The 57,671-nt window shown below is 36.2% G+C and carries 32 protein-coding genes, 3 tRNA genes and 7 pseudogenes; 29 read left to right on the top strand and 13 right to left on the bottom strand.

Annotation, left to right across the window (positions count from 1 at the left end):
- Positions 1-1,414: 1,414 nt before the first annotated feature.
- Positions 1,415-1,996 (bottom strand): manganese efflux pump MntP, encoded by a 582-nt coding sequence (locus DMC01_RS03570; RefSeq protein ID WP_142692909.1) that lies wholly within the window; start codon positions 1,994-1,996, stop codon positions 1,415-1,417.
- Between the two features lie 602 nt (positions 1,997-2,598).
- On the opposite strand from DMC01_RS03570, the gene DMC01_RS03565 reads away from it, so the two are divergent.
- The 3 genes and pseudogenes from DMC01_RS03565 (at position 2,599) to DMC01_RS16430 (ending at position 4,756) form a co-directional block, all read left to right on the top strand.
- Complete coding sequence (locus DMC01_RS03565) at positions 2,599-2,928, top strand: hypothetical protein (protein ID WP_142692908.1); 330 nt, start codon at positions 2,599-2,601, stop codon at positions 2,926-2,928.
- A gap of 317 nt (positions 2,929-3,245) precedes the next feature.
- Positions 3,246-3,320 (top strand) — tRNA-Glu (locus DMC01_RS03560).
- Positions 3,321-3,901: 581 nt separating this feature from the next.
- Positions 3,902-4,756 (top strand): annotated as a pseudogene (locus DMC01_RS16430) (IS1595 family transposase).
- Positions 4,757-4,810: 54 nt separating this feature from the next.
- Here the strand turns inward: DMC01_RS16430 and DMC01_RS16425 are convergent.
- The 4 genes and pseudogenes from DMC01_RS16425 to carB form a co-directional block, all read right to left on the bottom strand.
- Positions 4,811-5,032: pseudogene (locus DMC01_RS16425) on the bottom strand (Sua5 YciO YrdC YwlC family protein); the annotation flags it as partial.
- Between the two features lie 147 nt (positions 5,033-5,179).
- A pseudogene (locus tag DMC01_RS14785) lies at positions 5,180-5,380 on the bottom strand (Sua5 YciO YrdC YwlC family protein); the annotation flags it as partial.
- Between the two features lie 2 nt (positions 5,381-5,382).
- Positions 5,383-6,018: a M15 family metallopeptidase gene (locus DMC01_RS03545; RefSeq protein ID WP_185908664.1), complete on the bottom strand. Its 636-nt coding sequence runs from the start codon at positions 6,016-6,018 to the stop codon at positions 5,383-5,385.
- Positions 6,015-9,569, bottom strand: coding sequence for a carbamoyl-phosphate synthase large subunit (carB, locus tag DMC01_RS03540; RefSeq protein ID WP_142692904.1), 3,555 nt, complete (start codon positions 9,567-9,569; stop codon positions 6,015-6,017). The genes DMC01_RS03545 and carB overlap by 4 nt, the downstream gene beginning before the upstream one ends.
- Before the next feature lie 187 nt (positions 9,570-9,756).
- Here carB and nifJ point away from each other — a divergent pair, with 187 nt between their 5' ends.
- The gene (gene nifJ / locus DMC01_RS03535) at positions 9,757-13,329 is read left to right on the top strand and encodes a pyruvate:ferredoxin (flavodoxin) oxidoreductase (RefSeq protein WP_142692903.1); all 3,573 of its coding nucleotides are present in this window, start codon (positions 9,757-9,759) and stop codon (positions 13,327-13,329) included.
- Between the two features lie 77 nt (positions 13,330-13,406).
- Here the strand turns inward: nifJ and DMC01_RS14780 are convergent.
- A pseudogene (locus tag DMC01_RS14780) lies at positions 13,407-13,684 on the bottom strand (hypothetical protein); the annotation flags it as partial.
- Positions 13,685-13,981: 297 nt separating this feature from the next.
- Here DMC01_RS14780 and DMC01_RS03530 point away from each other — a divergent pair.
- The 8 genes and pseudogenes from DMC01_RS03530 (at position 13,982) to DMC01_RS03495 (ending at position 27,248) form a co-directional block, all read left to right on the top strand.
- The gene (locus DMC01_RS03530; protein WP_142692902.1) at positions 13,982-16,261 is read left to right on the top strand and encodes a TonB-dependent receptor; all 2,280 of its coding nucleotides are present in this window, start codon (positions 13,982-13,984) and stop codon (positions 16,259-16,261) included.
- A gap of 55 nt (positions 16,262-16,316) precedes the next feature.
- Complete coding sequence (locus tag DMC01_RS03525) at positions 16,317-16,547, top strand: hypothetical protein (RefSeq protein WP_142692901.1); 231 nt, start codon at positions 16,317-16,319, stop codon at positions 16,545-16,547.
- 797 nt (positions 16,548-17,344) lie between these two features.
- Positions 17,345-18,009: pseudogene (locus DMC01_RS03520) on the top strand (IS1595 family transposase).
- 802 nt (positions 18,010-18,811) lie between these two features.
- Positions 18,812-20,447: pseudogene (locus DMC01_RS03515) on the top strand (AAA family ATPase).
- Complete coding sequence (locus DMC01_RS03510; RefSeq protein WP_142692900.1) at positions 20,434-22,056, top strand: McrC family protein; 1,623 nt, start codon at positions 20,434-20,436, stop codon at positions 22,054-22,056. Before DMC01_RS03515 ends, DMC01_RS03510 begins: the two are co-directional and overlap by 14 nt.
- A gap of 446 nt (positions 22,057-22,502) precedes the next feature.
- Positions 22,503-23,141, top strand: a complete 639-nt coding sequence (locus DMC01_RS03505) for a hypothetical protein (RefSeq protein ID WP_142692899.1) — start codon at positions 22,503-22,505, stop codon at positions 23,139-23,141.
- A gap of 1,450 nt (positions 23,142-24,591) precedes the next feature.
- Positions 24,592-26,694, top strand: a complete 2,103-nt coding sequence (locus tag DMC01_RS03500; protein WP_142692898.1) for a tetratricopeptide repeat protein — start codon at positions 24,592-24,594, stop codon at positions 26,692-26,694.
- Between the two features lie 302 nt (positions 26,695-26,996).
- The gene (locus DMC01_RS03495; RefSeq protein ID WP_142692897.1) at positions 26,997-27,248 is read left to right on the top strand and encodes a hypothetical protein; all 252 of its coding nucleotides are present in this window, start codon (positions 26,997-26,999) and stop codon (positions 27,246-27,248) included.
- A gap of 769 nt (positions 27,249-28,017) precedes the next feature.
- Here the strand turns inward: DMC01_RS03495 and DMC01_RS03490 are convergent.
- Positions 28,018-30,561: a TonB-dependent receptor gene (locus tag DMC01_RS03490; protein WP_185908662.1), complete on the bottom strand. Its 2,544-nt coding sequence runs from the start codon at positions 30,559-30,561 to the stop codon at positions 28,018-28,020.
- A 164-nt stretch (positions 30,562-30,725) separates the two neighbouring features.
- Here DMC01_RS03490 and DMC01_RS03485 point away from each other — a divergent pair, with 164 nt between their 5' ends.
- The 12 genes from DMC01_RS03485 to DMC01_RS14775 all read left to right on the top strand — a co-directional run bounded on the left by DMC01_RS03485 (position 30,726) and on the right by DMC01_RS14775 (position 43,201).
- Positions 30,726-31,532: a ChaN family lipoprotein gene (locus DMC01_RS03485; RefSeq protein WP_185908660.1), complete on the top strand. Its 807-nt coding sequence runs from the start codon at positions 30,726-30,728 to the stop codon at positions 31,530-31,532.
- A gap of 63 nt (positions 31,533-31,595) precedes the next feature.
- A tRNA-Gln gene (locus DMC01_RS03480) sits at positions 31,596-31,670 on the top strand.
- A 76-nt stretch (positions 31,671-31,746) separates the two neighbouring features.
- Positions 31,747-31,822 (top strand) — tRNA-Met (locus DMC01_RS03475).
- A 667-nt stretch (positions 31,823-32,489) separates the two neighbouring features.
- The gene (locus DMC01_RS03470; protein WP_142692894.1) at positions 32,490-33,410 is read left to right on the top strand and encodes a DMT family transporter; all 921 of its coding nucleotides are present in this window, start codon (positions 32,490-32,492) and stop codon (positions 33,408-33,410) included.
- Between the two features lie 87 nt (positions 33,411-33,497).
- Positions 33,498-33,719: a hypothetical protein gene (locus DMC01_RS03465; RefSeq protein ID WP_142692893.1), complete on the top strand. Its 222-nt coding sequence runs from the start codon at positions 33,498-33,500 to the stop codon at positions 33,717-33,719.
- A 489-nt stretch (positions 33,720-34,208) separates the two neighbouring features.
- Positions 34,209-35,162, top strand: a complete 954-nt coding sequence (locus tag DMC01_RS03460; protein ID WP_142692892.1) for a DMT family transporter — start codon at positions 34,209-34,211, stop codon at positions 35,160-35,162.
- Complete coding sequence (gene kdsA / locus DMC01_RS03455) at positions 35,122-35,925, top strand: 3-deoxy-8-phosphooctulonate synthase (RefSeq protein WP_142692891.1); 804 nt, start codon at positions 35,122-35,124, stop codon at positions 35,923-35,925. The genes DMC01_RS03460 and kdsA overlap by 41 nt, the downstream gene beginning before the upstream one ends.
- 473 nt (positions 35,926-36,398) lie before the next feature.
- The gene (locus DMC01_RS03450; protein ID WP_246058984.1) at positions 36,399-37,235 is read left to right on the top strand and encodes an SAM-dependent methyltransferase; all 837 of its coding nucleotides are present in this window, start codon (positions 36,399-36,401) and stop codon (positions 37,233-37,235) included.
- 13 nt (positions 37,236-37,248) lie between these two features.
- Entirely contained in the window at positions 37,249-37,755 is a 507-nt protein-coding gene (locus DMC01_RS03445) for a restriction endonuclease (protein ID WP_246058983.1), read from the top strand.
- 108 nt (positions 37,756-37,863) lie between these two features.
- A complete protein-coding gene (locus DMC01_RS03440) occupies positions 37,864-41,685 on the top strand; it encodes a type ISP restriction/modification enzyme (protein ID WP_142692889.1) in 3,822 nt (1,273 codons plus the stop codon).
- Positions 41,657-42,808 (top strand): type ISP restriction/modification enzyme, encoded by a 1,152-nt coding sequence (locus DMC01_RS03435; RefSeq protein WP_142692888.1) that lies wholly within the window; start codon positions 41,657-41,659, stop codon positions 42,806-42,808. The genes DMC01_RS03440 and DMC01_RS03435 overlap by 29 nt, the downstream gene beginning before the upstream one ends.
- A 162-nt stretch (positions 42,809-42,970) precedes the next feature.
- On the top strand, positions 42,971-43,201 hold the full coding sequence (locus DMC01_RS14775; protein ID WP_246058981.1) for a DNA methyltransferase: 231 nt from the start codon (positions 42,971-42,973) through the stop codon (positions 43,199-43,201).
- A gap of 35 nt (positions 43,202-43,236) precedes the next feature.
- On the opposite strand, the gene DMC01_RS03425 is transcribed toward DMC01_RS14775, so the two are convergent.
- Positions 43,237-43,461: a hypothetical protein gene (locus DMC01_RS03425; protein ID WP_142692887.1), complete on the bottom strand. Its 225-nt coding sequence runs from the start codon at positions 43,459-43,461 to the stop codon at positions 43,237-43,239.
- A gap of 93 nt (positions 43,462-43,554) precedes the next feature.
- Between DMC01_RS03425 and DMC01_RS03420 the strand changes: the two genes are divergently transcribed.
- The gene (locus DMC01_RS03420; protein WP_142692886.1) at positions 43,555-43,830 is read left to right on the top strand and encodes a hypothetical protein; all 276 of its coding nucleotides are present in this window, start codon (positions 43,555-43,557) and stop codon (positions 43,828-43,830) included.
- A gap of 231 nt (positions 43,831-44,061) precedes the next feature.
- On the opposite strand, the gene DMC01_RS03415 is transcribed toward DMC01_RS03420, so the two are convergent.
- The 3 genes from DMC01_RS03415 to ftsW all read right to left on the bottom strand — a co-directional run bounded on the left by DMC01_RS03415 (position 44,062) and on the right by ftsW (position 46,913).
- Entirely contained in the window at positions 44,062-44,256 is a 195-nt protein-coding gene (locus DMC01_RS03415) for a hypothetical protein (RefSeq protein WP_142692885.1), read from the bottom strand.
- Positions 44,257-44,727: 471 nt separating this feature from the next.
- On the bottom strand, positions 44,728-45,753 hold the full coding sequence (gene murG / locus DMC01_RS03410) for an undecaprenyldiphospho-muramoylpentapeptide beta-N-acetylglucosaminyltransferase (RefSeq protein ID WP_142692884.1): 1,026 nt from the start codon (positions 45,751-45,753) through the stop codon (positions 44,728-44,730).
- Complete coding sequence (gene ftsW / locus DMC01_RS03405; RefSeq protein WP_142692883.1) at positions 45,750-46,913, bottom strand: putative lipid II flippase FtsW; 1,164 nt, start codon at positions 46,911-46,913, stop codon at positions 45,750-45,752. Before ftsW ends, murG begins: the two co-directional genes overlap by 4 nt.
- Positions 46,914-47,589: 676 nt before the next feature.
- Between ftsW and DMC01_RS03400 the strand changes: the two genes are divergently transcribed.
- Complete coding sequence (locus DMC01_RS03400) at positions 47,590-49,239, top strand: 2-isopropylmalate synthase (RefSeq protein WP_142692882.1); 1,650 nt, start codon at positions 47,590-47,592, stop codon at positions 49,237-49,239.
- A gap of 4 nt (positions 49,240-49,243) precedes the next feature.
- Entirely contained in the window at positions 49,244-51,607 is a 2,364-nt protein-coding gene (gene eptA / locus DMC01_RS03395; protein ID WP_185908657.1) for a phosphoethanolamine--lipid A transferase EptA, read from the top strand.
- A 217-nt stretch (positions 51,608-51,824) separates the two neighbouring features.
- Here eptA and DMC01_RS03390 read toward each other — a convergent pair whose 3' ends face one another.
- Together DMC01_RS03390 and topA are read right to left on the bottom strand one after the other, a co-directional pair.
- Positions 51,825-53,042: a hypothetical protein gene (locus DMC01_RS03390; protein WP_142692881.1), complete on the bottom strand. Its 1,218-nt coding sequence runs from the start codon at positions 53,040-53,042 to the stop codon at positions 51,825-51,827.
- 820 nt (positions 53,043-53,862) lie between these two features.
- Positions 53,863-56,085, bottom strand: coding sequence for a type I DNA topoisomerase (gene topA / locus DMC01_RS03385; RefSeq protein WP_142692880.1), 2,223 nt, complete (start codon positions 56,083-56,085; stop codon positions 53,863-53,865).
- A 125-nt stretch (positions 56,086-56,210) separates the two neighbouring features.
- On the opposite strand from topA, the gene DMC01_RS03380 reads away from it, so the two are divergent.
- Together DMC01_RS03380 and DMC01_RS03375 are read left to right on the top strand one after the other, a co-directional pair.
- Positions 56,211-56,405: a hypothetical protein gene (locus DMC01_RS03380; protein ID WP_142692879.1), complete on the top strand. Its 195-nt coding sequence runs from the start codon at positions 56,211-56,213 to the stop codon at positions 56,403-56,405.
- A gap of 191 nt (positions 56,406-56,596) precedes the next feature.
- Positions 56,597-57,361, top strand: a pseudogene (locus tag DMC01_RS03375) (IS1595 family transposase).
- Positions 57,362-57,671 lie beyond the last annotated feature (310 nt).

Here is a 57,671-nt window from a genome sequence, read left to right as displayed (position 1 = left end):
TGTTATTTGCTTACTATTTGCTTGTTATTAAGGCTTTGTCTTAACTGTCTGCAAAATCTTATAAAGTTGTCCTAGCCATTCAGCCCACAAGCCTTACAAGCTACTTTGCCACTTGCAAAGTGGCTTAGATCTTGCAAGTTGGCTTATCTTGATTTAATCTGCAAGTCTTGCAAACTACCGCACCTCTTACAAGCTGGCTTTTAGCAAGTAAGCTTGCAAACCTTGCAAGCTAGTTCGTCTTAATCCGAGTCCGCAAACCTTGCAAACCACCTTGTCGCCATTACTACTTAACAAATTTAAATTCAAAGCTTTTTAAAAAAAGTATCAAAACCTTTAAAAAACAAAATCATATGTAAATTTAACTTTAAACTAGCTTAAAAAGACTTGTTTTAACTTAAAAAATGTGAATTTTGTTTTAAAAAGCTTGAATTTTTTGTTTTGAATTCGGATTTTTGTTTTTGCTTTTTGCTTTTTACTTTGAATTTTTTGTAAAAGGGTGTGAATTTTTTGTTCAAAATTGGGCTTTATTGTTAAAAAGCTACAAAAACAAGCACAAAGGTAAAAATTCTCTTCAAGCCTTTTTGATGATAATTATACAAAAAAGTTGTGATTTTGGAATGAATTTTAGTTTAAGACAACTGAAACGGATTATTTTTTTAGCAACTTGGCTCAATTAAAATTAAGCAGATTTTATTTTATCATTTTTAGCAAGATTTTATATTGTTGCTGAATTTTCGCATTGTATCTAAATTCTATTTCTTTTAAGTGAGGGATAAAATTTTCTCTTTGAGCCATTAAATTTGGCAAGTCGAAATTTAGCTACTTTAAACTTTGCAAACTTCTGCTTACAGTTGCAAGAGCACGAAGTAAAAAAGCTCACAATTTCGTTTATGTGCTTGTGTTTCTTTGCAAACTCGTTTGCACTATGTTTTATAAAATATTATGCCTTTGCTACTTCTTGAAAAGGCATAATATAGGGTAAAGCATAATGCAAACGAGTTTGCGTACTCGTGAAATTATATTAATGCAATTATGAATTTCTAAGGCTTTGCCAAGCATAGCTTAGCTAAATTTAAAGATGAAATAGAAGTTCTTAATTTATTTAAAAGATATAGAATTTAGATAAATATCAAAATATAAAGGCAAGATTTGTATGAAACCGGACTAAAAATAAATAAGAAATAATCCGCTTAAGTTGGATTGAGCCAAAAAATTTTATCCTTCATTTATAAAGAAACAAAATTAAGACGAAAAATGTAGGACACAATTCTTGTCAAAATTTATTAAAATTGATAAGAGAGAGTTTTATTGAGTTGAATTTAGCAATGGCAAAAATATCTAACAATTCGTAGATACTTCGCATTAAGTTTAATTGATCCTAAATTTATACCTTATTTTTTGGCAAATTCTAAGATCAGGCCTCAAACAAATGCTGTGCCAAGATCTTACAGCCTAGTCCTACAAGCACTAGCCCTCCTACAAACTCAGCCCTTTTGCCAAGCCTCTCACCAAGGCTATTACAGAATAATTGATAGCCTATCTTCAAGCCCAAGGCACAGATGCAAAAGGTTATAAGACCTATTAAAACTATGCTTTGCCACACAGTTATACTATCAAATTCCACAAAGGCAAAGCTAACACCAACGGCTAAGGCATCTATGCTAGTAGCCACGGCAAGTGTGAGCATGGTTTTAAACTCAAATACACCCTCGCTCTTTGCTTCTTTATTAAAGCTTTCTTTAATCATCTTTAAGCCTATAAAACAAAGCAAAACAAAGGCTATATAATGATCTATCTTGCCAAGAAAGGCACTAAAAGTGCCACCTACAAGATATCCCACACTTGGCATTAGAGCCTGAAAGCCACCAAAATAAGCCCCAACAGTAAGATAATGCCTAGCATTAAGCCTTTTTACAGCAAAGCCCTTGCACAAAGACACAGCAAAGGCGTCCATAGATAGTGCTATGGCGAGTAAAACCACGCTTGAAATTCCCATAAGTTCTCCTCTTGCAAGATCAAATACAAGATAGAAGACCTTGTCAGCTTGATCCTTGCTAAAAATATAAAACTAATTTTGTATTATATAACATTTAAACTTTATTTATTATAAAAATAAGATAAAAAATGTTTTTTATAAACTTATTTGGCGATTTATACTTTTAGCTTATATACTTAGAGCTAAAAGTTTGGTAAAATCAATCTTAGTATATATTTTTGTTCTACACTGTTGAGCTAAAATTTTAGCAATGCTTAGAATGTTTTTGTGCTAATCTTTTAGTAAGTAAATCGTCCTTTTTGAAAGCTTTCTTGCCCTTGTGTTAATGCAACTGTGCAGCAAGGTTTTAAGATCAAAAAAGTGCAAAAAATCAGCAAAACTAAGTTTCTTTACAAAACAAGCAAAGTTTATTTAGAAAATGAATGCTTAGCTTGAAGTTGATGAGAGCTATTTTTTACTTCGTTACACTCGCAACTGTAAGCAGAGGGGGGCAAGGCGAGTGCGTGGCTTGGCTAAAAAGCTAAATTTTTGCCTTTTAAGTGTGGGCGTGGGGTTTGCACGAAAACATCTATGTTTTTACTTCGTGCTAGGCACTTGTCTTTTTGCAAGAAGGCATACTAAAACGCAACGGATATATTTATACACAAGTGCTTAAACATTGCTTGGCAAAAGAGTTGCTATCCATAATAAAGGATTTTGCGGAACTTAACGAGTGTGAAATTTACAGCGATAATCTCAAATCCTACAACGACTTGCAAATTTTTTACTTCGTTTTGTCTTGTAACTGCGTAGTAAAAGCAACAAAAGCTTGCTGTAGAATAAAGTATGTCAAATTTGAATTTGTAAAGGCGCGAAAATATATCAACGACATAAAGAATTTTTTGCTTCGTACTCTTGCAACTGTAAATAAAAAGTGGCTATGCAAAGGCTAACTTAGCTAAATTTCACAGCAAGGAAATTTTTCACGCACTTCAAAGAAGTTAAATTTAGATCTAAAATCAAGAATGAAAAATTGCATAAAGCTTTGTTAAAATGACTTAGAAAAAATCCTAGCTCATTTTAGCTCAAAGTAACAATTGCCATTTTAAGAGCTTGTCTTTTAAGGGATATTTAAGTGCTATAATAGTATAATCAAACTTTGCTTTAAGCTCAAAGAATTTTAAAGACAAAATCTAAGCTTACAACCAAGCTAAATTTAGCTTTCTTAGTTTTAGCAAGGCTTTGCAAAACAATAAGAGCTTAGTATTTTGGCCCATTCGTCTAGCGGTTAGGACATCGCCCTTTCACGGCGGTAACACGAGTTCGAGTCTCGTATGGGTCACCAGATTGTTTTGTTTTTCCTTTGTGAGAGCCTAGAAATAGGCTCTTTTTTATCTCTAACTAGTCTTAAATTCACACAACACTTTTTAAAATCCAAATTTAATCAACCTTTTATTTATCAAAAGAGCTAGAATTTATGCTTTAATGCGCTAAACTTGGTATAAATTCACCCATTTCATTAAACTGCGAAATTTAAAAATGCTTAATTTTGAAGGATTTAAATCTTCTTAGTTATTAAATTTAAGGCAAAATTTCAAGGAATAGCTTTTTTGTTAAGTTTCTTTGCCAAATTAAATTTTTTGTTAAACTTTTTAATTAAAATAAAATTTCTCAGACAAAGCCTAGCTTTTTCATCAAAATGAAGTCTTCTTATAAGGCTTAGATTTTTTAGCAAGGCACAGTTTCTTAATTTAAGCTAGTTTATGAAAAAATGAACTTCATTTAAAAACAAGCTCCTTTTATTTCACAAACAGTTTTTTTCAAAAGTAAATCACAAGCCTTTTTGGCAAAGCTAATAGGTTTTAAAGGTTGATTAAATAAAGTCTAAATCAAACTTAAGCTCTAATAAATAAGCTTTAAGTTACGATTTACAAGGTGAGAAACAAGTATATTAATCGTTTCAGAATTTCAGAGGCTAAATTTAAAGAGATTCTTAAATATTTCTGCCTTGATCTTAAAGCCATAAAAATTGCAAAAATTTGTCATATTTCGTAAAAGTCTTTATCTAAGATGTTTAAGTAACTTAGAAACTTAATTGCACAAGAATATGAAAATATTTCAAAAAGGTGAAATAAAAATTGTTGAGAGTTATTTTTTGCTTCATTTCATCTTGCAACTGCGTAGTAGAAGGAGCTAAAATAGTAAGGTGCAAGCGTGTGCGTGCAAAGCGTGTGCGTGAGGTTGGTAAAAAGACATCTGTGTTTTTACTTCGTGCTACGCACTTGCCACTTTACAAGAAGGTATGCTAAAAGTATATGCTAAAAACGCTAAGCTAGTGTTTATACGCAAGTTGTAAAGAATTGTTCTATATCTTTTGCCTATTTTATCTAGCTTTGCAGACTTAGAATCTAGTATAATTTATAGCGATATTTAGCGATATTTGCAAAGCTTATGATGAACTTGTAGATTTTTTGCAATGCTTCGCTCGTGTCTTTGCAAGAAGGTGCTAAAGCACAAGGCCGTGTTAAGCATTCTAAAAATGAGTTTGCCAACAATCACATAAATGCAACTGTGAATTTTCTTTGCTTCTTGTTCTTGCAACTGCGTAGTAGAAGAGCTTTTACCAAGCATAGCTTAGCTAAATTGATAAGAAATCAAAAAAGAAAATTTCTTGCTTCATCTAAAAGAAATAAAATTTAATATAACACGAAAATTCAAGATCAAGCTTTATATAAAATCTTATTAAAAATGATAAGGCAAAATCAGCTTAAGTTGTCTTGAGTCTAAATTTTAAAAGCAATTTTTAAACCTAGCCTACACAACAAAAGCTAAAATTCAACGAAGCCTTCTTTTTTTCATCCTTGAAAGCAAGATTAGTTTTGAAGCAACTCCTTCAAAAAGATCCTCATCAATGATCTTGCCACAATTTTCAAGCACAATTTTTCTTGCTCTTTCTTCGCTAAATTCTTCCTTGTGCAAATTTGCTGAGCTTGAAAAAAAGGCTCCGTTTTTCCTTAAAAACTCACAGTGCACACAGTCTTTAACCACCCTACAAGCTAGGGAGCTTGAATTTTTATTTAAATTCAAGCCCTTGCTTTTTAAGCTAGCTAAATTTATCTCATTTTTTAAAGCTATTTTATTAAAAGAACTAGGCTTTGATAAAGCATCAAGCCTCGTTTTATTTAAATTTGTGAATTTTTTGCTGTAAATAAAACTTGTCTTTCTCGCCCTTCGCACGAGATTTTTATGCACTTTTGGCACACGCACGAAACATAAAAGCTCGCTAAAATAAGCCATTGTAAGTATGCAAGGGGTATTTAGGTCTCTTTTTTTAGCCTTGTTTATCTCTTTATAATCCTTGCTTAAAAAGCCTGCTGTGGTGTCAGTTTGTGCTAGATAAATCATAGCTATCTTAGCTCTAAGAGGGGATATTTTTGTCTTAATTCTTGCCTACTTAGTCCCCTAAAATCAGCCTCAAAATGCCACCACTCGCTTTTTATTCCCTTAAAGCCAGCCTTTTGCATTATCATTTTTAGAAGCTCTCTGTTTTGACACTTTTCTTTTTCGCTTTCTTTGCATTCAAAATCACTCCTTGCTCTTTGTGAAAAATCATCAAATTCAGTGGGCATCTTTAAAGCCTTGCCGTTTAAATCCGCTAAGCCTAGATCAAGTGCTATGCCCCTGCTGTGATTTGAGCCGTTTTTGTAGGGATTGGCAACAAACCTTTCATCTTTGATGAGCTGCCAGGCTATTTTTTGTACCTCATTTGGACGAAAGCAGTCATAAAGTATGATTTTAAGCTTGTTTTCTTGCAAGATCTGATCAAGCGTATTTATCCTCTCACGCAAATCCTCGTGCAAGTAGCATTCTTTAAGCTTAAAATTTGAGTAAAGATCAAGCCTCATAAAATTATCCTCACTAGCATAAGCAAGAGCGTGTATGAAATTTGACGAGCTAAGCTTAAAAAGCTTTAACTTAGTTAGCTTTTCCTCATTTGCAAGGCAAGAAAGAGCCAAGAGACAAAATAAAAAAACAAGTCTCATTTGGCACAAAGCCATTCTTGCAAGCTTTTTACATCAAGATAGCCTCCATCTTGCATGATCTTTATAGCCCTTGCTCCAACAGTAGCACCTCTTAAATTTGTAAAATATGGAATCTTAAAGCGGGTTATACTGGCTCTAATCCTTTTTGTATCGCTTTTTGAGCTTTTTTCATCGCTTGTATTGATGACAAGTTGAATTTCTTTGTTTTTAAGCTTATCCTCTATGTTAGGACGTCCTTCTGAAATCTTATAAACAAGCTCACATTCTAAACCACTCTCGCAAATAGCCTTACAAGTGCCACTCGTAGCAACTAGCTTAAAGCCAAGCTTTAAATAAGCACTAGCCACAGCCTTTGCGTGAATTTTATCCCTATCTTTTAGCGAGATAAACACAGCCCCGCCCTTTGGCAAGTCGTTAAAGGCTGAAATTTGACTCTTTGCATAGGCTGTTTCAAAGTCCTTTCCTATGCCCATTACCTCTCCTGTTGAACGCATTTCAGGACCTAGTTCTAAATCGCTACCGCTAAGCTTTGCAAAAGGAAAAACCGCCTCCTTAACCGAGCTAAAACTCATCTTTTTAGGCTGTAAAATTCCATCTTTTTCACAAACCATCTTATACTCATCATAAAATTCAAGGGCTTCTTTTAAATTTCCTTGCCACATTACGCGAGTAGCTACCTTTGCGAGTGGCAGGCCTGTTGCCTTGCTGACAAAGGGCACGGTGCGAGAGGCTCTGGGATTTACTTCTATTATGTAAAGCTCATTGTTATAAATGGCAAACTGTATGTTTAAAAGCCCAACAACTCCTAAATTTAGGGCTATATCTTTGGTTTTTTGCTTGACTAAATCTATAAGCTTGGGATCCAAATCACAAGGAGGCAAGGCACAAGCACTATCACCTGAGTGAATTCCAGCCTCTTCAATGTGCTTCATAATGCCACCCACATAGACACTTACCCCATCGCTAATGGCATCTACATCAAGTTCTATGGCATTTTGCAAAAACTGATCGATTAAAACAGGAGCCTTGTCGCTCACATCCACAGCCTCTTGCATATAAAGTCTAAGCTCAGCTTCACTATGCACCACACGCATAGCACGCCCTCCAAGCACATAGCTAGGACGCACCAAAACAGGATAATTTATCTCACTAGCTTTTAAAACGGCTTCCTCCACGCTAGTGGCGCTTGAGTTTTTGGGCTGATTTATGCCGATTTTATTGATAAATTCAGCAAATTTTTTTCTATCCTCTGCTAAATCAATAACCCTCGCGCTTGTGCCTATAATCCTCGCTCCAAAGGCACTTAATTTTTTGGCAAATTTAAGCGGGGTTTGTCCTCCAAAATGAACGATTATGCCATCTAGCTTTTCTTTTTCAATCACAGCTCTTAAATGCTCAAAGTCTATTGGCTCAAAATATAAAATATCGCTTGTGTCATAGTCTGTGGAGACGGTTTCAGGGTTTGAATTATACATTATGGTTTTGATGCCTAAATCTTTGAGTGCAAAACAAGCGTGAACGCAGCAGTAATCAAACTCAATGCCCTGTCCTATGCGATTTGGACCCCCACCTATAATCATTACTTTTTTTTGTGGATTTTTGTTTGAATTTGGCGTAGAATTTATGGAAGTTTTTGAATTATTTGAATTCTTGTCGCTCTTGTCATTTTGAGCTTTCAAAGAAAGCGAAGAAGCTCTTTGTGAATTCAAACATTTACCGTTCTTAGTAGATTCTTCGCTCGTGCTACGCACTCCCTCAGAATGACAAATTTTTTGTGAATTCTCGCCGTGCGAACTTGAATTTTCACTTGAATGTCCCTTCAAATTCAGCAAATTCTCTCCATTTGAATTCTCGCTTAAATTCAAGGCATTTCCACTCAATCCCCCCAAATCCTCAAGCCCCTCATTTTCATTTGTAGTAGAGTAAAGATAGGGCGTAAGTGCCTCAAACTCCCCAGCACAAGTATCTACCTCGTTATAAATAGCCCTTATGCCAAGCTTTTCCCTTGCGTAATAAATGTCATTTTGGCTTAGCTCTAAATTATCCTTGCTGTTAATTAAAAAGGCTAGCATTTTATCTGAAAAGCCCATTGATTTAGCAAGTCTTAATTTATCTTTATCATTTAAAATATCCATATCGATTTGCTTTTCAAACTCCACAATTTCCTTAATCTGCCCCAAAAACCATTTATCAATCTTGCAAAGTGCGTAAAGCTCATCAATCTCAAAGCCCTCTCTAAAGGCTTGTGCGAGATACAAAAGCCGCTTTTCATTAGGATTTCTCACATTGAAAATTAGCTCATTTTTATCGCAAAGCATAAAATCAAAGCCGCAAAGCCCCCTTTCAAGTGAGCATAAAGCCTTTTGAATGCTCTCTTTAAAACTTGTGCCTATCGCCATTACCTCGCCAACGCTTTTCATCGCCGTGCCAAGCGTGGTGTCAGCTGATGGGAATTTCTCAAAAGCAAAGCGAGGAATTTTAGTAACTATGTAATCAATCACAGGCTCAAAGCTAGCGGGAGTTTCTGTAATGTCGTTTTTTATCTCATCAAGTGAAAAGCCCACAGCCAAAAGCGTGGCGACTTTTGCGATAGGATAGCCTGTTGCCTTACTTGCAAGGGCTGAGCTGCGAGAAACTCGAGGATTCATTTCAATGACTATCATCCGGCCGCTTTGTGGGTTTATGGCAAATTGCACATTTGAACCCCCTGTATCAACGCCAATTTCACGCAAAATGGCAAAGGAAGCGTTTCGCATTACTTGATATTCTTTATCTGTCAGTGTCAAAGCAGGTGCAACCGTAATGCTATCTCCCGTATGAACGCCCATAGGATCGACATTTTCAATGCTACACACTATGATGCAGTTGTCGTTTTTATCGCGAATTACCTCCATCTCAAATTCTTTCCATCCAAGCAGGCTTTCTTCGATTAAAATTTCGTGTATGGGGCTTAAAGATAGAGCTTGTGTGGCTAGTTCTTTAAACTCATCCATATTATAAACCACCCCAGAACCAGCCCCTCCAAGCGTATAAGAGGCTCTAATCATCAGCGGAAAGCCTATTTCAGTAGCAGCCCTCTGCGCTTCCTCGTAATCATAAGCGTAGGCAGAGCGAGGCAAATCCATACCGATTTTCTTCATACACTCTTTGAAAACCTGCCTGTCCTCGCCCTTTTTAATGGCTTCGGGATTTGCACCAAGGAATTTGACACTTTTGAATTTTTCTTTAAATTCAGCACTTTCAAAAAGCTCCATTGCTACATTTAGGGCAACCTGTCCGCCCATAGTGGGTAAAATCGCATCAATTTTTTCTTTTTCTATGATACGAAGCAGGCTTTCTTTGGTGATGGGTTCTATGTAGGTAGAGTGGGCAAACTGTGGGTCTGTCATAATGGTCGCAGGGTTTGAGTTGATTAAAACCACCTTGTAGCCAAGCTCTTTGAGGGTTTTTGCAGCCTGAGTGCCGCTGTAATCAAACTCACAAGCTTGTCCTATGACTATGGGTCCGCTTCCTATAAGCAAAATGGTTGAAATATCTGTTCTCTTTGGCATAAAAATCCTTGAATTTTGATTAAAATTATAACGAGTTAAAGTTTATACTGTATAATACGCAATTTTATTTTGAGGGTTTAAAGAGGCTTGAATTTTACAAATAAATTACTTTTTAAATATAATTTAAGTAAAAATTAAGTCAAACAAGGTATCATTTCAAAACTCAAAGCTAGTTTAAGGAGTTGTTATGGCTAAGAAGATGAAGACTATGGATGGAAATGAGGCGGCTGCTTATGCGTCCTATGCCTTTACTGAGGTTGCGGGGATTTATCCTATCACGCCAAGTTCGCCTATGGCAGATTACACAGATATATGGGCTTCTCAGGGCAAGAAGAATCTCTTTGGAGTACCTGTTAAGGTGGTAGAAATGCAAAGTGAGGCAGGTGCAGCTGGGACAGTTCACGGCTCCTTGCAAGCTGGTGCCTTAACCACTACCTACACAGCCTCTCAAGGACTCTTGCTTAAAATTCCAAATATGTACAAAATAGCCGGACAGCTTCTTCCTTGCGTGATCCATGTAGCAGCCAGATCCATAGCCTCACAGGCCTTATCTATCTTTGGAGATCATCAAGATATTTACGCAGCAAGACAAACAGGCTTTGCCATACTTTGTTCTCACTCAGTGCAAGAGGTTATGGATCTAGCAGGACTTGCTCATTTGGCTGCTATTAAGGGGCGAGTGCCTTTTTTACACTTTTTTGACGGCTTTCGCACAAGCCACGAAATTCAAAAGATAGAATTAATGGACTATGCGGATTTTGATAGACTTCTTGATAAAGAAGCAGTTAGGGAGTTTAAAGATAACTGTTTGACCCCTGAAAATCCTAAAACTCGCGGCACAGCACAAAATGATGACATTTATTTTCAAACAAGAGAGCTTACAAACCGCTTTTACGATGCCTTGCCTGAGATAGTTGATGAGTATATGCAAGAAATTTCTAAGATCACAGGTAGGGAGTATAAGCCCTTTGTGTATTATGGGGATAAAGAAGCTGATAGAATCATCATAGCTATGGGTTCTGTAACGCAAAATTTAGAACAAGTTGTGGATCATCTTCGTGCTAATGGCGAAAAGGTAGGCATTTTAAAGGTATATTTATACAGACCCTTTAGCCTAAAATATTTTTTCAATGTAATGCCAAAAACGGTTAAAAAAATAGCCGTCCTTGATAGGACAAAAGAACCAGGCTCCTTAGGGGAGCCCTTATACCTTGATGTGTGCGTAGCCTTTTATGGTAAGGAAAATGCGCCTTTGATCATTGGGGGTCGTTATGGGCTTTCAAGCAAGGATGTGGATCCTTCTCAGATGTTTGCTGTTTTTGAGGAGCTTAAAAAGGACGAGCCTAAAAATGGCTTTACTGTTGGCATAGTAGATGATGTAACCAACACTTCTTTGGAGCTCAAACAAAAGATCTCACTAGCTAGTGAAAGCACCACTGAGTGTCTTTTTTACGGACTTGGTGCTGATGGGACTGTGGGGGCTAATAAAAACTCAATTAAGATCATAGGAGATAGCACAGATCTATATGCCCAAGCTTATTTTGCCTATGATAGCAAGAAAAGCGGTGGCTATACAAGAAGTCATTTGCGTTTTTCTAAAAATCCCATTCGCTCAACCTATCTTGTCTCAACTCCGCATTTTATAGCTTGTAGCGTTGCTGCTTATCTTGAAATTTATGACATCTTAGAGGGCATTAGAGAGGATGGCACCTTCTTGCTAAATAGCATTTGGAGTGCTGAGGAAACCATTAGACACCTTCCTGATAGCGTTAAAAAGACCTTGGCTCAAAAGAGGGTGAATTTTTACATAATAAATGCCACAAAACTAGCAAGGGACATAGGGCTAGGAAACCGCACAAATACCATTATGCAATCGGCATTTTTTAAACTCACAGAGATCATTCCCTTTGAAGATGCTAAGAAATTTATGAAAGAATTAGCCCACAAAACCTATGTCAAAAAGGGCGAGGGTATAGTTGAGATGAATTACAAGGCTATTGATATAGGAGGGGAGGGTTTGATTAGAGTAGAAGTTGATCCTCTTTGGAAAGATCTAGTTCTTGGAGAAAAAGAAGAAGTTCATGCCTACAAGGGCACTGAATTTGTGGAAAAAATAGCAAGACCCATGGAAAAGGCTAAGGGCAATGATCTTCCTGTTTCTGCCTTTGTGGGTTATGAGGATGGGCATTTTGAAAGTGGGACAACAGAGTTTGAAAAAAGAGGGGTTGGGGTTATGGTACCTCGCTGGATACAAGAAAATTGTATTCAGTGTAATCAATGTGCCTCTGTTTGTCCTCACGCTGTAATTAGACCCTTTTTCATAGATGATGAGGAGTTAGAAAAAGCTCCTGTGGGGGTTAAGGAGCATAATTTGGATGCAAAGGGCACAAAGGAGCATAAGCTTAAATATAAAATTCAAGTATCCCCTCTTGATTGCACGGGTTGTGAGCTTTGTGCAAGGGAGTGTCCTTCAAAGGAAAAGTCCTTGGTGATGGTGCCCTTGGATGAGGAGATAGAAAGTGGGGAGCAAGAAAATGCGGATTATTTGTTTAAGAAGGTTCGTTATAAAGATGACATTATGGCAAAGGAAAACACCAAAGGAGCACAGTTTGCCCAGCCTCTTTTTGAATTTCACGGAGCCTGTCCTGGATGTGGCGAAACCCCTTATATAACTCTAATCACAAGGCTTTTTGGAGAAAGGATGATCATAGCAAATGCCACAGGTTGTAGCTCAATTTATGGAGGCTCAGCTCCTTCAACTCCTTACAGAAAAAGCGTTCAAAGCGGACATGGACCTGCTTGGGGAAATTCACTCTTTGAGGATAATGCTGAATTTGGCTTTGGTATGAAGATAGCCACTGAAACCATTAGAAACCGCATAGAAAATATAATGAATGAAAATATGAACGAGGTTTCAAATGCCCTATCTGCTACCTTTAAGGAATGGATAGCTCAAAAGGAAAATGCTACTGCCTCTGTTGATCTTAGAAATAAAATGATCCCCTTGCTTCAAAGCGATAAAAGCAAGGCAGCAAAGGAAATTTTAGAGCTTAAACAGTATCTAAGCAAGAAATCACACTGGATATTCGGTGGAGATGGCTGGGCTTATGATATAGGTTATGGAGGCTTAGATCATGTCCTAGCAAGCGGGGAAAATGTCAATATACTTGTGCTAGATACTGAGGTTTACTCAAACACAGGAGGACAAAGCTCAAAGTCCTCAAGAACAGGAGCAGTAGCGCAGTTTGCCGCTGCTGGAAAGCCTGTGCAAAAAAAGGATCTAGGGCAAATAGCAATGACCTATGGCTACATCTTCGTAGCACAGGTCAACTCAAATTCAAACTACAACCACCTAATAAAGGCTATCATAGCCGCTGAGGCTTATGATGGACCGTCCCTAGTCATAGCTTATAGCCCTTGCATAGCACACGGCATAAAGGGAGGGCTTGGACATTCAGGAGATCAGGGTGATTTAGCTACAAAATGTGGATATTGGCCACTTTATACCTTTGATCCTCGTTTGCAAGATGAGGGTAAAAATCCTCTTGTTTTGGTGGGTAAAGAGCCTGACTGGTCGCTTTATGAAGCCTTTTTAATGAACGAGGTTCGTTATAATTCCCTAAAAAAGAGTAATCCCCAAGAAGCAAATGAGCTTTTTTCTAAAAACAAGGCTGATGCCCAAAGACGATACCGCCAACTCAAAAGGCTTGCTAATTCTGATTTTAGCGATGAAAAGGGCTTTAATCACAGAGAAGATTAAATTTTAGCCCTAACTTATATTTGTAAGTTAGGGCGATAAAATTTAGGTTCAATTAAATTTAACAGAATTTTCTTGGCTCAATTAAACTTAACAGGATTTTCCCTTATCAAATTTAATAAATTTTGATGAGAATTTTGTCCTAAATTTTTTGTATTATTTGTAAAGTCAGTTTCCTTTAAATGAAGGACAAGATTTTCTCTTTTAGCCCTTAAATTTAGCTAAACGCAATTTCGCAAAATCACTTCTGCTTACAGTTACAAGAGTACGAAGTAAAAAAATTCACAGTTTCATTGATATGATTTCGCAAGTATGCAAATTCATTTTTATTATGCTTTACCCTATAATAAGCTTTTGCTACGCAAAAGAACAAGTATGTAGCACGCAGTAAAAAATACTTCGTAATTTCTTAAATTTCTTTTGAGAAATTCATAAACGGACTATATACTTGTTTTTTATCGGTATAATCATAACTTGAAGCTCATTTATTAGAGTTTAAGTTAAATTCAGCCTACTTATTTTTCATTTTGTGCTTTAAAATGATCTTGTATCAAATTAAAATATCTTGAATCAAAATTCATTTTTAAGAAATAATCCGCTACAATTTCCCCTTACATTTATCTCAAAAGGATTAAAATGCCAATAAATAAGAGCTATGGGGGGGGGGGGGTTAGTCTTAAAGCTTTTATGTTTTTTCTTAGTAAGCTCGCCCATTTTTGCTAATCAAACAAACACAAATGCCATTTATATTAATGAAAAAGACATAAAAAACAATGGATATGATGATTTAGAGCAGGTTTTAGGCTTGGAGTTTTTGACACAGACTAAGCTTTTTTTGAATCAAGCAAGGCTTTTAAATTTTAAAAGCATAAATTTACACAATGTCGAACTTATTGAATTTACACCCAATGCTAGTGGCGTGCTTTATGGCACTCGCGGCAGCGTTGTTAATATCATCAGCAAAAAAGCCCCTTATGAATTTTTAGATTTTTCACTTAAAGGCACGAGCGGAGAAAAAAGTGCTTTGCAAGGCGGTGCGCTTAATATTAATGGTGCTAAAATCATAAATGACAAGGTTTTTATAAGCACTTCTTTGAGTGCAGATTATACCCCATTTTCTAGAAATACAGGTTTGAATGAGCCCTTTCAGTTTGTGATATATACCACTACAAATCCTTGGACTAGAACTCCTTATCTTCGTGGTTGGCGTCAAAACTGTCCTAAAGAACCAGCTTTTGTGGGTAGTGATGGTAGGGCTTGGTATTATGAATGCTTAGAATATAGAGGTGCATACAAAAGAGGTGATTATGCAGCAAGCCTAGGAGCAAATGTAGAAATTCAATATGAAACAAGCCTTGATGAATGGATAAGTTTTTATTCTAAGTATAATTACACTTTGAGGTCTGAGCCTGCTAAGAGATTAAATACCATAACCCCTCGCTGCATAGCTGATGACACGCAGCCAAGTGGGTATGCTTGTTCCTTTTTTGATTCAAACGCACAGTTTAATCATCTCACAAAAGATGAGCTTAAAAAAGAGTGGCGTTACAGCGCAAGTGATACTATAAATAAATTTGTGATTAATGATTTTCAAGGCTTTTTAAGCTACGAAAAGCAAGGCAAGAGCCTTGATTTTACAGTTTTGGGAAATTATCATTTTAACAAGGTGCTTTACGGATTTAGCGATCTTAGTGATGGCTTTGATACAAGAAGCTTTCAAGGAAGCGAGCTTAATCAACATAGTGCTAGCATAAATTTCAAGTTAAAACACCATATAAATTCAAATACTTTGATTTTGGGACTAGATAACAGTCTTGATTATGCTAACCGCAAGAGCAAGATGAATTATCACTATGATGATACCATTCAAACAAGGCATAATACTTATTCATTGATGAGTGGGCAAAAAACGGTTTTTTCTCCTTATATTTATGAAAGTTGGCACTTAGCCAAATGGTTTGATTTAAACGGCGGGGCTAGGCTAGAATACAGCAATTATCTCGTTAATAACGAGCAAAGCTTTAACTGCTACTCCACAGATACAAATGCTTGCACACAAGCACAGTATCTAAGTAATCCAAATTTTAGCCACCGTTTCAAACGATTCGCTTATGCTCTTGATTTAACGCCAAATTTTAAATACAGCAACACAGGAAATATTTATATAAAAGGTGAGCTTGGTTTTATAAGCCCGGATGCCTTTGAATTTATTGACATTAACCCTAATGATGAGAACGAGTTAGTAGGCAATGGAGAGGTTAAGGCTCTTTTGACAAATAGCTATAATGACTTGCAAAATGAGCGTTATTTCAAGGCTGAGCTTGGTTGGCAAGAGCATTTTTATCTCAACGAAAAAATAAATGCTCGTATATTTTTAGCAGGACATTATACAAAAAGCTTTGATGAGATCTTTTTTAATCAAAACAGCACTATGAGTTATATTTATAGAAATTTAGGCGATACACAAAGGGTGGGCGTTGATTTTATTTCTTCTCAAAACCTTGGTATTTTTCATTTAAGCCAAAGCGTGGGCTATACTTGGACAAGCATTATTAATGCCAATCAAGCTTTTGATGAATTAAAATCAAAGGAAATCCCTTTTGTGCCAAGGTTAAGGGCAAATGTTAAGCTAGAAATTGATCTTTTATCAAGCTCAAAAAATAAGCTAAGACTTGTGTTAAATCCCTCCTACACAAGCGAACACACAAGCCTTAAAATACCTGATTATACCTTGGGCAAAGCAAATGAGGGCGGGTATTATCTTGTTAATGTAGGATTAAACTATACACTTGCTTTAAACAGCCACAAATTAACACTTTCAGCAGGGGTGCGTAATCTTTTGGATACGCTTTATAGCACTTATGCCCAAGGCGATGAGCTTGTTTTAGCGATGGGAAGATTATATTTTGTGGAGTTTAAATACAGCCTAAAATAAAATTTATTCCAAAATCACAACTTTTTTTGTATAATTATCATCAAAAAGGCTTGGCTTGAAGAGAATTTTTACCTTTGTGCTTATTTTTGTATCTTTTTTGTTTGCAGGTTCTGATTTTAAGGTATATTTTAAGAGCCTTAAAAATCATAATGTTTTAGAATTTAAAAACCCATTTTTTTATGCAGAGTTAAAAAGTGATGATTCTTTACACTTGCAAGCCATTCAAAACAAAAAACTTCAAGCCCTTGAATTTAAGCTTGAATTCAAGCCTAAACAAGAATTGTAAAATTAAAATCCTTCTGCAAGAAAGCTAAATTTTTAACAAAAAATTCAAAGCTTTTGTGTAAGAAATCTGAATTTTTAACACAAATTCAAGCCTTTTAACAAAAAATTCAAAGCAAAAAGCAAAAACAATAAAGCCCCATTTAAAGCAAAAAAGCAAAAATCCGAATTCAAAACAAAAAATTCACACCCTTTTACAAAAAATTCACATTTTTTAGGTTAAAACAAGTCTTTTTAAGCTAGTTTAAAGTTCAATTTATATATTACTTTGTTTTTTCAAAGGCTTTGATGCTTTTTTAAAAAGCTTTGAATTTAAATTTGTTAAGTAGTAATGGCGACAAGGTGGTTTGCAAGGTTTGCAGACTCGGATTAAGACGAACTAGCTTGCAAGGTTTGTAGGCTTACTTGCTAAAAGACAGTTTGCAAGACTTGCAGATTAAATCAAGACAAGCCAACTTGCAAGATCTAAGCCACTTTGCAAGTAGAAAAGTAGCTTGTAAGGCTTACAAACTGGATGGCTAGGACAACTTTATAAGATTTTGCAAACAGTTTGTAAGACAAAGCCTCAATAACAAGCAAATAGTAAGCAAATAACAAGCATTTTTTATCCAAAAGTGATGATTACTTGCAAGGCATTTTTAATAATAAAGCAAAAATTAACAAGCAATGGTATCAAAAGATGATGTAATAAATAGGCTCAAGACACTTTAATCTGATACAAGATCATTTTAAAGTATGGAGAACAAAATGAAAAATAAATATATGATTCATTCCAGAATTGTCTCAAAAGAAATTTAAGGAATTTTGAAGTATTTCTGCCTTGATTTAGAGGCAAAAAAACGCTCAAATTTGCCAAATTGCACAACAAAGTTTGTGCAAAATTTTCAAAGAAATTCGCATTTTAATCGCAAAAGAATGCGAAAAAATCTCTAAAATGAGTGGTAAGATTGAAGTTGATGAGAGTTATTTTAGTGCAAAAATAGTGCGTGGTAAGCGTGGACGTGGGGCTGGAAAAAAGACACCTGTGTTCGGTATGTTAAAGCGAAATGGTTGCGTTTATACGCAAGTTGTAAAGCACTGTTCTGCCAAAGAGTTGCTGCCTATAATAAAGGACTTTGCGGAGCTTAACGAGTGTGAAATTTATAGTGATAGCTGGAAGGCTTATGATGGCTTATTTGATTTTTTGCTTCGTTACACTAGCAACTTTGCAAGAAGGTGCAAAGGCACATTATATGGTAAAACACGCCAAATTCGAGTTTGCAAATGGACGAAATCATATCAACGGAATAGAGAACTTTTGGGGCTTTGTAAAGTTTAGATTAGCTAAATTTAGGGGCATAAAAAAAGAAAATTTTGTCCTTCATTTAAAAGAAACAGAATTTAGATATAATACAAAAAATTTAGGACAAAGTCTTTATCAAAATTTATTAAAGTTGATAAGAGAAAATCCTATTAAAGTATCTTGAGCCAAAATCTTTGAGTGAAGCGAAGATATGAAGTTTTAAATTTAGCTTATTTTAAGCAAAGCTTTTTTTGTATTTAATTCTAAATTTTTATAAGTATTGAGAGAAGATGTTAAAGGCGGTGTGAATTTTAACATAAAATATGGAGTAACAAATGGATTTAAAAGATACTGACGAAACACGCAAACTTTTCAATAAATATCAGCAAATTTGGAGCCCTCAAAGAGTTGAAAATATGACCTTAGAGCAATACATGGGCTTAAAGGGCGATGGGGATAGGGATGATTTTTGCTATTGGATAGAAAGCAAACTTGATACATTAGGCAGTATATGGGGTGGAAGTTCCTTTAAATTTGGCATTTACAAAAGAGATGATAACACCCAAAAAGAACACGAAAAAGGCAGAATGTATTCAGACGACTATGCTTGGTGGAAAAAGTATGGCGATAAGCCGACAGCAGCTTTTGAAAAAATCAAATCGTTGATTTTGCAAGTCATTGAAGCTAGTGAAAATAATGATTTGGCTAAAATAGACAAGATAGACTTTGGACACTCATACAAATGGAAGATAGCCTTTCACTACCAAAACCCTGATGATATGAAAATTTTTCCTATTTTTAGAGAACAAACACTCAAAAAAATCGCCGAAGAAAAGTTGGGAGACAAAAAACTACAAACTTCACAAATTTACGAAAAGTTAATGAATGATAGAATTTATACACTTGAAGATTCTAAAAAGAAAGAAGAGCAACTTTGGAAACAATATGGCGATAAAAATGACAAAGACAATGACGAGTATAACCAAATGCAAAGTAATGAAACTATGTCAAACAAAAATTCACACAAAAATCCGCCTTTGAATCAAATTTTATATGGACCGCCGGGCACAGGTAAGACTTATAGCACCATAAATAAGGCTTTGGAGATTTTATGTAATGAAAAATTCGCCCCTGCTATAAGCGATAGAGATGAAATTTTAAAACTTCTTGCAAAACTTAAAGACAACCCAAGCAACAAGGATGCAAGGCAAAGGGCAAAGGCAAAATTTGATAAATTCCGCCAAAATGGGCAAATCGAGTTTGTTACCTTTCATCAAAGTTTTTCTTATGAGGAATTTGTGGAAGGCATAAAGCCTGAAATCGCCCAAAATTCAGCACAAACTAGTGAAAATGTAAATTCAAAAGAACTATCTTATAAAATCGAGGCTGGGATTTTTAAGCAAATTTGCGAAAGGGCTTTGCATAAAGAGTATGAAATTTTAGACAAGGAAACGAATTTTCAAATAAGCGACACGACAAGGGTTTGGAAAATATCCATTGTGGCAAAAAGCGAAAAGAAATTAAGAGAAAAGATTTTGGAACATTGCTTAAATAATAATGAAATTAGAATTGGCTGGGCGGATTATAAAACGGATGAGCAAGTCGCTACGCTTGGTGCGAACGCTCAAAGTAGCATTGAGCAGTTTGAAAATGCGAGTGTGGGGGATATGGTTTGCGTTTTTGAGGGCACAAAGGGCATTATAAGGGGCGTTGGTATCATTGATGGCGAATTTTATTGGGATAATGATAACGCAGATAAGGATTTGCAGAGGTATCCAAGGGTTAGAAAGGTTAAGTGGCTTGATAAAAATGAAAGGGATATTTATGATTTGAGCGGGAATTTAACGCTGAAAACATTTTATCCGCTTGATAGGGTTAAGGCGGTGAAGCTGCTTGATAGGATGGCAAAAAACACAAAATTAGTTGTCGATAATACGCAAAAGCCCTTTATTCTCATAATTGACGAAATAAATCGTGGCAATATCAGCAAGATTTTGGGTGAGTTAATTACGCTTATAGAGCCGAGTAAAAGAATCGGAGCAACTGCGTGTGTCGCTGCCTTATAGTGGGCGTGAATTTGACGGCGGCAAGGGCTTTGGCGTGCCAAGCAATCTTTATATAATCGGCACTATGAATACAGCTGATAGAAGCATAGCCTTGCTTGATACCGCACTTCGTAGGCGATTTGACTTTGTGGAGATGATGCCTGAATTTAGCATTTTGAGCGAAAATTGTGAGGGCGTGAATTTGCAAAAATTGCTTAAAGCTATGAATGAGCGAATTGAGTTTTTGCTCGACAGGGAGCGAACTATAGGGCATAGCTTTTTTATGCGTGTGAGCGATTTAAGCGACTTGCAAGGTGTTTTTAAAAATAAAATCATCCCGCTTTTGCAAGAGTATTTTTATGATGATTATGCGAAAATTGACGCGGTGTTGAATAAAAATGAAATGATAAAGCCAAAGAAAAGCCCTGAATTTATGGCTGAATTTAGCGATTTTGAAAGCGAAAAAATCGTGTATGAAATCACAAATTTTAATGAGTGGCAAAAATGGCAATTTGAAAGAATTTACGATAAAAACGCCAAAAATGCAGAAAATTTAGACGAAAATGACGAAGACTAAAACCCTTTGTGTGTGCGAGTGGCAGGCATTTGGAGTTGATGAGATAAGGGCTGTGCTTGTAAGATCTTACAATTCACAAAATGCCACTTTTTGTCATTCTGAGAGAGTGCGTAGCACGAGCGAAGAATCCACAGCCCAAAAAGAACGCTTAAATTTACAAATGGATTCTTCGCTTTCTACGAAAGCTCAAAATGACAAAGAAAGACAAGAATTCGACAAAGCCTTGCAAGAAAAGGCTACAAAAATTTTCAAAGAATTGCAAGATTTTGCCGATGAAAAGGGCAATTTTGATGATAGAACGGGCAATCATATCTTTTTAAATCATTATGGCAAGAACAGCCTTAAAGCACGAAATTATGTCGGGCTTATACAAACTAAAAGTGGCTTTTGTTTGGAGATTTTGCCAAAGACTTTTCGCGATAGCGAGGGGTTTAAAATTCAAGGCTGCACTTGCACCCCCTTTACAAAAGAAAAATGCGAAATTTGCAAAGCCAAAAATATCCTATTAAATATGCTTAAAACCCTTAAAAATTCGCCTTTCAAACAAAGCCATATTTCAAATTTAAAAACCCAGCATTTACCTTTGCTTGAAATCTTTGCACTAATGTTTTTAAACGAGCTTGAAAGGCTTATCAAAAAGGGTTTAAAAAGCGATTATGTGGAGCGTGAGGAAAACCGCAGATTTTTAAAGGGCAAGCTACTTTTTAGCGAGAATTTAAGGCAAAATTTCGCCCACAAAGAGAGATTTTTCACCACAAGCGATGAATTTACCTCTGACATAGCCCCAAACCGCCTTATAAAATCCACGCTTTTATTGCTAGCAAGGCTTAATTTTAGTGCTAAAACTAGCCAAAAAATCGCCCAAAGTCGCTTTGTATTTGATGAGGTGCGAGCGAGTGTGAATTTCGACAAGGACTTTACAAAAAGTGCGAATTTAATCCACTATCAAGGCTATGAAAATCTGCTTTTGTGGTGCAAGGTGTTTTTAAAGCGGCAAAATTTCTTGCCATATCAGGGTAGCCAAAAAGCCTTTGTGCTGCTTTTTGATATGAATGTGCTGTTTGAAAGCTTTGTGGCTTGGTGTTTGAAACAAAAATTTGGCAAAAAATATCTTGTAAAATCCCAAGAAAAAGCCAAATTTCTAGCACGAAAAGACGAAAAAGAAAAAGGCAAAAAAGATATGTTTCAAATAAGGCCTGATCTTGTAATTTATGATAAAAAAGAAGTTGAAAATAGCAAAAAAGAGAAAAATAGCAAAGATGAAATGCCTTTGCCACTTATAATCGCTGATACCAAATGGAAAATTTTAAATTCCAGCAAAGATGATTACGAAATTTCGCAAAGCGATTTATATCAAATCTTTGCTTATCTTGCAAAATATCAATGCTACAAAGGCTATCTCATTTACCCTAAAATTCAAGGTGTAAGCAGTGCTAATGTTAGATTAAAATACAAAGCTAGCTTGTGTTTTTGCGAACAGCCACGCAAAGACGGCAAAAACAAAGAAGTAAAGCCGCACGAGTGCAAATTAAAGCCACACAAGGACATTGAGTTAAACATTCATTTTTTTAAGCTTGAAAAATATATGCAAAAAATTCACGGAATTTAGACAAAAAGGCGTGAATTTTTTCAAAAATTGCTAAAAATTCACAAAAGCTGCCTCAAAATGAAGTGCAAAAATCGCCACCTCACAAGCTAAAAATTTGTTTTTTCAATGTAAATGAGCCTAAAATATCCACAACTTCATTGAAGTTATAATTTTAAGGAAGTAACACAAGATGAAGTTTTTTAGAAAAGGAACTTGTTTCGGTAAATCTTAGCTTGTGGCAAGAAGCCTAAATTCAAGTTTTTTAAAAAAGCAAACAAAAGGCTTAAAGATGCTGGGCAAATTTAAAATGTTAAGAAGATCTTAAAAAGAGGGTAAATTTTGTCGATATGGGGTATAGGTTTTCAAAAATATTATATAATTAAAACTATTGAAAATTTTAGTGCTTTTGGCTTTGTCTTAGAGCTTTTCTAACTTTGAGGCATTGTTTGAGGCTTTAAGGATGGCTTATGTTAAAAGAATTACTCGATATAAAAAAAGAAATGGAGCCCATAATACACGAGGCTGGTGTCAAGCTAAATGTCATAGCAAGAGAGGTTATAACTAGGATAAGAGAGTATGATATTTACGGACCTATGATAGATAGGGTTTATCTTGACAATGCCATTTATGTAAAGATCATGTCTACAAGTAGGGATTCAAAGGCTCAGCAAGTTGATATAAAAAGTGGCTTTTATATGGTTTTTTCTGCACCTGAAAAGGGCACGGCTGAGGATATAAAAAATAGATTAAAGGTAGCTTATGAGGCCTTTGAGGATAGATTTATTAGAGAACTTATCAAGCATTGTACTCGCTTTAAGGAAATAGTTTCAAAGACTCAAACCACGCTTGGCAAGGCCTCAGGCGGCATGAATGTAGTTGTGGAGACAAATTTAGGCATAGCCTCACCTGGTGCTAAATTTACCATAACCATAAAATACGCCAAAGAAGGACAAAAGCTAGGAAGGGACAATGTCAAATCGGCTGGTTCTTTTAGAGATACAAAGACCATTATAAATTTAATAGTAGAAAAAAGCACAGACTCAAAGCTTTGCGAAAAGCTCTTAGATGATGTTGAAAAATATTTCATCGGAGGTGGCACTACCTAAATTTAAACAGTGGCCAAATTTATAGGGGCTTTATGAGCTAAGTTCTTTAAAAGTTGAATTTCAAAGCGAAGAAGATCTTTTAAATTTGAATTTAAAGCTATTTGAAAGAAGGCATTACTTAAACCTCTTAAAAATATCTTATTTTTGGATAAAGTTGATTTAATTTTCGATTTTTTGGGCTTTTTGAGTTGCAAAGTAAGTGCTAGAATTTGTTTGGTGTGGCTTTTTTAAAAGTGTTGATTTGTCATTTTAAGCCTATGGGCGAAGAAGTCATTAAATTCAAAACATTTCTCCACAAATTCGTTAATTCTTGACACACATTTAAAATGAGAAGAATTTCGTCATTTTAAGTCTATGGGTGAAGTAGCTTGCAAGACGTAGCACAAGCAAAAAATCTCTTCAACTATGAGATACTTTGCATTCTATCAGTATGATAAATATGGTATTTTATTTAAAATCAATAGCTTTTTAAAATATAGCCTTTGGTGTTTTAATTTCTAGCTTAAAATTTGAGTTAAATATATGTGAATTTTCTCTTAGTAGTTTCAATACAATTTGATAGATCTCATAGTTCTTTTTTCTTGCACTCTCATCCCCTCTTTCTTTAAATTTTTAGCCAAAACAACTAAGATTCAAAAATCTTGATCCAAGCTTGTTGTTTTCATAAATATAGTTTGTTTGATAAATCATCTTTGCTTTATTTACAATACTTTGTTTGACAAGTTTGACAAAGAAACTTTGTTTTAAGCTCTTATAAAGATAACAAAACAGCATATTTTCGGTTTTATCTCAGACAAGTAAGGAACGCTTTGCTGAGGCTACAACTAAAACACAAAAAGCTCCTTTATAAAAAAGTTTGTTTTAAGCTACTTCTCTTAGACAAGACTTGTCATATTTAGGCCTTGTGTGAAATATCTCTAAATTTTAAGGAGCTACTTCTCTTAGTATGACAAGACACAAGTTGAGATACTTAGCACACGCTTAGTATGACAAATGAGGGCTTGAAATACTTGACTTCGCTCAGATAGACAAGGCTTGTAATTTTGAGTGTAACTAAAAAGCTTTAAAGATAAGCCTACTTAGTGCGACAAAATTATTACTTTAAGTTTGCAAAGTAAAAAAGGCTTCATCTAAGATAGCTTACTTATTCTTAGCCTTACAAAGGCTTTAACTTAGCTAGTTTGCAAGGCACAAGAATAACTTTTTTTAAATTTTTCATACTTTTCAAAAAAAAAAAAAAAAAACGAAATTAGGGTATAATTACGAGGTTTGGCTGCTGTCTTTTAAATGCTTTTGCAAAGGTTAGCTTATAAGTTTTAAATAGCTTATTAAAAAGGATGTTTTTTAAAAAATGCTTGTTGAATAAAGGCTAGATAGCAAGTTTTTAGCTTATTACAAGATACTACACACGACAAGCTTGTGCTTTATATAGAAAATTTAAGGAAAGAAGATGTATTTTAAAAAAGAGGATTTATTTGAAATAAACTGTGAATTTAAGCAAGAGGGTTTAAGCCTTGTGGCTGATCTTAGGGGGATAGATCTTAAAACACTGATAAACAATTTAAACAAAGAGAATTCTTTAAAAGACACAAACGGTCAATCCCTAAAAGATGGTGTAAATTCAAGTAGCACAGTTTCAAACAAAGCTTTAAATAAGGATATAAACCCACAAACTCAAATTTTAAAAGGTAACACAAACAATTCAAATGAATTTAGTAAAGAGTTAAATGAAAGCACAAAAAATTCAAACCAGCAAAATAAAGACGAGTTAAATGCCCTCGCTCAAAGCCCAACACAAGCGTCCCCTCGCTTTAAAGAGCTAAGACCTGAGGGACTGATCTCACAAACTCCTATTAAAGCTGTGCGGCTTAGCTTAAAGGATGAGAGCATTAAAGAATTTAGCGAGTTTATAGCACTTGAAGATGGTGGCTTTGAGCTAAATTTAGAGGGGCTTTATGAGCCTAGTTATTTAAGAGTTGAATTTCAAAGCGAGGAAGATCTTTTAAATGCGAATTTAAAGCTCTTTCAAAGAAGGCATCATTTAATCATTTCAAGACGGTCTGATGCCTTTGGATCAAGGATGTTTTCTCAGCTAAATGCCATGTTTTTTGCAAAAAAATTTGGCTTTAAATTTGGCTTTGTCTGGGATAATACGAGATTAAAAGACATTGAATACTGCCAAACGGATACAGAATATGAGGTATTTAGCCAGGAGTATTTAGAAAAGTATTCTTACACAAGTTTAAAGCTTCCCTTTACCCAGCCAGCTCAAAATGGTATGCCTGCCTCCTTTTGGCTTATGAAGGATGCTTTGACAGCTCCTCTTTATGAAAGCTTTGGGCATGTGGCTTCTTATTATAGACCTGCTTGGCAAAATATGAAGGATCTAAGCGAGGATGAGTATAAAAAAGAGTTTAAGGCACTTTTTGATAGCATTGATTTTTCTCCTACTTATAAAGAGCTTTTAAAAAAAGCTGATCTTGGCTTTGAGTATGAGGCCTTGCATATGAGAGAAAGCGAGATAGTATACTACTGGAAGCATAGAATTTTCCCCCTACTTATATACTACTTCCCTCAGCCCTTAATCTTAGATCTTGTAAGATCTAGGCTAAAAGAGAACAAAAAGATCATGCTTTTTTGTGATGATCAAACTTATGCAAAAGACATCAAGGCTCATTTTAGCCAAAGTGAACAAGTTAGCATCTTTATAGCCTCTGATTTTTTACCCAAAACGGATCTTTCAAAGGCTAAGAATGCCTTCTTTGAGCTAATGCTAATGTCCAAAGCAACTGTGATTTATGGCTCTATGGGCTCTATGTTTAAATTATTTGCTAGCTATCTTGGAGGCATAAAACAAGTAACTATCAATGAACTTTGGACACCACAAGAACAATACGATCTTATAAAAAAGGATCTGAATAAATTTAAGCTTAGCAATGAAGATTATAAGCTTTGCTCACTTGCCCTGCTTCATCACTGGGCTTATAGGGTTTTGAAAAAGGATGAGGATGAGTGCATTGAGATAGTTGAAAAAATGCTTGAAATTGATCCTACAAATTTAGGATGTAAGATCAAACTAGCAAGCCTTTACATAAAAAAGGGCGATTTTAACAAGGCAGGTGAGTTTTACAAAGAGGCAATTGAGCTAAATCAAAATTACACAGTAGGGCTTTTAAGAGGAGAGTACAAAGAAGATCTTAATCTCATAGCCTTAAATTTCGATAAAAACATCTATCTTTGCTGGCTAAATACCCTTTGTAATCCAAGCAAGGACGAAGTAGCCAAGCTAAAACAAGCCCACGCCAACGAAGTAGCCAAGCTAAAAGAGCAGTGGGAAAAGGCAAAGAAATTCAAGGAACATTTATCCTACAAGCTAGGAGAGGCCTTGATGAGAGCTTATTCTAAGATGTGGAGTGGGCAGCTTATGTACTTTTTTTGCTATGAGGCTTGGAAGATCAAAAGAGAATTCAAAGAAAAAAAGGCTCAAGAAGAAGCTCTAAAAGAGCTTTCTCAAATAGAAGATCAGGCTTTAAGTGAGGCAGCTAAAAGCTAAGATTTAAAAAGAAATTGTTAGCTTAAAAGCTCTTATAGCCTTTTGATTTGCTTATTGAATTTAAGCCTAAATTCAGGCTGTGCTAAATTAAGCTGAATTTAAATTTTAGCATTTTTGAGGTGCTTTTAGAAGGGCTTGTTACGGTTTAAAATTATAGATCATGCTGAATGCGAGCTAAGCTCTTAAATTTAACTCTTTTTTAAAAATCTTAGGCTCTTTTTCAAAAAAGTATTGATTTGAGACAAAATACCATATTTGTCATTATAAGCCTGTGCTAAGAATTCAAAAACAAAAAGCAAATTTTGAAAATCCTTTGGTTTCTTCGCCATCCTCAAAATGACACAACAATTTGTCATACTAAGTCCATTTTTTATCATTTCCAGCCTATGCCAAGAATCCAAGAATTTATAAAGAAGCACCTTGAATTTACGGCTTCTTCGTCCATAGGTTCAATGACAACTCAATACTTTTTTGAAAAAGAGTCAAATATTAATTTTGACATACAAGCTTATAACATTGATCCTTTAAAAAAGATAGCAAGTTATAAAATTTGAGAAGCAAAAAACTCTATTAATTTTTTAAATTTGAGTTCTTTTAAGTTTGCAACTGAGAAGTTTTGTTTATCTAAGTGTGTGCTAAGAATTCAAAAACAAAAAATCAAAGCTTAAAAATCATTTGGATTCTTCGGCCTGCTACCGCCTCCCTCGCAATGACAAAACAATTTGTCATACTAAGTATCCTTCTTGTCGTGAGCCTACTTCTTGTAAAGCGAAGTATCACTTTACAACTTAGAGATTTTTCGCCACTTAAAATGACAAGCTTTGAGTTTCTCAGCATACATCAAAGCAGACAAAGAGCAACACTTTTTGAGCCTTGAATTTATCTATCTTGACAAAGTAGCTTTTAGAATTTAAAGATCTTTCGCACAAAGCCTTAATATAACAAGCCTTGTCTAAGTGCAGTAACTCAAAACGAAGTTTCTTTAAAAAACAAAGTTTATTTAGTAAAGTTGGCTTATTTAGAAAAAGAATTTTCTTTGACAAAGTCTAGCTTTTTTAGAAAACGAAGTGTATTCTGTAAATTCTAGCCTCTTTTTAAAATAAAATTTCTTTGACAAAGCCTTGTATTCTTAGACATAATCAAATTTCTTTGACAAAAAGAAGTTTTTGTCCCACAAAATGCTTTAAAAATTCAAGGCAAATTTTCTAAGTTCCGTGTTTCGTAATCCGCCCTCAACCATCTAAGTTCCGTATTCAGTCCTCCGCAGCTTGTAGTTTGTAATCCGTCCTCCATCCTCTGTATTATATTCTCCGTACTCCGTGTTTAGTATCTATACCCAACTTGCAGCCAAAACTGCCTTCCCACCTCGTAGCTTAAAGTGGGGCTACTTTTTGAGCTATTATACACTGTTGTAACTGTTCGATCAAGCACATTAAAGATGTCTATATTTGCATAAAAGATGCTTTTGTAAAGTCTTAGATCAAAGCCCACACGCATATCCCAGGTTAAGGCACCTCCTATGCGAGTATCATCATAGATATAAGGATCCACCAAGGACCCAGAGCCTCCTCTTGAAATGGTGGTTTTGTAAGCACTTCTGTATCTAAAAAAATTATTTATTAAATAACTAGTTCTGCCTAGCTTAAAAGAATGAGTTGTATTAAGCCTTAGAGTATGAGGACGGGCAAAATTTGCCACATTGAGATCTGCTATTCTTTGTAAAGACCCCCTATAAAGCACATAGGTGTTTGTAGCTGCTGGATTGTAGCTTTGTGCGTAGTCGTTGTAGCTTCTTTTGGTGTTTGTATAATCATAAGCAAGGCTAAAATAATTGCTAAAAATGCTTAGCTCAAAAGGCTCGTAGTTAGCAAGGCTAATTGCAACTATGTCGCTATCGCTTTTGCCGTTGTTATCATAGGTATAAATGGGATTTTGAGGGCATTCTCCATTTTGGTTTAAAATGCAGGTCCTTCTTACCTGATCGCGCCCGAAGCGGTGGATGTATTTTGTATTTAGCTCAAAAGCTCCAAGCTGTTGGGTAATGCCTATGTTTAGCTCATCATCATAAGGGATTTTAATCTTTTTGAAATTTGTATCATTTGTGCCTATATTAAGCAAGGTATTCTCATCAAAGGCTTCATTTGCATCGCTTCTAAAATAATTTTCCTCCAAGGCACCAAGGCCGTCATTAAATCTATAAGCAAAAAGGCTTCGTCCGTAGTAACGATTAGCTCCTAAATTCAAGCTTGTTCTGCTTTTCCAAGGTGCTATGTAGCTTAGAGCAAGACGCGGTGCAAGGGGGTATTTTGACATATAAGTATCATGATCCATTCTTAGACCCAATCTAGCATTTAGCCCTCCACCCTTTCCTAAATCAAACTTTATCTCATCCTCAGCAAAAAGGGCTAAACTTGTGCTATCAAGGGCAAATTTACCTGCCTTAAAGCTTTGAAGTAGCATGAAATACTGCCCCTCGTTTGTAGATGGGTTAAAATAGCAATACTCATCCACACAGTCTGCATTTGCAAGAGGAAGTGCCACATTTGCTAGATAAGAATCTTTAAGCCTATGAAAATAAGCCCTTGTGTAGCCAAGCTCAAAGCCAAAATTCAAGGCATTTTCAAATTTTTCACTTGCATATGGAGTGATATTTTGAGTAAGCCTTAAATCAACTTCATTTTGTTTCATATCCTCATCTCCATAACCACCCTCCCAAGACTCCCCAAAGGAATTGCCCCAGTTCTTTGTAGCTGAGTAGCTCCATCGCTTTTGCACAGCCTCCTTGCTGCGTCTTGATTCCTCAAAGAAATTCACATTGGCACTTGCTGTTAAAAAGCCAAAATTATTGTCTATAATGGCCTTCGTGCCAAATTGATGACCGCCCATTTTGATGGTGGTATCTGAGTCTTTTGCATCGCTGTCAAAATATCTGTTGTATTGAGGCATAAAGGCGTAAGAACTTTCCAAAAAGAGCTTGTCAGAGGCTTGATAATGAGCCTTTACAAAGAAATTATAGCTTTGCCTTAATTCTTTTTTATCCTTATAAACTACTTCTTGTGAATTTTCATCCATACTCTCAGGGTTTTTGCGAGGGATAATGCTTTGTGTAGTGGTAAAGCTAGCAAGTATGCCAAAGTTTTCATTGATCTTGCTTTCAAAAGAGGAGCGAAAGGAATGCTTTGTGAATTTTGGCTGATTTCTACCAAGGGTAGATCTTAAAAAGGCTTCTTTATCCCCAAAGATATGATAGTTTGTAAGAGAAAAGGCTCCCTCATTTGCATTTCCTTGTGAAATTTGATAAGAAATATTCGCCCCAAAGTCCTTCTCAGCCCTTTTAGTAGTAGCCTCCACAACCCCGCCCGTAAAGCCTCCATAGCTTGCTGCTATGTTTGAATCTTGCACCTTTATACTTTCAAGCAAGGAGGTGTCGATGTTTAAGGCTTGAGAGCGACCCACAAAGCCTCTTTGCTCGGCTGGGGTGTAGTCTTCATTAAAGCCAAGAGAGCTTGTGCCTATGCCAACCCCTCCTGTTAGATCGTTATTTGCTGACATACCGTCGATTATAAAGGCATTTTGATAGTATAGCCCTCCGCTAATGCTTATTTTGGCGGGATCTATTTCGCCTGGGCTATTTGAGCTTAAAGCCTTGTTGTCAAATTGCACATTTGGCAAAACCCTTAAAATGCTTGTTATATCGCCATTTCCTGTGGGATTTTTTGAAAGATATTCTTGAGATAAAGATGAACCGCTTTGATATGGAAAAAGATCTGCTTGTATGGTGGTTGATTCAAGCTCAAATTTTTTAAGCTCATCATCTGCAAAACTTGCTACTGTTAAACTGAACACAAGGGCTAATTTTATTTTCATACTATTTTTCTCCTTGAATTTATATGCAAGGATTATAATATATATTTTCATAAATTTTCTTAAATTTCGTTTTTTTTTTTTTTTTTTGTAAATGTGTAAATTTAGGAAAATTTAATTTTATAAATGATAAGATTTTCATTCATTTTAAGTATGAGGAAATGATAATGAGACAACTATTAATCTTGCCTTTTTTGTTTTTTATCCTAGCTTGTTCAAGCAAAAATCTCACAAGCTTTGAAAAGAAAAATTTTAGCATACTAAGCACCAAAGATAATGCAAAAATCTCTTATGAAGACTTTTTATCAAAGCTTTTAAACTACGACATAATCATACTTGGAGAAAGCCACGGCACTAAGGATCACCATTTAGCTGAGCTTAATATAGTAAAATACCTTGCAAACAAAGAAAACATAAGCCTTGTCTTAGAGATGATGGATGAGGATAAGCAAGGCTTTATAAATGAGGCTAAGATGAAAAAAGATGCTATTTTAAAAGAGGATTTGGCTTTGAATTTAAAATGGCAAGATGAATGGGACTGGGAGGATTATGGCAGGGTGGTGGAGTATGTTTTTTACTCAGATTCTAAGCTTGTGGCTGGAAATTTAGCTAGATCCAAGCTAGAACTGATTTATCAAAACAAAATGAAAGCCCTTCGCGGAAAGTATTCTATAAATGATAGGGTTAAAAGCATACTTAAAGATGCCATAACTCATTTTCATCCTATGAAAGAAGAAGTAGCAGAGCTCTTCGTAAAGGCACAGCAGTATAAGGATAGAACTATGGCTTTAAGGCTTTTGGAGCAAAAAAATAAAGCCATCTTACTAACAGGTATGTATCACGCTAGTAAGGAACTTGGAGTACCCTTGCATTTAAGGGATTTAGATGATAAAAAGTCTGTTGTTGTGGTGGCTTTAAGCAAGGATGGTGTAAGCAAGGATGAGGCGGATTTCATCTTTGATTTTGGAAGCTGAGTTTAAAAGGGCTTAAATTTCATTGACAATTAAGCTAAAATTAACTATAATCTCACTTTTTATTGGGGTGTCGCCAAGTGGTAAGGCAACAGGTTTTGGTCCTGTCATTCGGGGGTTCGAATCCCTCCTCCCCATCCATTCTTTGCATCATTTTAAACATACTAAGTTAATCTTCTTTGTAAGCAGTTCTTACAAAGGGTGCTTTTATGCAAAACGCAGAGTAGAGCAGTGGTTAGCTCACCGGGCTCATAACCCGGGGGTCGGGAGTTCAAATCTCCCCTCTGCAACCAAAACTTTTGCCACTTCCTTTCTTAACAATTTAAAATCCCCTTGAATTTAAAGATTTAATCTTAATTAAACTTAGTCAAAAGATACTTGAATGAAACTTTCTTATCAACTTGAATAAAATTTAAGTTTGTTTTAAATTCAAGCTTAATTTAACTTCCTTTAAACAAAGATTTCGCCTCATAAAGTCTTTAATGCTTCTAGCTTAGAAATTGACAAATCACATTTTGACTCAAGACAGTATCAAAATTTATTAAACTTGATAAGATAAATCCCATTAAAATATCTTGATCTAAAATTTTTTCTAAGTCTTATGCAGAAGGCTTTTCTAAGATTTTTTTAAGTTTTGGTGGCTCAAACCTTAAGGCTTGAATTTTAAGTTAGCAAGACAAAAGATCCTTTTAAGCTTTTTCTCATAAATGAATGTTTTTCATAAAGCAAACTTAAAATTTGAGTTATAATATTGTTTTAATTAAGAGCTTTGTAGCGTTGATTTATAAGCTTGAATTTTTTAGCCAAGTGCTTAAAATTTTCAAGCCCCGCTTAATCAAAAAATTATTTTTCGATAAAAGATTTATTAAAATATAATTTGCAACTTATAAAATTCACATTTAAAATTCACATTTTTTAATATGTAAGCGATATAAAGAAACAAAATTCAAGGAGTTTTCAATGCTTCGCATCATCAAGCATAATCTAGCCGTTTATTTTATGGTGCTAGCCTGTCTTGAATTTTCTTTTGTAGGTGCCTTTGCAAAGCTTTTAAGCGAGGATTTACCAGCCATTGAGGTGGTTTTTTTTAGAAATATCATAGCAGCTATTTATCTTTTTTATCTTTATAAAAAATCCACCCTCAAAGAGCGAGAGGGAGGGCATTTGGGGCTTTTAATCTTTCGCGCTATAGCTGGGGTCATTTCTGTTTATTTGCTCTTTTATAATATCGAGCATATAAGCCTTGGCGGGGCTTACGCCTTTCACAAAAGTGCTCCTATCTTTGCTACCCTTTTGGCTTTCTTTGTTTTCAAAGAAGTGATAGCACTTCGTGGGTGGTTTGGCATTATTATAGGCTTTTGCGGTGTGCTTTTAATAGCCCAGCCCTGGGCAAGCGAGGAATTTCACACAGGATTTGATCTCAAAAACTCCATCCTAGGTGTGCTTTGTGGCTTTTTTTCAGCCGTTTCTGTTTTAAGTGCAAGAGAGCTTCGCCACTACTACACCACTGAAAAAATAGCCTTTTCCTTTATGTTTATAGGAACTCTCGTTCCGCTTTGTTCTATGCTTGTGGGTGAGTTTTATGCTCCAAAAGAGCTTGATTTCTTGCTTTGTGAGTTTAAGATGCCAAATTTAAAGGCTTTAGGCTTCATAGCCCTTATGGGCTTTTTTGGTGCCATTTATCAAATCCATCTTACAAAAAGCTATGGCATAGCCAAAAAAGCGGGCATTGTCGCAGGGGTTAGCTATTTAGATGTGGTTTTTTCGCTGATCTTGGGGCTTTTTTTAGGAGATGCCTTCCCTAGTTTTATGGTGTTTTTAGGCATACTTGGCATTATAGGAGGAGGCATTATCTTGGTTTTGGATAAAAATAAAACATAAAAGCCTTCATAGTGCTTTTATCAAGTTTAACAAATTTTCTTTTTCAAATTTGCTTTTAGATAAAATCTTTGTCATTCTTTGCAAAAAATGGATTTATGGGGTGGGTATAACAAGGCCACCGACATCTCACTACTAAATAAAGCCCAATTCATCCGCAAAGATTGTCATATTAAGCAAAGAGATCAGAGGATTACAAGCTTAACCCTTGCAAAAATATCTCAAAATCTTTGTCATTCTTTGCGTGTTTTAAGAATCAATGAATTTATAGAAAAATTCCTTGAATTTATGGATTTTTCGTCCGTAGGCTAAGAACGGCAACTCAACACCTTTTTTGAAAAAGCCAAATTTAAATAAAAATGTTTCCTTGAATTTTTTATCTTAATATTATTTGCCAAACCCAGAGGATTTTTCAAATCAAAAATAAATTTTTTTCGCCTCTAAATTCAGTCAAGGCAAGGTAGCAGTGTTTTAAACGATTACACTGTGTTTTTACAAGCTAGCTTTATTATTAGGCACTGTTTTTTGCAAGTAAGGTCAAAAAGAGTTTAAAAGCTCTTTGACTTAATCGCTATTAAAAGCAAAATGCAAAAATTAAAAAAAGCTTCCTAACTTAGACCTTGAATTTAGAAAACACAGTATATATTTATTTTTCATTTTGCCTTGCAAATTTTAAAATTTTCTCGCACACAAATTTTAAGATCTTCTTGCACAAATTAAAATATTTTAAACGAAACTAATTTAACTTTTTTTAAGCAAAACTCATTAAAATAGCGTAAAAATTCAGCCAAAGGCTCAGTTATGCTTCGCATCATAAAACACAATCTTAGCATTTATTTTGTCATCATTGCAAGCTTAGAATTTGCCCTCGTTGGAGGCTGTGCTAAGATTTTAAGCGATGAGGGTTTGCCAAGCATTGAGATCATGTTTTTTCGCAACATAGTAGGCGTTTTTTTCATACTTTATCTATTTAGGCATCTTAGAGTACACAAAGAAGGGGGACATCTTTTTTTGCTTGTATTTAGAGGACTGGCTGGGACCTTATCTCTTTACTTGTTTTTTTACAATGTATCAAATATCTCCCTTGGAGGAGCCTTTGCCTTTCAAAAGATAGCTCCCATCTTTATAACCCTCATAGCCCTTGTGCTTTTTAAAGAAAGCATAGGCTTTCGTGGGTGGTTTGGGGTTTTAATCGCCTTTGTAGGTGTGCTTTTCATCTCTCAGCCTTGGGCAAATCCTGACAATCACACAGGCTTTGATCTAAAAAATTCAAGCCTTGGAGTGTTAAGTGGCTTTTTTGGAGCCCTAGCAATTACTAGTGCTAGAAGATTAAGAAAGTATTATTCTACCGAGCTAATAGCCTTTTCCTTTGTCTTTTTAGGGGCATTAATGCCCTTTTGTTCTATGATTGTTGGTGAATTTTACGCACCACAGTGGCTTGATTTCATCATAGCTCCCTTTGTTATGCCAAATTTAAAGGCCTGGGCCTTTATCATCATAATGGGGCTTTTGGGTGCCATTTATCAAATTCACATCACCAAGGCTTATGGGGTGGCAAAAAAGGCTGGCATTGTGGCAGGACTTAGCTATTTAGATGTGGTTTTTTCTTTGCTTGTTGGCATTATCTTAGGGGATGATTTGCCAAGCATTATGGTATTTATGGGTATAATAGGGGTCGTTTTTGGTGGCTTAGTTTTAATAAAAAAGGATAAACATGAAAAAAATGATACTCATAGCAGGACCTTGCGTCATTGAGAGCAAAGATTTAGTATTTAATGTAGCTGAGGCTTTGAGTGATTTAAATTCACACGAAAAAATAGATTTTTATTTCAAATCAAGCTTTGACAAGGCAAACCGCACAAGCATAGAAAGTTTTAGAGGACCAGGACTTCAAAAGGGGCTTGAAATTTTAGCCCAAGTAAAAGAAAAATTTAAGATGAAAATTCTAACAGACATACACGAAAGCAATCAAGCAGAGCCTGTTTCAAGAGTAGCTAATGTGCTTCAAATCCCTGCCTTTTTGTGTCGCCAAACTGATTTACTCGTAGCAGCAGCTAAGACAAAATCAAAAATAAACATAAAAAAAGGACAGTTTCTAAACCCAGCAGACATAAAATACAGCATCAAAAAGATCTTACAAACAAGAGGAGAAAGTAATGAGGGCTACGAAGCAGCCAAGAAATGCGGTGTATTTGTGGCTGAAAGAGGATCAAGCTTTGGCTACGGAAATCTTGTAGTAGATATGAGAAGCTTGCTTATAATGCGTGAGTTTGCCCCTGTAATCTTTGATGCCACACATAGCGTTCAAATGCCAGGAATGCTAGGCGGAAAAAGTGGGGGAAAAAGCGAGTTTATCGAGCCTTTAGCACGCGCAGCTGCTGCTGTGGGCGTAGATGGCTTTTTCTTTGAAACACACATAAATCCTTGCGAGGCCTTGTGCGATGCAAGTAATCAGCTAACACCAAAGCGGCTAAAAGAATGCGTAGATACACTTTTTAAGATAGCTGATTGTGTGTGAATTTTTGCCTTGAATTCTTATGCTTAAAACTTATGTGAAATTCAAAGCCTTGAATTGGACCTTGAGTAAAAACCTCGCTTTTCAAAGAGCAAATCCCAGCTTAAAAAGAGACTGTGTTTTTAAATTTTCAAAAGTATTTAAAAGTGAATTTGCCTTTTAGCCACAAATTTTGAAGGCTAAACATTAAAACTAGCAAAATTACAAACATTAAAGCCTTCATAACTTAGTGTTTTAAAAAGTCAAAGGATTATCTGAGATTTTGTCGTGTTGGAAAGGACGAAAGGGAGGAGGTTTTAAAAATTCACATTTTTTTAAAATGGCTTAATTTTTTACTAATTTTTCAACAAAATCCCTTATAATTTTTCAAATTTTAAAGGCAAATCGCAATGAACAAGGCTTTTCGCTACACAAACGGCAATTTTATGAAAGACAACGCCAAAAACAAATTCGATGAGTATTTTACAAAGCCTTAAATCGCCAAAAGACTTTTTGAGAAGTTTTGTGAAATCGTGGGTGAAAAAGAGGATTTAAGCAAATTTATTTTTATCGAACCAAGCGTTGGAAATGGAGCGTTTTTTAGGCTTTTGCCACAAAATAAAATCGGCATTGACATCAAGCCTACTGAATTTAACACTACACAAAGTGATTTTTTAGCCTATGAATTACCGCAAAAACCCTTTGTAGTCATAGGAAATCCGCCTTTTGGGCATCGCGGCGTTTTAGCGTTAGAGTTCATAAAACACGCACAAAATGCCGATTTTGTCGCCTTTATCTTGCCTATGTTTTTTCAAAGTCTTGGCAAGGGTTCGATTCGCTACCGAGTGCCACAAAATCTGCATTTAATCTACGAGGAAATTTTGCCAAAAAATAGCTTTTATACGCCTCAAGGCAAGGACGCTGATGTGCATTGTTGCTTTCAAATTTATAGCAAAAATTACAAAAGCCAAAAGCGTGAATTTAGTTGGTATAAAAATAGTGGCAAAGAGCCATTTTTAGAGCTTTTAAGGGTAGTTACGGTAAGTCTTGCAAAAAATAGAGAATGTGGGAAAGAATGGATTTTTGACAAAAAGGCGAATTTTTATTTAAGCTCAACTTTTTTTAAGGAAAATGCGGTTGTTGATAGCTTTGATAAAGTCAAATACAAAAGCGGTATAGCCATTATTTACAATGATTTAGCACGCAAAAAAGAACTTGACGAGCTGTTTTTAAATGCCGATTGGCTTCGTTACTCAACAAAGGCGACAAATGGTTGCTATCACATAGGCAAAAGCCATATTTTTCAGCTTTTGGAGGATAAGGGGTTGAAATGATTTAAATGAGATTTTGAAAGATTTAATTGATGAAAAATACAATGAATTAGCAAAATTTAAAGAAAATGGAATTTTTGAGAAAATCAACGACTTTGAGGGCAATGCAGTAGGGCAAATTGGCGAAAAATTTGTAAAAATTGTCTTTGAAAAATTAGGCATAAAAATGCAAGAATTTGGCGAGGTAATCCACGATGAATTCGATATTTGTCTTGAGGACGGCACGAAAATTGAAATTAAAACTGCACGCAAGGGACTAAAAAACGATAGCTTTCAATTTAATGGTATAAATCCAAATTATAACTGCAAATACATTATTTGCGTAGGTTTAAGTGCCAAAGCAGCCTTTTTTAAAATAGTAAGTGGAGAGAAAATTTACAATCACAAAACAAGAAAATTTTATCTAAATGTAGATGGAAAACCTAAACAAATAGTGGCTATGAATCCGCAAAATCAAGCAAATTACAAACTCACTCTTACCCTAAAAGATCTTGAAAAATTGAAAATTTTGAGAGTAAATTAAAAGAAATTTTTGGGTAAAATTTTGTGAAAATTTTGTAAATTTTCATCACAAATCCCTATAATGTTACAAGCGACAATAAATTGATTAGACCTAAATCAAAGGATAAGAATGCAAATTTTATCAAGCTATTTACAAGCCATCAAAGACATAAAAGAAAGCGATAATGAGCATACCTACCGCACTCCGCTTGAAAATCTGCTTAAAGCCCTCGCCGAAAAGCACAAAAATGTCAAAATCATCCACGAGCAAAGCAGTGCTGACTTCAAAGCCTCAAGCACTGGGGCTAGTGCTGAATTTAAAGGCAAACAAAAATCACTCGGCAGACCTGATTTCACCGTGCTTGAGGGCAGCTTGACACTTGGCTACATTGAAAACAAACGCGTAAATGAAAATCTGCAAGCCTTAATAGACGAGGCAAACAAGGACGAAAACGCCCAAATCGCTCGCTATTTAAAGCTCCAAGACAACCTCATCTTAACGGATTATTTGAATTTTTGGCGAGTTAAAAAGGATGAAAAGGGCAAAATTCTAGCCCCTCAAAAGCTCGCCCTTTGCACCCTAAATGAAAACACGGACAGCAAATTACACACCCTAAAAACCCTTACAAATCCAAAATCCCTCAAGCACCAAGACAGCCAAGAAGCCCTAAACGCCAAAGAAGTTGAGCTTTTAAACTTTTTCAACCTTTTCTTTTCAAGCACGCCAAAGCCCATAAGCACCGCAAAAGACTTTGCCGCCGCCCTTGTCGTGCCTACGAAATTCATTAGAGATGAGCTTATCGAGCTTAAAGACAACGAACGCATTAAAGACCTTTACGAGACCTTTCACAAAGGGCTTTACGATGAGCTTTCCTTTGATGACTTTGCCGACAACTTCGCTCAAACCCTTGTTTATTCGCTATTTTTGGCTAAATTCCACAAAGACACCGCCTCAAATTCAGCCTCAAGCCACGCACAAAGCCATATAAATTCAGCCTCAAACGCAACAAATTCAAGCTCAAGCCACGCAAATTCAGCCTCAAGCTACAACACCCCCATCACTTTAAACAATGTTACAGACTTCATACCAAATTCCTTTGAGCTTTTAAACAGCTTTTCTGATACGCTCAAAGTCCTAAACCGCTTTGAGGGGCTTAGATGGATTTTAGACCACATTCTAGCACTTATGAACCACATCAGCACAGCGGATTTATTGCTAGAATTCAGCAAGCACAGCAAGGATTTAGACCTTTTTGATGAAAAAATTCACGCAAACCCAGCCATACACTTTTACGAAAATTTCATAAGCCATTACAACAAGATTTTACGCAAGGACAAGGGCATTTACTACACGCCTGAACCCATAGTTTCTTTCATCATAAAGGCTGTGAATTTGTGCTTAAAGCAGGATTTAGGCTTTGAAAGAGGTTTGCAAACAGCTACAAAAAACGATGAGATTAAGCTCCTAGACTTTGCCACAGGCACGGGGGCATTTTTGCTAGAAGCCTTTTATCAAGCCTTTGAGTCAAACAAAGCCCTTAAAGATAAGCCTGCAAGCTATTATGATGATTTACGCAGGCTCATTTCTAATTTTAGAGCCTTTGAGCTACTCATCGCACCCTATGCCATCGCTCATTTAAATTTAAGCATAGCCCTTAAAAACAGCTTTGATTATGCCCTAAAAGATGATGAGCGCCTAAATATCTTTCTTACAAACACCTTAGAAGACAAGGTAAGCGAGGTAGCAACCCTCTTTGGCTCAAAACAAGAGTCAAAAGGCGTTAAGGAAACAAAGCAAAATTTCAAAATCCTAATCATCACAGGCAATCCTCCCTACAACGCCACAAGCCAAAACAAATTCGATTATATCTACAAGCCAAAGGACAAGGACGAAAAGCGTTTAAGCAAAATTCAAGCACATTATTACTACTGCGGCACAAAGCCAAAGGAACAAAACCCAAAAGAAATCATCCCCATTTACCTAGACGAAAAAAATCCCAAAATGCTACAAGATGACTATGTCAAATTCATCCGCTTTGCCGAAAGCAAAATCGAAAGGCAAGAAAAAGGCATCATCGCCATCATCACAAACAACGCCTTTTTGGATAACCCTACCTTTCGCGGTATGAGATGGCATTTACTCAACAATTTTGACAAAATCTACATCTTAGATTTGCACGGCAACACCCGCAAAAAAGAGCTTGCCCCCGATGGTAGCAAGGATGAAAATGTCTTTGACATTATGCAAGGCGTTAGCATAAATATCTTTGTGAAAACAAATGCCAAAAACAAGCCCACACCCGCACAAATCAACGAAACCAAACCGCCTATGATTTTTTGGAAATCCTACTCAAATGTCCCTGAATGCAAGCTTTATCACTACGATTTATACGGCAAACGCAAGGATAAATACAAGTTTTTAAAAGAAAACGACTTGAATTCAGTTGAATTTAAAGAGCTAAAACCCAAAGCACCCTTTTATCTTTTTATCCCGCAAAATGACGAACTGCGTGAGCTTTATGAGGCATTTTGGAGTGTGAAGGATATTTTTGAGGTTTCGGGCGTGGGCATTACAACCGCACACGATGAATTTGTGATAGAAAATGACAAAGAAAAATTGTTGCAAAAATTCACGGATTTTAAAAATTCTCCGCCAAGCACAAAGGAACTTCACACTAAATTCAATGTCAAAACAAAGCAAGGTTGGGATATTTTAAAGGGTTGGCAAAATTTACAAAACGAAAAGGATTTAACAAAATACATTAAAAAAATCGCTTATCGCCCCTTTGATTTCAAATACATTTTTTACGAGGACAAGTTGGTTTGGCGTTGTGTAAAGGATACAATGCAACATTTTTTGGGCTGCGAGAATGTGGGTTTAATTTGCGATAGAGGTTGCAAACTGCAAGAAATTAACAATGTATTTATTAGCGATAAAATCATTGATTTTCATTTGAATGGCAGTGGCAGTTATATTTTCCCCCTTTACCTAAAAACGCAAAATTCACAAAAAGAAAAAACCGCTCATTCTACCCACCCCCCTTGCCCCCCTCCGCAAGGGAGGGGGGAGTCTGAGGTGGCAAACTCCGCACGGCAGGGGGAATCCTTGTCGTCATTGCGAGCGAGCAAAGCAAGCGTGGCAAAAACCACAGACAAGTCCCCCTCCCTTGCGACAAATACCCCTCCCCAAACCCCTCCCGCAAGGGGAGGGGCTTATTTGGATACATCCCTTGCAAATGTGGATACAAAAAGCCCCCCTCCCTTGCGGAGGGGGGTTTGGGGGGTGGGTGAAAAAACCCAAACAAACAATGAAACCCCAAAAACACAAAAAAATTCAACAAATACCTTGAATTTAAAGATAAATTCAAAAGAAAATTCACAAATTTCACAAGATAAAGGCGTGGAAAATTCAAATAACGCCATAAATACCCACCCCCAAACCCCCTCCGCAAGGGAGGGAGCTTTAAATGGGGCAAACTCAACTTTTGCAAGGGAGGGGGCTTATTTAAGCGATTCCGCACAGCAAGGGGCTTTATCTTTGGATAATGCCACTTCGCAAGATGAGGGGGCTTTACCTTTGGCAAATCCTACAAACAATGAAACTTTATCTGCCCCAAGCCACCGCCCACTTGCCCCATATATGAAAGAATTTAGCCGCAAGATGCGAAAAAACCCCACAGACGCCGAAAACAAACTTTGGCAAGAATTGAGAAACAAAAAGCTAGGCTTTTCATTTAGACGGCAATTTGTAATCGACTCAAAATACATCGCTGACTTTGTTTGCCTTGAAAAACGGCTGATTATCGAGTGCGATGGCTCGCAACACGCCATAAATGACGAGCGAAAAAGCCCCCACAATTTGCAAAGCGTGGATACAAAAAGCCCTCCCTTGCAAGAGGGCGACACATTAAACCCCCCCTCCCTTGCGGAGGGGGGTTTGGGGGGTGGGTAAAGATTCCATAAATCACTCCGACATTCAAAGGGATTTCTATTTAGAAAGTCAAAATTTTAGAATTTTACGCTTTTGGAATAATGAAATTTTGGAAAATTTAGAGGGCGTTTTAAATGTAATTCAAAATGCTTTAAATGATAATTTTGCTAAGGCAGAATTTACTTCGCAAGATAAAAATTTTGCTAACGCAAAATTCACCCACCCCCAAACCCCCTCCGCAAGGGAGGGGGCTTTATCTTTGGCAAACCCTACTTCGCAAGGCAAGGGGGCTTTATCTTTGGCAAACCCTACTTCGCAAGGCAAGGGGGCTTTATCTTTGGCAAACCCTACTTCGCAAGGCAAGGGGGCTTTATCTTTGGATAATGCCACTTCGCAAGATGAGAAGGCTTCATTTGTAGAAAATTTCACCCCCAAATTCCGTGAATTCATAGATTCCAAATATAAATGGAGTGAGGCAGATTTTAACGCTAATCCTATGCTATTTGTAAATTCTAAGATTTGTGATGAGAAATCGGGGTTGTGTAGCCACGAGCGAGGAAATAAGACAGAAGAGTCTATTGACGAAGCGAGTGGCAAACTCCCCGATTTATCGCACAAAGCTGAATTTACCTTATGTCCAGAGGCGATTTTAGGCTATATCTACGCCGTGCTTTATCATAAAACTTACAGAGAGAAATTTTTGGATTTTTTAAAGATTGATTACCCAAAAATCCCCTTTGTAGCAAGCAAAGAGAGCTTTTTGGCTTTAAGCAAGCTAGGAGGCGAGCTTATAACTTTGCATTTAATGAAAGCTGACTTAAACGATGAAAGCTTAAATGACGTGGGCGTGGCGATTGACAACGGCGATGATAAAATCATCTCAAAAATCGCCTATAATGCGGACTCAAAAGAAATTTTTGTCAATGAAAGCTTGCATTTTAAGGGCGTTGAAAGGGCTGTGTGGGAGTATAAAATCGGAGGCTATCAAGTTTTAGACAAATACCTAAAATCCCACAAAGCCACTGGCAAAGCCAAAACAAGCGATAAAGAAAAACTCGACTACGCCCACTTTGAACGCATTATTAAAACCCTACACAAAAGCCTTGAAATCGAAAAGCAAATCGCGAAAATTGAGTTAGTGTGAGCGTTAAAAACACAGGGCAAAAATGCTAAATCTTTTGTAGAGCTTGTAAAAATTCAAGGATTTAGCAAAGATCAATAAATTCAGACAAAATGCGAATTTATCCACCCAACGAGTTGCGAGGTGAAAGCCTAAGCAAAACCCTCCGCACGGCAGGGGGACTCAATGGATTCTCTCTCAAAGTCCCCCTCCCTTGCGAGTGTGGATTACAACCAAAAGTCCCCCTCCCTTGCGGAGGGGGATTTAGGGGGTGGGTCAATCAAGCATTGCCACGAGAATGTGGGTTTAATTTGCGATAGGGGTTGCAAACTGCAAGAAATTAACAATGTATTTATTAGCGATAAAATCGTGGATTTGCATTTGAATGGCAGTGGCAGTTACATTTTCCCCCTTTAACTAAAAACGCAAAATTCACAAAAAGAAAAAACCGCTCATTCTACCCACCCCCCTTGCCCCCCTCCGCAAGGGAGGGGGGAGTCTAAAGTGGAAAACTCCGCAAGGTAGGAAAGGGTTTTAGTTGAAAGCACACAAGCTTGTAGGGTGCAAACAAGCGATTTTAATGCCTTTGTGAAAGATAAGATCCCACTTTTGCCCCACGGCTTTGGCACGATTTGCTTGAAAATGAAATAGATAAATTTTCTAAAAATCTCGCACAAAGGTTAAAATTTACGCTTTGCGTTTGCACGGATGTGCCACTTTTGGCATGCACGGTTTGTAAATAGCAAGAAGGCAACGACAAGGGCTTTTGAATGGGTGTCAAAGTGAGTGCGTATTGTGGCAAAAGGATGTCCGCAAATATGGCAAGATCTACACTTTTGCTAGCTAGTATAGATATGGCACTTGTCTTTGTGTGCGAGCATTATGGGGTGCAAAAAGCAAAAGAAATCGCAGAGCATATCAAAAAACGCATTTGCGTGAATTTAAGGCTTTTTTGTGAATTTTTGAATTTTGGGCTTGAATTTAGTGTGAATTTTAATGCGTGTTGTGAATTTTGGCTTTTATTTTGGGCTAAATTCACAAAGTAGGCTCGTCCGTGCAGATTATAGATAACAAAACTTTACTTTTGCATATTTTAATAAAAGTCAGTGTTCTGTAATCCGTTGTTTGTATTTTGTATGCACCTTGACTTTTTAATGTAAAATTATTTTAGCAACTTTGTTTAAAATTCACAAACCAAAATTTCAGCACTTAAATACACTTTTATCTTAGATTTAAGAGAACTTAAGCTGATTTTGCCCTATTAGTTTTAGAAGATCTTATGCAAAGCTTGATCTTGAATTTTCATCTTGTATATAAATGCTATTTCTTTTATATGAAGCATAAAATTGCTCTTTTTTGATTCCTTTGAATTTGGCTAAGTTATGTTTGGTAAAAGCCCTTTTACTACGCAGTTGCAAGAGCACGAAGCAAAAAAATTCACAGTTACATTTATGTGATTTTGGCAAACTCATTTTTAGAATGCTTACACGGTTTTGTGCATTTGTACCTTTTGCTAGGCAATTACGAACCTAGCATTGCAAAAATAATTCTCATCAATTTACATTTCACATTTTTGAAATATTTTTGCATTCTTGTGTCATTAAGGTGCTAAGTTGCTTATAAACATCTTTGCTAAAAAATTGTGTGAAATATGACAAATTTTTGCAATTTTTATGGCTTTAAGATCAAGACAGAAATATTTAAGAAACTATTACAATTTAGCCTTTGAAATTATTAAACGATTAATATGCTTGTTTTTCACTCTGTAAATCATAACTTAAAGCTTATTTATTAGAGTTTAAGTTTGATTGGGACCCTATTTACGCACTTAAAAGAAGCTAAATTTTGATCAAGCTTAAAGAAAGCTTAAGGCTTTGTTAAAATAGCTTGGGAAAAATCCTATGTAATTTTAGTTACAAGCATTAATAGCTCACATTAATAGCTTAAATTTTCAACAAGGCATCTTCAAGCAAAAGCCTTGCTCCATCCTTGCTTGTAAAATTTGTAAGATCTTTTGAAATTTGGGCTAAATTCATAGAAAAGATAGCATTTAAAAGCTCTTTTTGATCTTGATCCCTTTCAAGCTCATTTTGAGTAAAAATTTGACCTAGGTTTTTATCAAGCAAGAACTTAGCATTAAAAAACTGATGATTTTTAGCAGCAAAAGGATAGGGGATAAAAATGGCAGGCAAGGCATTTGCACACAGCTCAAAAACCGTACTAGCCCCAGCTCTGGAAATAGCCAAATCCGCCTCGCTCATTTTTTCAGCCAAATGTTTGCTAAAATCAAAACAGTCAGCTTTTATATGTGAATTTTCGTAGAATTCTTGACATTTTTTAAGATCCTTTTCTCCACATTGATGAATGATCTTAATGCCTTTTTTATCTAGCTTTAAAGCCAGTTTAAGGGCCAAATCATTTATAAAACTAGCCCCTTGAGAACCACCTAAAAAAATGATGCTTTTAAGCCCTGTCCTTAATCTCGCACTCTTAAAGAATGTTTCATTCACAGGATAGGGCATAGGATCTTCATCAAAGGCTGAGTAAAAGCCTTTCGCAAAGGGCTTTAAGAGTGAATTTAAGCTACCACTTTTTGAGTTTTGCTCATGTATGAAAAGAGGCACACCGGCTAAGATGGCAGCAAAGCTAGCAGCAGCAGCTGAGTAGCCTCCCACACTAAAAACAGCCTTAATTTCTTTTTCGTTTAAGATCTTTCTTGCTTTAAGGCTTAAATTTAAGATCTCAAAGAGGGCCTTGATCTTTGCAAACCCTTTTTTATTTACTACACCGCTACTTGCTAAAAAATATTTTTCTTTGAATTTGTCCTCATTTTCAAACCATTTTTTATCCTGTCCGCTTTGAGATCCTATGTAAATACAGTCTAAATTTAAACCTAACGCAGCCTCAAGCAAAGACCGTGCTATGCTTAAATGCCCTCCCGTTCCACCACCTGTAATTACTATCCTCATAATCTAACCTTTTTAGAAATCATTAGCACATAGCCAAGCCCTATGCAAACCGCCCACATCGAGCTTCCTCCATAGCTTAAAAGAGGCACAGCCACGCCTTTTAAGGGAGTTAAAGAGATGATACCAAAGGCATTCATAAAGAAAGAAAAGAGTAGTAACAAGGCTACTCCTGAGCAAAAAATAAAATGCACCTTGTTCTCACAACGACCTGCAATCTTAAATATACGCAAAATTAAAAGTAAATACAAAAAACACACCAAGCCAAGTCCCAAAAGTCCAATTTCCTCTGCTATGCCTGAGAGCACAAAGTCTGTATGCACCTCGCTTAAAAAGCCAAGCTTAAAGATCCCAAGCCCCAAGCCCTCGCCAAAAAAGCCCCCGTGTGCTATGGCATTAAGGGAGTGTGAAATTTGATAAGGCTCATCCTTACTGCTAACTTGCAAGGCATTTGCTAGCCACTGAGGAAAGAGGGGCAAGAAGGCATCTTGAATGTTTCCCCACCAATTTGTAATCCTTTCTATCCTCCTTTCGCTACTAAAAATCACCAAAATTCCTATCATAGTAGCTAGGATCAGCCCCCCAGCAAAGAGCCTCTTGCTTGCTCCTGCAAAAAAGGCAAGGGCTAGGACCAAAAAGATGCTAATTACGCTTTGTCCTAGATCATTTTGAGTAAGATAAATGTAGCCTATGATGATCAAAGATAGTATTATATAAGGAAGTAGGATTAAAACCTCGCCCTTTATGCTCTTTTTGCCCTCATAAATTCTGCGAGTATAAGACCAAGCAAGAAAATAAATAAGCCCTATCTTAAAAAATTCAACAGGGGAAATAGAAACCGCCCCAAGTCTTATCCAACGTTTAGCACCCCCACTTGCTGTGGCTAAATTTGTGGGTAAAAAGGGCAAGATTATAATGGCTATAAAGCTTGCTATAAGCAAGAAACTCATAAAGGAGTGAAAAAGCTTGCCATCAGGATTAAGCCTTGATAAAAAAAACATTATGAGTATGCCACTAAAGCCAAAGCAAAGTTGGCGGATGAAAAAATGAAATTCGCTATAAGAAAAATAAAGCACAGTAAAGGCACTCAAAGAGTAGGAAAATACTATGCTTATGGTGATTAAAACACAGGCTAGGTAGAATAATTTTTTATCAGCAAGCACAGTCTTCCTTTGAAACAAACTTTTTTACAAATGGCTCTTTTTTCAAATTAATTTAGTAGCTAAAATTGTCATTTTTAGCAAGTAGCTTGAAGCAAAGCAGATCTTTTTTGAGCCACTTAACGCACATCAAAACAAAGATCAATGCTGTTTTGAAAAAAGCCTTTAAATTTAGGCTTTAAAAACTTTTAAATTCACAGATCTTGTTTTTAAAATTTAAGCCTTTTTAGAGCTTTTTTGCGAAAATAACTTCGAAGTACTTTAATTTTAAAATTCTTAAAGCCCTTTAAAACCTTGCTTTTTAATCAAGCAAAAGGCTATTATATCTAAATTCAGTTTCAAGCAAGGCTAGAACCTTGCTTTAAATTTATTCAAGGCTTTTTTAAAAAGCATTTAACTTAGACAAAGGCTCTCATCATAAAAGAAGCAAGGCATTTTCTCGCAAAAATATCATAAGTTAAAAATATAAACACTCAAACAAAAATGTGAATTTTTTACTTTCTTCAAAAGCCTAAAAATGACAAAGCAATGCTTGTTGCCAAAGAACTAAATTCAAAAAGCACACTCTTTTTAAAAGGCTTAAATTTAAGATTTAGCTCTTTTATTTAGACAAGGTTAAGCATTTAGGCTAAATTTGTGCTAAAATTAACTTAAAATTCAGCTTAAAATGGAGTTAAAGATGAGTCATACAAGATACAAAAAAAATTATTTCACCCCCCCAAACCCTTGTAGAGCATGGAGTGAAAAAGAGGCTATAACCAAGGCTCCCTTGTGGTGCAGTGTGGATCTAAGAGATGGTAATCAAGCCCTTATCATACCTATGAGCCTAGATGAAAAGATAGATTTTTTCAAGCTTTTAGTTGAGCTTGGTTTTAAGGAGATTGAGGTTGGCTTTCCAGCAGCAAGTGCTACTGAGTATGAATTTGTTCGCACCTTAATCACTCAAAATTTAATCCCTGAGGACGTTAGCATACAAGTTCTAACCCAGGCAAGAGATCATATAATCAAAAAAACCTTTGAATCCCTAAGAGGCTGTCCTAATGCCATAGTTCATTTTTATAACTCCACCTCAGTGGCTCAAAGAGAACAGGTCTTTAAAAAAAGTAAAGAAGAAATCAAAGCCATTGCAGCAAACGGTGCTAGACTTTGTAAGGAGCTAGCAGGGCAAATAGAGGGCAATTTTCGCTTTGAGTACTCACCTGAGAGCTTCACAGGAACAGAATTAGAATACGCCTTGGAGGTTTGCAATGAAGTAATTGATATCTTCAAGCCAAGCCTAGATAAAAAGCTTATTATCAACCTACCTGCCACAGTGGAGTTAAGTTTGCCTCATATTTATGCAAGTGCTGTTGAGTATATGTCAAAGAATTTAAACGAAAGAGACAAGGTGCTTGTATCCTTACACGCTCACAATGATAGAGGCTGTGCTGTGGCTGCTACTGAGCTTGGGGTTTTAGCAGGAGCTGATCGTGTTGAGGGGACACTGTTTGGAAATGGAGAGAGGACAGGAAATGTCGATCTTATAACCCTTGCTATGAATTTATACACTCACGGAGTTGATCCCAAGCTTGATTTTAGCGACATTCCACGCATTTGTGAGCTTTATGAGAGGGTTAGCAAGATGAAGGTTTATGATAGGCAGCCTTATTCTGGTAAGCTTGTTTTTGCAGCCTTTTCAGGATCTCATCAAGATGCTATCGCAAAGGGTATGGACTTTCACGAGAAAAATCAGCTTAAAACCTGGTCTGTGCCTTATTTGCCAATAGATCCCAAGGATGTTGGCAGGGTTTATGAAAGCGATGTGATTCGCATAAATTCACAAAGTGGCAAGGGAGGCATAGCCTATGTGCTTCATGGGCATGGAATTGATCTTCCTGTGGGCTTTAGGGAGGATTTTTCTTATTTTATCAAGGATCTTTCTGATAAAAAGCATAAAGAATTAAGCCCTGAGGAGATCTTAGAGATCTTTCACAAGGAATTTGTAAATCTTACTGAGCCTTTGAGTGTGCCTCATTTTGAATTTAAAAAGAAGGATAAGATCTCAGTTGAGATAAGATCTGTTTTTAAGCAAGAAGAAAGGCTGATTAAGGGCAGTGGAAATGGACGCTTGGATGCTGTGGCAAATGCCTTGCGCGAGAATTTGAAGCTTGAATTTGACATAGTTGATTACAGTGAGCATTCCTTGAGGGAAGGTTCAAGCTCTCAAGCCATTTCTTATGTGCAAATTAAAAGCAAGGACAAAAAGCTCTTTGGGGTTGGCATAGACACAGACATTATCAATGCTTCTATATATGGGCTAATTAGTGCTATAAATTTAAGCCTAAGGTAGTTTTTTGCTTAACGAAGAAGTAAAAGATAATTTTAGCAAAATCAAACTATGGCATTTGGCTGTGGGTGTGGGCGTTTTTGCCCTACTTTTAGGCATTTTAGAGGCTTTTAAATTCACAGACATAGCCACATATCCGCAAATAAACAAAGGGCTTTTTTTAGCCCTAAATTCACTTTGGGCAAATGTCCCCTCCCTCGCACACAATCTCACCCAGCTAGGCGATGCCTCTGTTTTACTGTGCTTTTTGCTAATTTTTGTGCTACTTGCTCCTAAACTTTGGGAAGCAGTGCTTGCAAGTTCTTTACTAGCCTTTGTGCTTACTCATTTTCTTAAAAAATTCTATGCTATGCCAAGACCTGCAAGGGCTTTTGGAGAGGATGCCTTTAACATAATAGGCGAGACACTAAAAGGCTCAAACAGCCTTCCCTCAGGGCATAGTGCAGCTGTATTTACAATACTTTGCGTTGTCTTTTTTGCCCTTGTGCCAAGCCTTAAAAAGGCTCGTTTGCCCCTTGCCATAGGACTTATCTTGCTTGCCTTGCTTGTGGGGCTTTCTCGTGTGGGCGTGGGGGCGCATTATCCGCTTGATGTTTTAGCTGGTGCCTTGCTTGGGACTATGTGTGGGCTTTTTGGCATTTTTATAACAAGCAAAACTAAAATCTTTTCTTGGCTAAGCTCATCCTTTGGCTTGCTTTTTTTTGCCTTTTTTTGTGCCATAGCACTGACAAGCTTACTTCAAAAGCTTGGCAAAGATCATCTTTTTATCTTTTATCTCGCCCTTCTTTTTGCCCTAATTTATCTTTTTGTATTTTTGCGTGAATTTTTTAAGGCTATAAATTCAAACAAGCCCATAATTTTTATCTTTCTTATATCCTTGTTTTGGCTTGTGTTTTTTCATTTTCCTTTGATTGAATTTATCCGCTCAAATCTTTCCTTAAATTCATTTAGCACGGCTTTGCTTTTCGTTTCGCTTTTGCTCTTTTTGTTCGCATTAACCGCACTTTTGCCCCTTTTATTAGCTCTAATTTCTTTTAAGCTCACAAAAATTTATTTTGTGCTATTTTTTGTCGCAAATTCTTTGGCTGTGTATTTTGTATCAAGCTATGGGGTATTTTTAGATAAGACTATGATGGGAAATCTTTTTAATACAAATGTTTCAGAGGCTAGCTCTTTTTTATCCTTAAAAATGGCTTTGTGGGTGCTTGTTTTAGGGCTTGTGCCAGCATATTTTGTGCTAAATTTAAAGCTAGAAAATCCTACTCGTAAAACTATCGCTAAATTTAGTGGCTTTACGCTTTTAACACTTCTTTTTCTTGCAGGGATAAATTACAAGAACTTACTTTGGTTTGACAAGCACTCAAAACAGCTTGGGGCCTTGATTATGCCTTATTCTTACACCATAAATTCAGCCCGCTTTTTTCAAGGCGAATTTGCTAAAAACAAAAAAGAGATTTTGCTGCCAAAGGCACAAATCATAGATGATAAAAAAGCCGTAGTGGTGCTAGTAATTGGTGAATCAGCTCGTTTGAAAAACTTCTCACTTTATGGTTATGAAAGGGACACAAATCCGCTTTTATCAAAATTATCAAATTTAAGGCATTTTTATGCTAAATCAAGCACCACCTACACAAGTGCTTCTGTGAAAAATATGCTCTCACACAAGGATAGCACCACGCTTTATGAGATACTGCCAAATTATCTCTTTCGCACAGGGGTAAGTGTGTTTTGGCGATCATCTAATTGGGGTGCGCCGCCTCTTCATTTTGCAAATATAGCAGAGTATAACGAGCTTTCAAAAAGATATGCCAAATTTGATGATGGCTATGAGAGTGCCTTGATAGCAAACTTAGGCGAGGAGATAAGGGATGCAAATTCATCCAAGGTGCTTGTAGTTTTGCATACTAGCACTAGCCACGGACCAAGTTATTATAAAAAATATCCGGTTGAATTTGAAAAGTTTAGCCCAGTTTGCAAGAGCGTTGAGCCAAAGGGTTGCTTGCAAGGCGAGCTTATAAATGCCTATGATAATACCGTGCTTTATACGGATTTTTTGCTAAACTCCATTATCGAGCAGTTAGCAGGGCTTAAAGACTATGATAGAGCTATGATTTATGCAAGCGATCACGGAGAAAGCCTAGGTGAAAATGGGCTTTATATGCACGGCATTCCTATGGCATTTGCCCCAAAAGAGCAGTATGAGATACCCTTTCTTGTGTGGAGTTCTAAGCCAGACTCAGTTAAAAATTTAAAAGAACTAAGCCATTTTCATATCTTTCATAGTGTTTTGGCATTTTTGGGAATTCAAAGCGAGGTCTTTGATGAGGGCTTGAATTTATTTGAAAAAACTTTGTTTGAAAAAGAAAGATGAAGGGCTTGTTTTGGCTTTGTTTAAGGGCTTTGTGTTTTAAGAGCTTTTGGAGATATTTTAAAGGGTAAAGTGGGTGTGTGATTTAGTGAGCTTTTCTTAAAGATCTTTAAATTTAGCTGTGAAATTTTAAAATGCTCTTTGTTTTCGTAGATTTTAATTTAAAAATCTTTCACTTATATTGAAATTTAAGCCTTAAATTCAAGCATATTATGCTAAATTAATCTAGCTTAAAGTCTAAGCCTCTGCTTAGATCCTTACAAAGCATATAGCCTTGATATAGCCTTAGTTTTTCTGGATCTTGCATGTATGTTTTATTGTAAGTTTTATTAGCTTTTTCACACTCATCTTCCTCACAGGCATTGCCTCTTAAAAGATCCACCTTGCACCACTCATCATTTAATATGTCTAAGACCAAGATCTTATAATCAAAGAGCGAATTATTTAAAAATACCACCTTGCCTAAGCTAGCCTTATATTTTTCATAATACTTGCTTTGAAAGCTTCTTTGTAATTGCAACTTTTCAGCAGCCCTTATAACTGAGCTTTCACTGCTTTGATCAAAAGAAAAACCTACTATATTGTAATTTTGTATGGCTAATTTAACTATTTCATTATCAGCTTTAAGTTGTGGCGAGCTTCTTAAAGAAACAAAAACATTGTTTTGTTGTGTTTGTAGCATTCTTTCATACTGAGCTTTAATGTCCTCATCATCAAGATCGCTAAACTCATCCTCGCCTTGCAAATAAAGGGCTAGGATTTGAGCGTCTAAATTTGAGCTAAAACTTTCTACATAAAGAAAGTCAAGTATAGGCTTAGATAGATCCTTTAAGGCATCCTCATAAGCTAGTGTGCCTATATTGCTTTGTGATATTTCTTTGATCTTTAAAATGCTTGCAAAGGGGAAATATAAAGGAAGATCATATTCTAGGGCAAATTCTTTTCCGCTAGGATTAAAAAATTTGCTACATTGTAACTTAGTAAAGCTAAGCTCAACAGGCACTACAATGCTACCTAAATGCCTATCAAAAAAGCTTTTATATTTTTCTCCAAGCTCAAATAAAATTGCATAATTTATATCATAAGGAAGCTCGATCTTAGGCTCATCTTCCTCATCATCTGCTTGAATTTCAAGCTCCTTGCCAAATAAATACAGCCAATCAATATGATTAAAGCTCTCTTTTATCTCTAAGTCTAGTTCATCATCAGCCTCATAAAGCTCATCATCTTTAACCATAGCATACACCCATTCACCCTCCAAGCTAAGCATAGTGTCTTTATCTGGCACAAAAAAGAGATGAAGCATTTTGCTATGCTTAATCTCATTGCTCCAATAAATTTTTAGCATTCCTTTTTGGGTGAAAATTTGCTCTGAGTATTTTGCATTAAAGTCCTCTTGTGTGAATTCCTCATTATCAAAATATGTGCGAAAAATCATCAATCATCCTATCAAAACAGTTCTTTAATCTATCTTATATCTTTAATGTGCTGTAAATAGCAAAATATTAATTGCAAACAAAAACTGGACACAAGATCTTCATCAAAAAACGAGGCTAATACTAAAAATTCAACTAAATCAAACAAAAAATAAGGCTTCAAATATCAACAAAATCTTTTGCCTTAAAGGGTGTAAAATTAAACAAAGCTTAGATAAGCTTATAAATTCAATACAGTGCAAACATTTTAAGATCAAATTCTAAGAAAAATTCACTAAAATTGATAAAAGCAAATTCCATTAAAGCATTTTTAGCCAAAGTTATTAAAGCTTTTAAGCTAAATTCAGCTTAAAATATGGCTCAATTAAACTTAATAGGATTTTATCTTATCAACTTTAATACATTTTGATGAGACTTTTGTCCTAAATCTTTCGTCTTAATTCTGTTTCTTTTAAGAGATAAAATTTTCTTTTTTTCTCCCACGAAATTTTGCAAGTTAAAACTTTGCAAACTTCTGTTAGCAGTTATAAGACATGTAGCACGAAGTAAAAACACAGACATTTTCTTGCCAGCCTCATGTCCACGCTTGCCCCTTACTCTTTTAGCTCCTTTGGCTAGCAGTTACGAGCCGCAAGGCGAAGTAAAAAATACTTCAAAATTTCCTTAAATTTATTTTGAGACAATTCAGGAACGATTTTTGTTTTTCATAGACGCTTACTTAAAAACCATTTGATTTAAGTTTAATTGAGCCATTACTAAAAATGTTAAGAAAAGATAAGATTAGATTAAGCTTAAATTCAAACAAGCAAATATGCCTTGAATTTAAGCTTTATAAGCCTCAACTTGCTTCTTACACCTTACGCATTCTAAAAATATCCCCTTTTTAAGCTCTTTAAGCACCAAATATGAGCCGCATTCCTCGCAGTTTTCGCCTACTAATTTATAATTGCTTACGAATTTACATTTTGGGTAATTTCCGCAGCCATAGAATTTCCCACGTCTTGAAAGCCTCTGTATTATATCCCCTCCACACTCAGGGCATTTGACATCTTCTAAAATCACCCTTTCTTTTTTAGCCCCCAAAGGCTTTGCGTTTTTGCACTCAGGATACCCGCTGCACGCTAAAAATGCGCCGTTTCGTCCAAATTTTTGCACCATTTTTTTGCCACATTTTTCACAAACTCCGTGTTCTTCGCTTGCTTCACCGCTTGTTTCATCGTTGCTTGAAGGTGCTTCGCGTTTTATGTATTTGCATTTTGGATAGCCGCTACACCCTACAAATTCGCCATATCTGCTTTTGCGTTTTACTAGTTCCTTGCCACACTCAGGGCAGTTTTCCCCTGTGGGTATGCTTTGTTTTAAGGAGCTTATGTTTTTCTTGCCCTCATCAATCTTACGCATAAAGGGGAAGTAAAAGTCCTTTAAAAGCACCTGCCAGTTGGCTTTTTGCTCGGCTACCTCGTCTAGCTTTTCCTCCAAACGAGAGGTAAATTCAGCATCCACTATGTCGCTAAAATGCTTTTCAAGCACCTCAACCACGCTAAATGCTACTTCTGTGGGGATAAGCTGCTTTTTTTCGATTTTGACATAATCGCGGCTTGTGAGTATGGAAATGGTGGGTGCGTAGGTGCTAGGACGCCCTATGCCTAGGCTTTCAAGCCTTTTGACAAGCCCTGCTTCTGAGTAGCGAGATGGAGGCTCGGTAAAATGCGAACTCATAGCTAAATCTTGCACTTTAAGCCCTTGCCCTATCTTTAAGTCAGGCAAAATTTTATCCTTATCCATATCCCCATAAACCTTGTAAAATCCGTCAAATAGTATCTTGCGACCACTTAGCTTAAACAAAGCCTTATCTCCTCTGACAAAAACGCTTTGAGTTTGAGACAAAGCTGGGCTCATTTGACAAGCTAAAAAGCGGTTGTAAATGAGCGTGTAGAGTTTTAACTCATCTTTTTCAAGGAATTTTGCCGCAATCTCAGGCGTAAAGGCTAAATTCGTAGGGCGGATGGCTTCGTGGGCTTCTTGTGCACCCTTTGACTTTGTGGTATAGACATTTGGCTTTGTGGGCAAGTATTTATCCCCAAAGCCTTCTTTTATGAGCTTTCTTGCATTTAAAACCGCTTCTTTTGCCAAATTTAAGCTATCTGTCCTCATATAAGTAATCACACCCATAACCCCTTGATGCGTTTTAACGCCCTCGTAGAGCTTTTGAGCTATACTCATAGTCTTTTTTGGGTTAAAGCCAAGGGCATTGCTTGCACTTTGTTGCAAGGTAGAGGTCATAAATGGAGGCTGTGGGGCGATTTTGCGTTCCTTGCTTTCTATGTTTTCAACGCTAAATTCAGCCTTTTGGCACGCCTCTAAAATAAGCTTTGCCCTATCTTTATTAGTAAGGGTCAATTTTTCAATCTTTTTGTTCTCAAATTCAACAAGCTCAGCCGCTAAATCCTCGCTAAATACCATATCCACGCTAAAATACTCAAGCGGCACAAAAGCCTTTATTTCACGCTCCCTATCGACTACGATTTTAAGCGCAGCACTTTGCACCCGCCCTGCGCTAAGCCCTTTTTGAATTTTTTGTGCTAGAAGGGGGCTTAATTTGTAGCCTACGATGCGATCTAGCAAACGGCGAGCTTGTTGGGCATTTACGCTGTTCATATCAAGTTTGCGTGGGTTTTTGAGTGCATTTTCAATCGCACTTTGAGTAATCTCGTGAAAGACTATGCGAGGCAAGGTGTTTTCATCCTTTTCAATAGCCTTTGCTATGTGATAAGCTATGGCTTCGCCTTCTCTATCCTCATCCGTTGCTAAAAACACTTGCGCGGCGGATTTTGCCTTGCTTTTAAGCTCTTTTACAAGGGCTGAGTGATCGCTTGAAATGCGGTATTCAGGCACAAAGCTTTCATCATCTATTTTTATGCCAAAGCTTGATTTTGGTAAATCTCTAATGTGTCCCTTTGAGGCTATGACCTCGTAATCTTTGCCTAAGAAATTGCCTATGGTTTTGGCTTTTGCGGGGGATTCTACTATGATTAAATTTTTCATAACTAAGCCTTGATCTAAACTGTGTGTTAAGAGGATTTTACTAAAAACTTGTAAATTTAATCATTACAAAATGGTAAATTTTGTTGGCCAATTACATTTAAGCCCACTTGAAAGGCTTTTAAATTATGATTAAGCATATAAAAAAAGCTTTGTTTGTGAATTTCGCCAAGGGAAATTTTAAGGTATGTTTTGCCTCGTCTGCGGTTCGTAATTTTGCAAGAAGGTATGCTAAAACGCAACGGCTGTGTTTACACACAAGTGCTAAAACATTATTTTGCCAAAGAATTACTGCCTATTATAAGGGGCTTTATGAAGCTTAATAAATGTTAATTTTATAGGAAAACTTACGGTGCCTTGGTAGATTTTGCTTGGCTTGTGTCTTTGTGAAGCAAAGGCTCGTTATAGGATAAAGCATAGTGCAAACAAGTTTGCAAATAAACAAAACCATATCAGTGAAAGGCTCAAGATACTTTAATTTGATACAATATAATGTTAAAGTATAAAGAGCAAAATGAAAAACAAGTATATGATTCGCTTCCGAATTGTCTCAAAAGAAATTTAAGAAATTTTGAAGTATTTTTTGCTTCATTAAGCCTCTTGCAACTTTTGGGGAATTGATTTAGAGGCGAAAAAAATCGCTGAAATTTGCAAAATAACTCGTGCTTGTGTGAATAGAATTTTACGAGAAATTCGCATTTTAATAGCCAAAGAGTGTGAAAAAATCTCAGTGGTGAAATAGAAGTTGATGAAAGTTATTTCGGTGCAAAGCGTGTTCGTGGCAAGCGTGGGCGTGGAGCTGGCAAGAAAACGCCTGTGTTTTTACTTCGTGCTACGCACTCGTCCCTTTGCGAGAAGGGATGCTAAAACGCTAGGCTAACGTTTATACGCAAGTGGTAAAACATTGCTCTGCCAAAGAGCTATTGCCTAGGACTTTGCAGAGCTTAACGAGTGTGAAATTTATATTGATAGCTTCAAAGCTTATGATGGCTTGGTGGATTTTTTGCTTCGTTTGGTCTTGCAACTTTGCAAGAAGGAGCAAAGGCACATTACAGAGTAAAACACGCCAAATTCGAGTTTGCAAATGGACGACATCATATAAACGAAATTGTGAATTTCTGGGGCTATGCAAAGGCTAGATTAAGTCAGTTGCACAGCAAGGGAATTTTCTACCTTCATTTGAAGGAGAGTGAATTTTAATCTAATGTCAAGGTTAAGAATGAAAATTTTGTATAAAATTTTGTTAAAATGGCTTAGGAAAAATCCTAGGTCATTTTAGTTAAAAGTATCAATCGCCAAATTTTTTAGCCTTTAAATTTAGCAAGTCTAGAATTTGCAAATTTCTGTTTGCAGTTGCAAGAGTGTGAAACAAAAATATTCACAATATTTTGCAAACTTTTGTTTATAGTTGTAAACATTAAAGAAGTAACAAATCACAATTTCACTGTGTTTAAGATACTTTAATAAGATTTTCTCTTATCAATTTTAATAAATTTTGATGAGAATTTTGTCCTAAATTTTTCATCTTAATTTTGTTTCTTTTAAGTGAAGGACAAAATTTTCTTTATTAGCCTTTAAATTTGGCTAAT

It is taken from the genome of Campylobacter troglodytis, assembly GCF_006864425.1.
Taxonomy (GTDB): domain Bacteria; phylum Campylobacterota; class Campylobacteria; order Campylobacterales; family Campylobacteraceae; genus Campylobacter_D; species Campylobacter_D troglodytis.
The sequence above is the reverse complement of the archived record's forward strand: the minus strand, read 5'-3'. Positions and strand labels throughout refer to the sequence as shown.

Coding starts and splice junctions, on each gene's coding strand:
- DMC01_RS03420 (WP_142692886.1), top strand. CDS start 43,555: ATGGGTGTCAAAGTGAGTGCGTATTGTGGCAAAAGGATGTCCGCAAAT.
- DMC01_RS03415 (WP_142692885.1), bottom strand. CDS start 44,256: ATGAGTTTGCCAAAATCACATAAATGTAACTGTGAATTTTTTTGCTTC.
- DMC01_RS03490 (WP_185908662.1), bottom strand. CDS start 30,561: ATGAAAATAAAATTAGCCCTTGTGTTCAGTTTAACAGTAGCAAGTTTT.
- DMC01_RS03500 (WP_142692898.1), top strand. CDS start 24,592: ATGTATTTTAAAAAAGAGGATTTATTTGAAATAAACTGTGAATTTAAG.
- murG (WP_142692884.1), bottom strand. CDS start 45,753: ATGAGGATAGTAATTACAGGTGGTGGAACGGGAGGGCATTTAAGCATA.
- DMC01_RS03460 (WP_142692892.1), top strand. CDS start 34,209: ATGCTTCGCATCATAAAACACAATCTTAGCATTTATTTTGTCATCATT.
- DMC01_RS03485 (WP_185908660.1), top strand. CDS start 30,726: ATGAGACAACTATTAATCTTGCCTTTTTTGTTTTTTATCCTAGCTTGT.
- DMC01_RS03440 (WP_142692889.1), top strand. CDS start 37,864: ATGCAAATTTTATCAAGCTATTTACAAGCCATCAAAGACATAAAAGAA.
- DMC01_RS03510 (WP_142692900.1), top strand. CDS start 20,434: ATGACGAAGACTAAAACCCTTTGTGTGTGCGAGTGGCAGGCATTTGGA.
- DMC01_RS03505 (WP_142692899.1), top strand. CDS start 22,503: ATGTTAAAAGAATTACTCGATATAAAAAAAGAAATGGAGCCCATAATA.
- DMC01_RS03570 (WP_142692909.1), bottom strand. CDS start 1,996: ATGGGAATTTCAAGCGTGGTTTTACTCGCCATAGCACTATCTATGGAC.
- DMC01_RS03530 (WP_142692902.1), top strand. CDS start 13,982: ATGGGGGGGGGGGGGTTAGTCTTAAAGCTTTTATGTTTTTTCTTAGTA.
- DMC01_RS03465 (WP_142692893.1), top strand. CDS start 33,498: ATGGATTTATGGGGTGGGTATAACAAGGCCACCGACATCTCACTACTA.
- DMC01_RS03400 (WP_142692882.1), top strand. CDS start 47,590: ATGAGTCATACAAGATACAAAAAAAATTATTTCACCCCCCCAAACCCT.
- nifJ (WP_142692903.1), top strand. CDS start 9,757: ATGGCTAAGAAGATGAAGACTATGGATGGAAATGAGGCGGCTGCTTAT.
- DMC01_RS03470 (WP_142692894.1), top strand. CDS start 32,490: ATGCTTCGCATCATCAAGCATAATCTAGCCGTTTATTTTATGGTGCTA.
- DMC01_RS03380 (WP_142692879.1), top strand. CDS start 56,211: ATGATTAAGCATATAAAAAAAGCTTTGTTTGTGAATTTCGCCAAGGGA.
- DMC01_RS03390 (WP_142692881.1), bottom strand. CDS start 53,042: ATGATTTTTCGCACATATTTTGATAATGAGGAATTCACACAAGAGGAC.
- kdsA (WP_142692891.1), top strand. CDS start 35,122: ATGAAAAAAATGATACTCATAGCAGGACCTTGCGTCATTGAGAGCAAA.
- DMC01_RS03545 (WP_185908664.1), bottom strand. CDS start 6,018: ATGAGACTTGTTTTTTTATTTTGTCTCTTGGCTCTTTCTTGCCTTGCA.
- carB (WP_142692904.1), bottom strand. CDS start 9,569: ATGCCAAAGAGAACAGATATTTCAACCATTTTGCTTATAGGAAGCGGA.
- DMC01_RS14775 (WP_246058981.1), top strand. CDS start 42,971: ATGGATTCTCTCTCAAAGTCCCCCTCCCTTGCGAGTGTGGATTACAAC.
- topA (WP_142692880.1), bottom strand. CDS start 56,085: ATGAAAAATTTAATCATAGTAGAATCCCCCGCAAAAGCCAAAACCATA.